Genomic DNA, 42,679 nt, shown 5'->3' with positions numbered 1-42,679 from the left:
TTCTGCAGCAATTTGAGCCTTAATCTCCCAGTTGGTCTGCACTTGATGGGTGGCTAAATCCACCGCAATCATATGGCCCGGTCCTAAGCGTCCTTTGGTCACAATCTCGGCTTCGGGAATGGGAATGGCTCCCGCTTCTGAAGAGACGTACACGGTGCCGTCCTGGGTGGTGCAATAGCGGGCGGGCCGCAATCCATTCCGATCTAAGGCGGCTCCGACAACCTTGCCATCGCTAAAAGCCAACAAAGCAGGACCATCCCAGGCTTCCTGGAGGCCGCTGTAGTACTCATAGAAATCGACAATTTCCGGGTGATCTGCCAGGGCAGGCTGATTGCGATAGGCTTCCGGCACCAGCATCATCAGTGCTTCTTGCGGGCTGCGCCCAGACTGTACCAGTAGCTCTAGAGTTTTATCCAAATTAGCTGAATCGCTCGCATTCGGATTGACCAGGGGACGCAACTCCTCAAAACGGTCTTGCCAATGGGGGTGACTCAGGACCGATTGCCGCGCCGTCATCCATTTGATATTGCCAAGCAACGTATTAATTTCGCCGTTATGGCCCAAGAAGCGCATGGGTTGGGCCAGGGGCCACTTGGGTAAGGTGTTAGTACTAAAGCGGCGATGGTAAATGGCGAAGGAACTCAGATAGTCGGGATTTTGCAAATCCTCATAGAAGGCTCCTAAGATTTCTGAACGCACCATGCCTTTATAAACAATGGTGCGATGGGACAGAGAACAGAAGTAAAACTCTGGTGCCCAGTCGGCCCCTGTCTCCGACACGGCTTTTTCGATCTGCTTACGGACTAAATAAAGCTGACGTTCGAGCTCATCGTCTCTTCGGTTAAGCGAGACTAGAAAGACTTGCTCAATATCGGGTTGATTGGCGCGGGCTTGTTCTCCCAACAGGTCAGGCTTGATGGGGACAGGTCGCCACCCTAAGACTTGGAATTGGGCTGCGATCGCAACTTCTTCCACAATTTGCTTAAAGTGGGCCAATGCCCCTGCATCGGTGGGCAAGAACACCATTCCCACCCCCACTTGTTCTACATCCGGTAGGGGTTGGCCTTGGGTAGACCACCATTGTTGAAAGAGCTGCCAGGGAATGGCCGTTAGAATTCCGGCCCCATCCCCCGAATCTCGGTCGGCACTACATCCACCCCGATGCTCCAGGCAGGTCAACCCGGTTAAGGCTTGCTGAATCAGATCATGATTGGCTTGGGGACTGGCAATAAATCCCACCCCACAGGCATCCCGCTCCTCTACGAGCCAAGGCTGCCCAGGGAAGATGAAATCTGAAGAGGAATTAAGCGCATTCATGGTGTGAGTCATGATCGGATTCAGAATATAGGAGTGACAAAATAGCTGCGCTATCTCAAGATGCAGCCCAAAAAGTTCAGCGGATCGCCTTTAATCCCAGTAGTGCACAAAGCAATCGGGAGAAAATGTAGCTTATGTAACCAAAGGGTAATCCGCCTGATGCAGATGTATCGGATAATGCCGGAATCCTTGGAGTACTTAAGGCTCCCTCACTACAGTCAATAAAGACAGGCGTCTGTGAAGAAGAAGAGGGACGATTGGATGTTGGTGATCTGCGTATTAAATCTTAACGCAAAACATCCCTCATCTACCGTTGCCTTTGCCATCCTCATCTGAGGGGCTGTTATGCATTTCAAATACACCTGCAACGCTTTTGTATATAGCTCACTCTTAGTACAGGACAAAACTCTTGTAAGCTAGCCATAGATAAATTTTTAAGGAGAGCATGACGATCCGATGCTTTTCTCTTTAACAGTCTCAATTATGCTGCATTAGCCCCCTAAATCCCCCAAAATGGGGGACTTTGACTGTAGCTCAATACTTTGCTCACTCGCCTGTTGGATTTGCTGAAATACAGCGACAACAAACGAACCGATGGCTTGTTGACAGCGGAATATCAGGCCGTTGAGTTGACGTTTTTGCAGTGCTTTCCACAGCTTTTGTTCTGCGGTCATCAGATTTAGTCTCAGTCGTCGCGCGGCGGTAACGACTGCTGGGGTCGTGTCGCGAATACGGTGGTGTTGCGTTCTCTTCTCTCGCATCTTGCTGTCCCTACCCCTGTCTCACCGCTAGGGAAATTATAAGCCTCAAAGTCCCCCAAAATGGGGGATTTAGGGGGCTGATGCAGAGTTTACTGAGCTTTCAAAAAGCCTCTCAAACCCAGAATAACAGAAGGTGACGGCTTCAAGTTTTGTACTGTACTGAGATAACTCACTACGTACCCCCCCTAACTGTTGAGCACTTCTGCCTGGTCAAAAACTGCATCGGGCAGCAAAATTACAATTTTCATAAGAATAAGAACCTTAGCTTTACGCTCTACTCTTGTGTCCAGAGTGTTATAAATATAACTCGTTAAATTTTTCTAATGATATTGGCTTGCTATATGCGTAGCCTTGAAATTGATTACATCCCAGTTGCTCAACAGTTAATCTTTCCTGGTCTGTTTCAACCCCTTCGGCAATTGTATTCATGCCTAATAGAGTAGCCATGTTAATAATGGTTTTCACGAGCTTCTCTTTAGTTTGATTGGTATCAATATTTTTAATAAACGACCGATCAATTTTTAAAGTGTCAATTGGTAAAGATGAGAGTTTGGATAAAGACGAATAGCCAGTGCCAAAATCATCAACAACAATACTAAAGCCTTTATTTTTCAAAGCAATGATCGTATTTGTACTGGTATCAGTGTAATCAAACAGTACGCTCTCTGTGATCTCAATTGACAAGTTTTTCGAACTCAGTCCCTTCGATGAAACCTTTTGACAAATTGTCGAGGCTAAAGATTTATCATGAAATTGGATGCTACTGACATTGATTGCTAACTTAAAGTTAGGATTTTCTTTTAGGTGATGATGCCAGCGAACGAGAGTACTGAGAGCCTCATCAATCACCCAATTCCCAATAGGGCATATAAGACCTGAGTCTTCGGCAATCGGAATAAATTCTGAAGGGGAAACAGCACCCATTTCAGGACTATGCCAACGCAAAAGGGCTTCTGCACCAACAAGCTTTTCACTACTATCAAATTGTGGCTGATACACAAGCTCAAACTCATTTCTCTGAATTGCTGTATGCAGATAATTTAATAATTTATGTTTTTTTTCAGTTGCTAAGCGCAGATTCTCGTTAAAAAACTGATAATTATTTCGACCTTGAGCTTTCGCGGAGTACATGGCTATATCAGCTTCGATAAAGCCATTGCTTATATGTTTATTTTCCCCATCAATAAATGCAATTCCTATACTTGCCCCAATAGAGGAGATAATGTGATGATCAATGTTGAACGATTTTGATATTGAAGTTAACACCTCAGCAGCTATCTGTTTAAGTTGAGCCTCTTTATCCTCGGGAGACTCAAATATTTTAAATAGGCTAAATTCATCTCCTCCCAATCGAGCCAAAAGCGCATGATTTTTGTTGGCGATGCTCTGCAGCCTTTGCGCTACCTTCTGTAAGATAAGATCGCCTATCGAGTGCCCGAGTGTATCATTCACGTGTTTGAAATGATCAAGGTCAATAAAAAGCAAACCTGAATAATCAAACGAAGAAGATGTGATTTCATGTTGCAACTTTCGGCGGTTCGCAAGACCGGTGAGAGGGTCTATAAATGCTTGTTTTTCAATACGCTGACGATAGTTAACCTGATCAGTGATCACTTGATAGGTGCCCAGTACGCCAATAATCTTGCCATTGGCGTTTTTCATGGGAACTTTGTTGGTGCGCAGCCACTTAAGTTCCTTTCCATCTATGGGCAAGGATTCTTCAATATCAAGTTTGCTCTTGCCTGTCTGTATGACTTCACGATCATCATTACGCTTTGGATCGGCATCTTCCGGGTTTTCATAAATATGGTAGTCCGATTGGCCGATTAAATCGTCTATATGCTTAAATCCAATATCATCGAGTAATTTCCGATTTGCACCCAAGTAGTTTAAGTCTAGATCTTTCCAAAATACTCTTAATGGAATGGACTCTAGAACAATACGCAGAAGTTCTTCAGCGCTTATACCTTCGGGTTTATCAGACATATCTCACTTTTCTGAATGTTAAAGTGGTTTCGAATATTTTTACTTTACTCACCGAATAATATACCTCTTGCAATATTCATCTCACGATGTGCTAATGCTGGCTTCCATGCCTTAAGCTGCCACAAATAGCTCATAGTTTTAGATGGCTGTAATTAAGCTACACCGCAGAGAGTAGCGACAACGGCGGTTACGATAGCACTCAGACATCATCCTGAAAATCTTCAAACTATGACTAAGATTAATGTGCCCAATGCTCAGCTGCTTTTGACTGATACCTAGTGTTTATATCCTTAGCTGGCGAAGGTATTGTTAGTCCCTTCGTATTTTCGCCTCAATAACGACTAACTTTACACGCCCAATCATCCTGAAAAATTAGCGGCAATCCATCCTGAAAGACTAGCAGTTCACCGGGTTGAATGGTGGTCCAGGTTTCATTATCCGTTAGACAAGTGGTGGCGATAATGGCGACGCGATCGCAAGGGGTCGTTAACTCTTGAAAATCAACTGTCAGATCTTCATCAATCAGGTGCGCTGCCGCAAAAGGGGACTGGCGGACGATATAGCAAAGCTTGGTGGAACAGTGCACAAATAAATGCTTCCCATCTGAGAGCAAATAGTTGAAAATCCCATGACTGGCGATCGCCTGGGTCATCTCTTGCAACACAGGAAACAGCTCCTCCATGGGCGGCTGTTCCTGGGGGAATTTATCTCTGAGCTGATTCATAATTAAGCAGAATGCTCGCTCACTATCCGTTTGGCCTACAGAGCGATAGATGCCTAAACTCCCTGACTTGAGCGTGGGCAAGTCTCCGTTATGGGCAAACACCCAATGTCGCCCCCACAGCTCCCGCGTAAAGGGATGGCAATTTTCTAAGCCCACTGGACCAATGGTGGCCTTGCGAATATGAGCGACAACATTTGTCGATTTAATCGGGTATTCCCGAATCAGTTTGGCGATCGCAGAGGTTGCAGAAGGCTTGTCATCTAGAAAGACTCGACAAGCTGCCCCTTCAAAGAAGGCAATGCCCCACCCGTCTTTATGATCGTCCGTTTTGCCCCCTCGGGCGCAGAACCCTTCAAAGGAGAAACAAATATCCGTTGGCCCATTACAGTTCATACCTAATAACTGACACATGAGCGATCGCAAGCAGTTCTACGCCGTCGATTGTAGGTGGAAAGGGAAAGAGGCTGCAACCAAATACCATGCCAATTCCCACAATCTTGCGCGCAAGAAATTGAGCGTTTGCACCTATCTGATGGAGGCGTCCTGTACTGTGTTGAGTATTCGGCAGGTAGAGAGCATCATGCTTTACGACACAATTGGGAAAACCTACTCCCAAACCAGACAGAGTGATCCACGCATCACAGCCAAACTGTTAGAAATTTTGGAGCCGTTTCAGGCTTCCACGATTGTAGATATCGGTGCGGGTACAGGGTCTTATGCACTGTATCTGGCCGAGCATAGATATCAAGTTCTGGCCGTTGAGCCATCAACGGTAATGCGCCGTCAGGCAATCGCCCATCCGGCAGTCCGTTGGATAGATGCAAAGGCTGAACATCTATCATTGCCCTCTCATTCAGCAGATGTAGCCATCATCATCCTGGCATTGCACCATTTCCCAGATTATTCGCAAGCGCTGCAAGAGATTCACAGAGTAACTGGGGGAGGGCAGGTGGTTATCTTTACCTATGATCCAGACCTCATTTCTAGTTTTTGGCTAACCGAGTATTTCCCTTCGTTCATTGCCGATGTTCAGTCTACTTTTGTACCTATAGCAACGTTAACAGCTGAGATTGAAACCCTTATGGATACGGCTGTGAATATCGTTCCTTTCCCTTTACCTAATGATTTATCAGACTCATTCGCTGCGGTTGGATGGGGATGTCCCGAACTATATCTGGAGCACAATATTCGCAATGGAATTTCATCATTTACCAAACTCAATGAGGATAAATTAGAGCAAGGGTTATCCAGCCTATGCAACGATTTAGAAACCGGAATATGGGATCAAAAGCACGAATATCTTCGCCAAAAAACCTATTATGATGTCGGCTACCGATTCGTTTACACCTCTAAGCGAATTAGACCCAAGATTGACTGATTGCTGAAGCCTCACATTTATTTGGTACATGGTGATCAGAATGAAAAACTTTGAGTGCTACGTTTTTTATTACAGCACATAGTATAGGCCCTACACTAGCTTTATAAATCTGGTTCTACCTGTAAGTCTCGCGCAGATTAGATTGTAATACCAATAAAATTACAATCTAATCAATTCCATGAAAAATCTAGGAAAATATTATAAACTTGCTTATTAAAAAAGCAGATCCGCCAAAGGCCAGAGCCAAGAAAATTGTCTGAGTTAATTGAATTACAGTTTTAATCGGAGTATTTTTAAATTCAAGGTACTCTTTTTTGATTTCTGAAATAAATTTATTCTTCCATTTATTCAATATCCACATAAAACAAATGGTTAGAATAACAAGGTATAAAACAATCCCAAAAGGAAGAAACAAAGAAGATATGGACCGACCTTCATAAATAACTTGTTTAAAGGCAATTGGAACTAATTTCATTAGCTTAGCTATTTCATGCCAAGCCCATGGTATCAAGGGTGCAAAAAAACCAATCCAGGAAGCCAGATTTATTATCAGATTTTTTTGTGTTTTGGACTCACTAGGTGATGATGTCATTTTCAGTCAGTATTTTGTTGAATTGAAGTATATTCTAGTAACTGAAATTAATTGAAGGTGGCAAGTAGCTTAATTAAGATCTAGAAACACGCTTACATAAGAAATCCTATTATTTTCGGCTAACCAAGAAGACCTTTAAGTCTAGCTTGAGGGTTAACTTATACATCAAATCAGAGTAAAAGGATGTCATTCATTACAAATAAGAATATGATAATTAATTTTGCAACTAACGAGTCAAAAAGCCTTTACTAAATCTTCAGCCAAGCAAACAAGTTCTCAACCGATAATTGCAGACCACTTGCAAAATCAGGTCCTAGCAATACTTCACTCGCTGCATCATAAATTTCTATTTCTTGTTTAGGGCGATACACAAATACCGTTTTTTCATCAGGGTCAATTAACCAGCCCATCGAGGTTCCATGCTGAAGGCAATGCATAATATTCTTCGTTACACGAGTATGGCTTTGGTCAGGCGATAAACTTTCAATCGTCCAATCAGGCGCAAGCGGGAAAGCATTCGCCACTTCTCCACTGTCATCGCAAGGGATTCGATTCCATATAAACACCGCAATATCAGGAACCGTTGATCGATCTCCAAAAGTGCAGCGCAACTCGGGGAAAGCACAAGCAACTCGTTCTGGCTTAACCACCGCATTAATCGCAGCTAATAGCTCACCTTGAATACGGCTATGTTTTCCTTGGGGCATTGGCTTCTGGAGGATCTGCCCTTCAATATACTCACTAGCCGGTTTGGTCTCCGGTAACCTGAGGAATTCTTCCAGCGTCAGGGATTTAGAAGGAACTTGAACCATGTTGAGAGCATGTCGAACAGCGCTAGTTACAGAATAGCGTTAGGGAAAAAATTGAATCTACCCTTGATTCAAACCTCTTCTGAAAAGCCTTCAAACAGTCAAACGCTGTTGGCTCTAGATTTTAATTGCCTGGTTTCTGAAAAGCAGACGGGGTAGGATCCTAGTCATCTTATGAACAGGAATAATGATCAATGCCCCGAATTCTTCTGCTAGGTGCTCATGGCCAAGTTGGACAGGAGTTGCAAACCGCTTTAACCCCCGTCGGTGACATAACTGCTTACGGAAGAGACAAGGCCAATTTCACTGCACCTGAACAACTACATCAGATCATCGCCCCCGTGCAACCGGATATTATCGTTAATGCTGCTGCCTACACAGCGGTTGATCGAGCAGAAACAGAACCGGACTTAGCTCACCTCGTCAACGAAAAAGCACCCACCTCACTTGCTGAAAGTGCTAAACAGCTAGGGGCCATGCTGGTGCATCTGTCCACTGACTATGTATTTGATGGCACACAAAGCCATCCTTATACCGAATCAGATCCGCCGAATCCACAGGGAGTATATGGCCGTTCAAAATGGCTGGGAGAGCAAGGGATCCGGCAAACCCACGATTCGCACATTATTTTGCGAACGGCATGGGTCTACGGCCAGCAGGGCAAAGGCAACTTCGTAAAGACCATGTTGCGCTTAGGCGCAGAACGTCAGGAGGTTCGGGTCGTGGATGATCAGGTAGGGACACCGACTTGGGCCAAGGATATTGGCGATGCGATCGCATCCCTAATCCGCCATTGGTCCACCTTAGATGCCACGGCAAAAGCCAACTTTTATGGCACCTACCATTTCACCAACCGGGGGGTCGCCAGCTGGTATGACCTTGCCGTTGCCATCTTTGCCGAAGCCCAAGCCCTGGGTATTCCGCTCCAGGTTAAGCAAGTGACGCCCATTCCGACCGTTGAATATCCCTTACCTGCTCCCAGACCTGCCTATTCCGTCTTGAGCAATCACAAAATTACGCCTATTCTCGGTCAACCCGCCTCGCATTGGCGAGACGCCCTCCGTCAGATGCTGCAAACCCTATCTCCCTAGCTTCTATAGAGTGGGGCAACTTCGGAATAGCCGTTATAAAGCAGGGTAGGTTGCCGCTCCCAGACTGCCGGATGGACGCCCGTTCCCAACAGGCGTTCCTCGGCTTGAGACCAGCGGGGATGAGGGACATCGGGATTGACATTGGCCTCGAACCCATACTCGTTGGGGGCCAGTGTGTTCCAAAATGTCGGGGGTTGAAAATTCATAAATTCAATTTTGACGATGGATTTGGCTCCCTTAAACCCATATTTCCAAGGGATGACCATCCGCAACGGTGCGCCATGTTGTTTGGGCAAAAGATGCCCATAAATGCCAACCGCAAAAAAGGCCAAATCATGGGCCATTTCATCGATGCGGAGACTTTCAGTATAGGGCCAAGGGAGGCTAGCCGTATCGGTCCATCCCCCTGGACCTGGGCAAACCTGCGGATCATAGAAGGTGGTAAAGCGGACAAACTTAGCATTGGATTTGGGATCGACATCTTTAATTAGCGATCTCATCGGAAATCCTAGCCACGGCACCACCATTGCCCAAGCTTCCACACAGCGAAACCGATAAATACGTTCCTCTAAGGGAAATTTTGTCGTTAGATCGTCTAAATCGTAAGTCCGAGACCGATTCACTAAGCCCGTGACTTCCACTTTCCAGGAATCAGTGGGTAACGATTGAGCGGCCTGCCAGATATTTTTAGTCCCGCCAAATTCGTAGAAATTATTGTATCGGCTGGTCTCTGATTCTGGGGTCACCCTTAAATCGTTTCCGGTGTAAATGGCAGATCGCTTGACCCCTGGGAGGGTTCGTTGGGAGAGCGTTTTCTTTAATGCTGGATCAATGTCATCCCCCGAACGCGAGCAGCTGATACTCGGAAAAGTCGTGGCTCCTAGCCCAAACCCAATCATATTTTTGAGGAATCGACGCCGATGCCAATACGTAGTTTCTGAGGTAATGGGCTGTGACTCTACCTGCCATGGTTTGGGGAATCGAATAAGTACCATAGAGATCCGAATTGACGCTTCTCTTCAATATTCCCTGCTCCATTTATGGATACAACAGGACTGGAGCGATAGCGTTTGCTGGGACTTGGATTTCTAGTTTAGCGAATACAGGTGCTTGACGGACCATGGAGGGATGTTATCCTAACGCTCCCCTTGCCAGGGGGAATCTGTCAGCTTTTAATTGAGAAGACGCTTTGTTCAGAAGCACTAAGCTGGTCTCTTGGGCGAAGTTGCCTTTAAGACTCGAGCCTAGGCTGTGCATAACATGACTGATTCAACCCCTGAATCCCAAATTGTCAATATCCGAGATCGTCAGCAACAGTTGATTCGCCAGCGTAAACAGCGATTTCGACGGGGGGCTTGGCGGACATTATTCATCGTGGGGTTAACGGCTGGTTTGGGATGGGCCGTTTGCCAACCCGAGTGGCAAATTCGGCAATCTAGTCAGGTCACGTTGGCTGGCAATGAGCAGATCGATGGCCAAACCCTCGAACATCTGATGACCCTCCAATTTCCTACATCTCTGATTCGATTTCAGCCCCAAGTCTTAGCATCCAAGCTGAAGACGAATGCTCATATTAGTCATGTGGTGGTGACTCGTAAGCTGTTCCCTCCCAGGGTCAAGGTGGTGGTACAGGAATTGCCCCCGATCGCCATGACAGAATGTGAAGGCTGTACGCTCATCCTCAATCCTGATCAATCCAATTCCATAACGTTGGGGCCAGCAAATGTCTGGTTACTGGATGAGCGAGGGGTTGTCTTACCTGCAGATAGCTATCCTAAGTTAGAGAAAGCTCAGCAACTGCCCAAATTGACCCTTGACGCCTACTTGCAACCTGAATCTAAGCCAACTCAATCCCAGGCCTCTAGTGCCTCAACCCCCACAAAATTCGTCTCGATTGATCGCCAAAAACAAGCGCAGTGGCAACAGATGTACGCTTTGCTAGAGACCAGCCCTGTTCAGGTTAAACATCTCAACTGGCAAGATCCGAATAAGCTGATGTTGCAAACGAAGTTGGGGCAAATCCACATTGGTCCTTTTAGTGACCGGTTCAATCGGCAACTCCAAGCCTTGGATGAAATGCGGACCTTACCTAAATCTGTCGATCCCCAACAAATCGTATATATCGATGTGGAGAATCCAGAAAGTCCAGTCTTAGAATTACGCAATCAAGCTCAACCGAGTCGTTAACCTTAACAAAAACTTCTGTTTTTCAACATAACTGAGAAACCCGGTTTTCTGAGTCAGAATCAAGAGATTTACGGCTAATATCGCTCAATTGGTTTTTGGGAGAACTTGTCCTATAGTTGAGTAACGAAGATTGCCCATCCTTCCTTTGCTGTTCATAACTAGCCACAATGACGCCTGCTGATCAATCCTTTACAGACTCCCTATTCACCAATGAGAACCATGATCTGCTGAGTTCTGGTCCTGTGGATCAATTAGGAGGAACAGGAGAAAGTTCAGAACTGGGTTCTCAGGATAGTCTGGAAAATATTTTTGATTTCGAATCAGACAGTGCCCCATCCCCCGGACCTTTTAAAGACGTGAGCATGGAAGACGACAATATTGTTCGCCATGGTGCGGCCACCATTAAGGTGATTGGTGTGGGCGGTGGCGGTGGTAATGCCGTCAATCGGATGATTGCGAGCAATGTCTCTGGTGTTGAGTTTTGGTCTATCAACACAGACGCCCAGTCTTTGACACAATCCTCTGCATCGAAGCGGCTACAAGTCGGGCAAAAATTGACCCGTGGCCTTGGCGCAGGCGGAAACCCCGCCATTGGTCAAAAAGCAGCGGAAGAGTCTCGCGATGATATTGCCGCTGCTTTAGCAGGATCAGATTTGGTCTTTATTACCTGTGGAATGGGTGGAGGGACCGGTACAGGTGCGGCCCCCATCATTGCTGAAATTGCGAAGGAGATGGGCGCTTTAACGGTGGGTGTGGTGACGCGTCCGTTCACCTTCGAAGGTCGTCGACGCAGCCATCAAGCCGAGGAAGGGATTTCAGCTTTGCAAACTCGGGTCGATACCCTCATTATGATTCCCAACGATAAGATTTTGTCGGTGATTGCGGAACAAACCCCAGTACAGGAAGCCTTTCAAACAGCCGATGATGTCCTACGGCAAGGGGTTCAGGGCATTTCCGATATTATCAATGTGCCGGGTTTAGTCAACGTGGACTTTGCTGACGTTAAAGCAGTGATGGCTGATGCGGGGTCTGCCATGATGGGCATTGGGGTCGGGTCGGGTAAGTCTCGGGCGAAAGAAGCTGCGATCGCAGCCATTGATTCCCCCCTATTAGATGCCTCGATTCGGGGAGCTAAAGGCGTCGTTTTCAATATTACGGGTGGAAATGACTTGTCCTTACATGAGGTGAATACTGCCGCCGAGACCATCTATGAAGTCGTTGATGCAAGTGCCAACATCATTTTTGGCGCCGTTATTGATGACTCTCTGCAAGGCGAAATCAAAATGACGGTCATTGCCACGGGCTTCTCTTCAGAAGGAGGAGCGCCGCCTCGCAAAACTGAAGCTAAACCCAAACCCAAGGCAAAGGTTGCTGCTCCGCCCAAGCCTGGTGTTAAACCTGTTACCCCCCGCCCCCCTGCCCGCGGTGCCAACTTGGATATTCCTGATTTTTTGCAAAAGCGTCGTCCAGGTCGTTCCTAAGCTGATGTACCCAGCACTGGGGGAGCCCTTCGAGCGCCCAATAGAAATTTAATTAAAACTCACAATTCTCGATAGCACTAAGCGTAATCGGGAATGATAAGATTGCCTAGAATGTGTTTTGGGGACCCGTAGTGATCCGTCCTGCAACTCTAACTCTGCAACCACCTCTTCCCTTAGTTGCCGAGAATAACCGTCTAAAAATTTTCTCTGGTTCTGCCAATGTTTCTCTCGCTCAAGAGGTCGCTCGTTATTTAGGCGTGGATTTAGGACCGATGGTCCGCAAACGCTTTGCAGATGGAGAACTCTACGTCCAAATTCAAGAATCCATTAGGGGGTGTGATGTTTATCTGATTCAGCCCACTTGCCACCCCGTCAATGACAACTTGATGGAGCTATTGATTATTATTGATGCCTGTCGGCGAGCATCAGCCCGGCAAATCACGGCCGTGCTCCCCTATTATGGCTATGCCAGAGCAGACCGGAAGACGGCGGGGCGAGAATCAATTACGGCAAAACTAGTTGCCAACTTGATTACGCAGGCTGGGGCTAGCCGCATCTTAGCAATGGACTTACATTCCGCTCAAATCCAAGGCTATTTTGATATCCCAGTGGATCACGTGTATGGCTCTCCAGTACTCCTGGAATACCTGGCGCGTAAGCAACTTCCCGATCTGGTGGTGGTGTCCCCTGACGTGGGTGGGGTGGCCCGAGCCCGAGCCTTTGCCAAAAAGCTGGATGATGCGCCCTTAGCGATTATTGATAAACGTCGTCAGGCCCATAATGTGGCTGAAGTGATGAACGTGGTGGGTGATGTCGAAGGCAAGACGGCGGTCCTTGTGGATGACATGATCGATACTGCTGGCACAATCTCGGCTGCAGCCCGACTACTGCGAGAGGAGGGGGCTCGACAGGTCTATGCCTGTGCAACCCATGCCATTTTTTCTCCCCCTGCGGTGGAGCGTTTATCTACACCGGGGCTGTTTGAGGAAGTTTTGGTCACCAATACAACTCCCATCCCCCCCGATCGCCAGTTTCCACAGCTACGAGTGTTATCCGTTGCGAGTTTACTAGGAGAAACCATCTGGCGTGTGCATGAAGACAGCTCCGTGAGCAGTATGTTCCGCTAGTCTTTCTAAGTTTGGCTGTTATTCAATGGATGTCGTCAAGGTTCTTCGTAGAAGCGATCGCGGCGCTCTGGTAGCGGCCAGTCCTCGTTTTCGCCCCCGATCAAGCAGCTCTTGATCACAATAAATTCTTGATCGAATTGCTGGAGTGCATTTAGAAGTACATCCAGTGCGATCGCATCGCTCGTCCCGAGATCAAACCAGCAGCGGGCCCAGCAGCCCTCGTACTCAATGTCGCCCATATTATGCATCAGTGCCATTAGGCTACTATCGGTGACCCCTCCTTCATATTGGAGATAGCTCAGTTCATATCCGGCCTCTTGTACCTGTAAATTCTCAGCATTGAATCCTCCCAGTTTTCCTAAAAAGAACCAGGAATCAAAGACTTCTTCTACGTATTGCTTTTCTTGTTCCGATAGAACGGTTTCAAATTCTAACCAGATCCATAAATCAAAAGAATTAAATTCGCGAAACTGAATGTTCATAGATAACGAGCAATACTACGGGAGGAAGGGCAAGTCTGGAAACAGTGGCTAAAGCCTCTGAGTCCTAAATAGGGTTGGGGACTGTGCAGACATGGGAATGCTGGTAGAAAGAGCCAAGACCATATACCCTTGAGCCTGCTCCTGATTGTAGTGGATTGCATTACGCTAAAAGAATGCTTCGATTAAAACAACTCATCTATCATCCAGCCGCGACTGCTAGTGCCATTCTCAAACAAGTGAGTTTGGAACTCCCGCCTCAGCAACTTGGACTGATTATTGGTCCCAGCGGATCAGGGAAAAGTACGCTGCTAGAAATTGTGGCAGGTTTGGCGGCACCCACGTCAGGTGAACTCTATTGGCGTCAACAAGAACTCAAGCCCAATAATCTACAACAGCTGGCTGGCTTAGTGTTTCAGTTCCCAGAACGACACTTTTGTGGCGGCACTATTCTAGAAGAATTGCGGCTAGGGCACCCTGAATTGGGATCTGAGCAGGTTCACCAAGCCCTACAAGAAGTGGGATTAGAAGATTTATCTCTCTTTATTTCCCCCCAATCTTTGAGTGGGGGTCAGCAGCGGCGACTGGCCCTTGCGGTGCAGCTCATTCGGCAACCCCATCTCTTACTGTTAGATGAACCCACAGCGGGCCTCGATTGGTCCATGCGCAAACAGTTAGTTACTTTATTGGCAAAGCTCAAGCAGCATTGGAGTCTACTGATCGTTACCCATGATCCGGCTGAACTCGTGGGCATTGCGGATCGCTGTTGGACCTTAAATCACGGAGAATTAGCCAGTGTCGATCCTCAAGCCTTGACACTGCCAGATGCCGTTGTCCTCTGATTGAGGGCTGGGAGAGACAAGAGGGGGTGACATACCACCAGACCCCTGCCGGAGGGATAGCCCGGTTTATTTTAATAATCCGACTAAACGCAGGGGCCTGAGCAAATAGTATAAAAAAGACAAAGATTGAGGAAGCGGTATCTGATTGATGTCTTTATAGGTGGGCGTAAACAGCCGCTGAGCACACCAATTGAGATAAGCTCTTTGGTCCTGAACACGGCTTAACAGGCGTACATGCAGCAGCACTTTTTCCCAGCTCAGTTCTGAGGTGACTTGCTGATCAGGCGCAAAGCATCTCCGATAGATTTGGGTTTTGATACGGTTGAGTACCAAGGTTTGATCGGATTTCTGAGGATAGTTGGCGGGAATGGGAACTCCCAGTAACTCATTGCTGAGGGTCAGGCCGATGGATAACATGCGATCGCATCCTAAGGTTTGGGCCTTTTGATAAAGACGAGACCAGTCTAAATCCGCATGAATATGAACAAAGGTCGCAAAATCGCAGATCCAGCTCAATAATTCCCAACCATGTTTAGAGCCATGGACACAAAGAATAAGCAGGACGTCTTCTGGATGAAAACAAGGCACAGAGGCATGCAACAACGTAATGTCCTGTAGCCGCTGGGTCATTTCTTCAAATTGGAGCGGAAAAGTGAAAAAATCTTTGCCTGCAATCTGTTGGTGCAGATCGATAAAGATGTTGCCGTCTGCGCTGACTAAAGGGTATTCATGGGGGTAAAGACGATAGGTCGTGGGCAGCTTCTGATAACCGGCCTGTTCATTCAGCAGTGCTAACGCCCTATGGAAGTCTGCAGGAGCAACCAAAATATCCAGATCAGAGAACTGTCGTCGAGCCAGATGACCATAGGCTGAAACGGCCAGGATTGGCCCTTTGAAGGGAATCGCTACGATGTCATGTGCCGTGAGCAATTGCAGGAGCTTGAGCAATTCCGTCACCAACAGCAGATTGCGGGCTGTATTCGCAAAGTAGGTGACTTCAAGTTGGGACAAGAGGCTGGCGGGAATGGTGGAAGAGCACCATTGTTTGAGATGGGGGTATATCTGCATCATGACCCAATGATGCTCCACTTGTTCTAGGAAAAGGGGCCAGTTAATGCCTGCCAATAGTAGAGAATGAATCTTTTCTGCAACGGCATCTTTAATCTGAGGATGAGCTAAGCATAGGAGCAGTTGCTGTTCTCGACTCAGCGCTAGATTGGGGGATAGGTTGTGTACCTGCAAGTTAATCTCTCTGGCTACTGTCCTGCTCTGATAAGAACAACCACGCTTACGCAGACGAACATGAAGGCTTCGATTTCGTATGCGATCGCACTCCCGCCTGGCTTGATGGCATCAGATCAGCCTTCACTAAATCTACCAATTCAGGCAGTGCCTCTAAAGCAGGCCGCCACATAAATTGGCATACCGGAACTGTCTTGAACAGGCAAGTACATTGTTGAAGATGGGCAGTAATCTGCTCAGGAGCCGTCATAATATTAACGGCACGGGTATGGCGTACTAATTCCGCAAAAGCAGCTTGGTTGGATAAAGGCATCATCTCATGGTGTGGGCCTTTTGCTAAGACATCAATTTTTCGCAGATGCAATGGCGTCTCCTGAAAATCATCATGGAATACATAGGAGCGCTTGTCTGCATGGGGCGACAGGATCGGCATTTGGTTATAGTCGAGTCCTAAGGCCGTAGCCGCTGGAGCGGTCAACTTACACAGAGGGAAGCTGGGAATGGCGTAGGGATGTTCCTGATCAAAACGAATCGCCATAACATCATCTATCAAAACCTTACTCCCTTGGATATGAAAGGGTGACTCCTCCGTAAAACCTGCAAGAATAAGCAACTGCAAGCATAAAGATAAGATTTTAGTGATGATGAATCCACTTATCCAGCGTCAGATTGCCTTTAATCTCAGCAGTAGCGATGCATGGAATGTCTTTGCGAGCCATCGGAACCAAGTGACTTCGATGCTCAAACAGGGCTCAGATCTATCTCGTCTTTGCATTTTGGGGGCTGGCAATTGTAATGATCTGGATCTGCCAGCACTTGTTCAGGCACACCCAGAAGTACATCTAGTCGACATTGACGCGGATGCCCTGGTCCAAGGGACAACCAGGCAAAATCTGGCGAATCATGCCAATCTCCATTTCCATTGGGATATTGATCTAACTGGGACAATCGACCGGATGGCTCACTGGTCTCCAACATCGATTCTGTCAGAGGCTGATATTACGGCCTGTATTGATGCTCCTACTGGCTGTCTAGAAAAACTCCCAGGTCCTTTTGAGGTCGTAGCTTCAACCTGTCTGCTCAGTCAGTTGATCAAAATGATTGTGGATACGATTGGCGAACACCATCCCCAGTTTTTGGAGGTGATTCAAGCCATTCGTTTGGGACATCTGCGCTTGCTTTTGCAGCTCTTGAACTCAGGTGGTTTGGGGGTGCTGATTACAGATGTTGTCTCGTCTGATTCCTATCCACCCTTGACCTCAGTTCCTACACAAAACCTGAGCCAGGTTCTGGTGCAACTCGTTCGACAAGGAAACTTCTTTCATGGTGTGAATCCTGCTGCGATCGTCCATCTCTTTCGTCAAGATCCGGTGCTGAGTCAGCAGGTGGCCACTCTAGAACCCGTTGGTCCCTGGCGATGGAACTTTGGCCCCCGTCATTATGCCGTTATTGCTGTGAAGTTCCGAAAAAGGTGATCTATACTCCTTCTCTGAACTTGGCCGCTCGAAACATCGCCTCCAATTGTTCCGTTCAGAATTAGCGTCGCATCCAACTCCTAATCCGAGGTTACCGAGAATCTTACCTCTTCATAAACAGCTTCACCTTTGGGTCGTTTTAAAGCATTTCACAGTCAATTCGTGCGAAGAGCAAGCTTCCCAAGATAATGTTGATTAAGCATACGATGAGCTTCTACTGCTTGGTCAAGCAAGAAGGTGCGAGCGATATGCACTTCCAAGGGTCCGTCATTCATCAGCTCGTTCAGTCTTGAAATAATTTCTGCATCAGGAGCGCCATAGTAGCTACTCACTTGCATACCAGCTCTGACCTGAGGCTCGGGATGAACACCGCTCGGATAAGCAATGCGCCCGCCATTACGTACCAGAGATAACGCTTGCGCTGCAACCTCACCGCCTGCCATGAGCAGCGCGGTATCGAAACTATCGAGAGCAAACTCCTGAGCAGCAGACAACACATCGTCTGTGCGCCCGTTCACAGCAGTGTCAGCTCCTAATTCCTTTGTGAGTGCCACCCCATCGTTACCCGAAGCTACAGCGAAAACGCAAACGCCCATTCGTTTGGCCAGTTGCACCGCCATATGCCCAACCCCACCACTGGCTCCGAAGAGTATTATTGACTCACCTGACTTCAGGTGCAATGTATCGTCGAGACCGCGAAGGGCAGTGATTGCCACCCCCAATATCACGCCTGCCTGCTCGGTGGTCAATCCATTCGGGATGGGCGCAACTACATCAGCTTTTACCGCAGCATACTCTGCATAGAATCCACCTTTCGGGTTGAGGAAGCCAGCAGCATATACTCGATCACCCTTGTTGAAGCAGCTAACACTCTCACCCACAGCAACAACCACACCTGCCCCTTCAGAGCCGAGTACGTAAGGAAAGTGTGGTTCGAGCCCCAACATTTTCGCATAGCCTCCCTCGCGCTCAAAAGGATCCCACTGTCCTACTCCTGCTGACTCAATTCGGATTAAGATTTCGTCTGGCCCTATCTCAGGTATGGGGAGCATTTGGATCTTGAGAACCTCCGGCCCACCAAATTGATCGAGAACAACAGCCTGCATAGTGTTCTGAGTCATACATTTCATCGTTAAAATCTATGTTCTCGTATACGGTTGTCGCTTTGCTGCATAATGATGGCTATACAAAACGCTACTTATAACAGCATATACAGAGATATTAAGTGCTAACTAATGAAAAGAGCTATCCAATAGGATTAAAAGATATATGTAGGCTAATACACTTTTTTTGGCTAACCTAACCCAGTTCAGCCAAAACTTGCCGAACGGTTTGCAGAGCTTTATCTACCTCTCCCTCATTCACGATTAAAGGAGGAACAAAGCGGACAACCTTGGGGCCAGCTGGAACGAGGAGTAAACCTGCTTCCATTGCGGCTTTGATCACCTCGATCGACATGAGTTCAATGTCATCTTTGAGAACTAGGCCATTAATTAGCCCCCATCCTCGAACTTCAGCAATCAGATTGGGATATTGGGACTGAATCGTATGCAGTCCTGCCCGTAACTGTTCCCCTCGTTGAGCAGAATTGTCTAGTAGATTTTCAGTTTCCAGCGTATCGAGGACGGCTAAGGCGGCTGCACAGGCAAAGGGATTTCCCCCAAAGGTGCTGGCATGGTCCCCCGGTTGTAAAACACTGCAAACTTCTTTGCTGAGCATGGCCCCAATCGGGATTCCCCCTGCCAACCCTTTCGCTAAGGTAAACACATCGGGTTCAATACCTAGATTCTGATACCCCCAAAGTTTTCCGGTTCGGCCAATACCGACCTGTACCTCATCCAGGATTAGCAAGATTCCAGTCTGATCGCAGATTTGGCGTACGCCCTGGAAGTATTCCAATTGTCCAGGTCGCACACCCCCTTCCCCCTGCAAAGGTTCTAGGAGGATAGCTGCAACTCGGCGTTGGTCTTGATCGAGGGTGGCGATTTTATCCTTGAGGGCGGCTAAATCATTAAACGGCACATACTCAAACCCCGGCACCAAGGGATCAAAATTCTTTTGATATTTAGGCTGTGCGGTAGCGGTAATCGTGGCTAGAGTCCGACCATGAAAACTCGCATCCGCTGTCAAAATAACGGGCTGCTCGATATTTAGAACCGTATGGGCATACTTCCGAGCTAGCTTAATCGCCCCTTCGTTCGCTTCTGCACCCGAATTGCAGAAAAAGGCGCGATCGGCACAGGAATGCTGGGTCAGCCAATGAGCCAGATCCCCTTGCTGGGGGATGTAATACAGATTAGAGACATGATGGAGGGTTTGAATTTGGGTCGTGACTGCTGCCACTAGTGCAGGATGAGCATGGCCCAAGGTGCAGGTGGCAATCCCGGCGACAAAATCTAGATACTCGCGTCCATCCGTGTCCCAAACGCGGCAGCCTTGTCCTCGCTCCAGGGCGATTGGGAAACGGCCATAGGTGGTCATTACATCCTGATCAAAGTGGGCGGCATTAAAGGATTGAGCGGATACCGCAGACGGATCTTGAGCAAGTTCAGTAGGGCTCACAAGCACTCCTGCACGGACGAAAGGTTGACTTACATTGTAGAGGCAGATTTTTGCAAGTTGCGATCCAATCCAGCTTTAACCCAATTAATGCAGGCCAGTTCACTGGCAAAAATTTTGGGAGCGGCAATATTATCCAGCCGAGTGGGGGGATAGTGATCGTAAAAGAATTTGCCCGCAACCTCTGAAATAATGACCAGATTTTGTTTGTAGAGATAACGCTGCTTAAAGTAACCGAGGCTGGAAGTAGCGGACACCTTGGCATCCAAATGTTCTCGTGCAATATCCAAAATGCCTTCTATACGACTGGAGTGAAGTCCCGCCGGATTATTGGCTCGATGCCATTCACTGCGATGCCCCAACTCGGATAGCAGACGATAGGCATAGATCGGGGTCTGGGCAATCTCGCTAGAAAGATAGGGAATAATCAGATGTCCGCGATAGGCAACGGACTGTTCATATATGAGTCGTCGGCAGGATGTCATGGGGGAGCTATTGGGTAAGGGCTTTCCAAAATTGCTGCATATTGTCAAATAGGCCGGGCTTACGGGCATTCTCTGTTGCCATCAAAGGAGCCAGAATTTGGCCAATTCGTTCTCCCGAAGGGCGACTTGCTTCTGAGGCTAGAATCTGATGTTCGCTACCGTCGTCTTCCCCCTCGGCCCACCAAATCTGCCACTCGCTGGGGTAGGACCGAATCACGGCTCCTCGTTCTAAGGGCAGGAAAGAATAACAAGGTTCAATATTGTTGAGGAATCGCTCTCGTAGCGTCCGTCCGGCCATGCCAATCCCGACAATGGAAACATCTTCTAACTTGGGATTAAGCAAAATACAGACGCGATCGCCAGCCTGGTTACAAATTTGCTCCACCTTGCCCACTTCTACGGGGGTGGGGGCGATAAAAACAAAGGCATCATTTTCAGGCTGTACAGGGTCGATTAATTCTTCGATCCCTCGCAACTCGTAGGCAATCTCTTGCCATTGATGACGGGCTAAGGCGGCTGCCCCCGTATCAGAGAAAAAGACTTTAACGTTCTCGCCTAGATTGGGCAGTTGGCTGAGATATTGCTGGGCGACGGGCAAGGGCTTTAGTTCGGGAATGGCAATATCAACCTGTAGCAGGGTTTTGTGATCTGCGATCGCAGCCTTTGTTGCTTCAACAGCTTGCGATATTGATGTTTCCAAAGAATCGGGAAAGACCATCTGAACTTCTCAACGGGACAATATGCCTTGTTCACTTAGGAACATACGATACAAGGCCGTGATAACTATTCTGACGTACAAACCACCGCAAATCAAACCCAGCTTTCACTCATCAGAATTTGGATAAAAACGTTAAGCCGATGTTGATGGTGTACGTGAATCAGTAGACTTTTCTAGTCGGAACAGCTTTGAGCTTTAGATAAATATTTCAAGAGATGATGGGCTGAAGTAAATCATCAATTGAGAAGATTAGCAACCAGTGAGCCAGTACGTCATAAGACCTTTTCATTAGGAGATTGTCTGAACTTCAAAGTAGGTCAGAGTATTTTGACTTACATCCTTTAGTAGATGAGTTTTATATACTCGCTATATCTCCTAAGGCTAATCGCAGATGGAAATCATTTTTGATTTGGGAAACGTAGTATTAGACTGGAATATTGACAAGATTTTGATGTCGTTAGATATCAGCCAAGAAGAAAGAGATCTGCTACACACTGAGCTATTTAAGCATCAGGACTGGCTGGATATGGATCAAGGTATTCAGTCAGAGCAATTAGTCGCTTCTCGGGTCGTCGCTAGATCGAACTTAAAAAGGGACGTCATAGAGCAAGCTCTCCTGGCTGCGAAGACATCTCTAACCCCTATCCCTCAGAGCATACAGCTGATGCAGGATCTGTATAATGCAGGGATAAAAATGTACTGCTTATCGAATATGTCATCAGAGACTTATGAATATATTAAAACCCAAAAGTTCTTTGATTTATTCGATGGTATCGTCATTTCAGGCAAGGAAAAATGCATGAAACCTGATGCCAAGATTTTTAATTTAACCATCGAACGGTATGACTTATCCCCTTCAGAGACATTATTTATTGACGATAGCTTGCCCAATATTTCCACTGCTTGCGATCTTGGAATATTAGGCTTTCACTTTAAGCGACGCAATGCATGCTATTCGAAAATTAGAGGCCTACTATTTTGAACGACTCAATCGGAATTTTTATTGGTGGTTTTATTCCAGCACTCGCTTTTGGTGTTGGCGCTTTATTGCAAAAGCAAAGTAACGATATTGGTATTGGGCAAAACTATTATCTCTTGTACTTTGCTGTTGGGATTGTTTTAACCTCAGTTGCGAGCTATTTCCTTTTCCCCAGGCATCATCTGTCCCACTTAGCAGGATTATTTGCGATGGGGCATGGTGTCCTATTTGGCGCTGGATTTATCTGCCTAGCGATGGGACTGACCATTTATCAGGAACCCGTCTCCAAGCTGGTCCCTTTGGCCAATATGAGTACTTTAGTCACAGTTTTCCTCGGATTAACCATTTTTGGCGAGTATGCAAAGCTTAATGCCTTTAACCTCTTGCTGGGAGCATCCTTAGTTGTATGTGGTGGTGTATTAGTTAGCCGTGCGTAAGATACGTAAGATATGTTGATCTGAATATCTCATTACTCTCTTTGCTAACAGTTCAACTTCTGGGGAGCACTACGTATCGTTTTCACTCCAGCTACCGGGTAGCGGGGTTTGAGGCTGCACGCATTGACTTGCTGTTGAAGTTTTAAACTTTCTTTAAATGTTAATCAATGGCTTCTTGAGTTGGCTCAGAAATCTTGGGATTCATCTGTTGCTCTTCAGTGAGAATAGCCTTGCTAAGGTCAGCCTTACGGGGGACAGCACTGCTGAGACTGGCATCGAAGAGGTCGGTACCCATCAGGTCAGCACTGTAGAGATTAGCATCCAAGAGGTCAGCACCAATCAGGTTGGCATCCCTGAGGTTGACACTGCTGAGGTTGGTCCCTCTAAGATTGGCATCGCTAAGATTAGCATCGCTGAGATTGGCATCGCTAAGATTAGCATCGCTAAGATTAGCACTATGAATATTGGCTTTGCAGAGGTTAGCCCCGACGAGATCAGCGCCGATCAGATCCACGTTGCTGAGGTTGGCATTACTGAGATTGGCATTACTGAGGTTGGCATTACTGAGGTTAGCACCACAGAGGTCAGCACCTTCGAGGTTGGCCCCACGAAGGTTGGCAATAAAAAAGTCTGCACCAAAGAGATCGGCACTACGGAGATTCGCATGACTGAGGTTGGCACTACGGAGATTCGCATTACTAAGGGTAGCCCCACAGAGGTCAGCACCTTCGAGGTTAGCAAGGATGAGATTGGCATCTCTGAAAATGCCACTGCTGAGATTGGCCTTGCTGAGATTAGTCCGTCTGAGGTCAGCACTGCTGAGATCCGCCTCCCTAAGGTTGGCCCCCTTGAGGTTGGCTTCGTTAAAGTTGGATTTGCTGAGATCTTTCCCTTCTCCACCGCCAGTCACCACTTCATGAACCAGCTTCCATTTAGCGTTAATCTGTGTTTGATCAGAGATAATGGCATCCCTGAGGTTAGCGCGGGGGAAGTCTACATTGCCCAGGTCAGCACCACTGAGATCAGTCAGGGTAAGGTCAGCACCACTGAGATTAGCGCCTTTCAGATTGGTATTGCTGAGATTGGCCCCTTCTAGGTTGGTATTACTGAGGTCAGCATTCCTCAGATCCGCCTCTTTTAAGTTGGCATGGCTGAGGTTCGCATCTTTAAGGATGCCACTGCTGAGATTGGCATGACTGAGGTCAGTACTGCTGAGGTTGGCATTGCTAAGATCCACCTCCCTGATATTGGCACCCTTGAGGTCAGCACTGCTGAAGTTAGCATAGGTGAGGTCTTTCCCTTCTCCACCGCCAGTCACCACTTCATAAACAAGCTTCCATTTTGGATGAATCTGTGTTTGATCGGAGATGATGGCACTTCTAAGGTTGGCGTGGGAGAGATCGACATTGCTAAGGTCAGCATTGCTGAGATTGGCATTGCCGAGGTCAGCACCATTGAGTTTAGCCCCTACTAAGCTAGCCCTAATGAGATTGGCCCCTTCTAAGTTGGTATTGCTGAGGTCAGCATGCCTGAGGTTTACCTCTTCTAGATGGGCATTATGGAGGTTGGCATTGGTGAGGTTTGCACCACTAAGGTCTTTCCTTATTCCACCTTGCGTGACCAATTCGTGAATCAGTTTCCACTTCGGGGCAATCTGCGTTTCACCTGAAATCCAAGCGCCTCTTAGGTGGACACCGTTGAGGTTGGCATTGGTGAGGTCAGCACCACTCAGATTGGAGCGACTGAGGTCGACACCGCTAAGGTTGAGCCCGTTGAGGTTGGCATTGGTGAGGTCAGCACCACTGAGGTCAACCTCCTCGAGGATGGCACTGCTGAGGTTGGCCTCTCTAAGATTGGCCCCTCTGAGGTTAGCCCCTCTGAAGTTGGCATCGATGGGGTTGGTACCGCTGAAATTAGCTCCTCTCAGATCGGTAGAACTGAGATTGCCCCCTCTAAGGTTAGCTTCTCTGAGATCGGCTTCTCTCAAGTCTATCTGCACACCAGGATTCTGCTCACGCCATTGATTCCAACCATCAATACTACGCAGCAAAGTCTCCAATAGGTCAAAATTCTCCAACCCAACTCCAAGCACAGTACTGGCCATATCTCTGTACCCTCAGCAGTAATTTATTGGCATTTACCCTAACATCTCATATAAACTTCGTTCTCATAGATCTCTTCTATACTGATTTATCCGCAAGCCTACCAATCCCCTTCAACACAGCAATGGCAGATGTTCCAGACCTTTTCATAAGGTCACCCGTTTTCTTAACTGCTTGAAGTCGCATAGCCAAGATACAAAGGTTTTAGCAGCTGCTGACCCAAACTGTTAGATGGACAACGTTTTGATTCCAACCATTGAAACCCAACGCCTTCGTCTGCGGGCATTTCGGGATTCAGATCTCGATGGGTATGCTGAGTATTTGTCCGACCCTGGCGTCGTTTGCTACTTGGGCCACGGTCAACCGCTGTCTCGGAAAGAGACCTGGTGTCAGATGGCGATGTTTCTGGGGCATTGGTCTCTGAGGGGTTACGGTATGTGGGCCGTTGAGAACCGACAGAGCTTGGAGTTCCTGGGGAGAGTTGGATTCCATCACCCAGAGGGTTGGCCTGGTTTCGAGATAGGCTGGGTGTTGGGGAAACAGCACTGGGGCAAGGGCTTTGCGACTGAAGCCGGACGTGTTGCGTTAGCGTTTGCGTTCACAAAGCTGGGGCGCGATTCTGTAATCAGCTTGATTCACCCACAGAATGCAGCTTCAATTGCAGTCGCAAAGCGGCTTGGCCTGAGCTTTCACTCAGAAATTGAGGTCGGAGGAATTGAGGTAGTCGTCTATCGTGTCACAGAAGCTGAATTCTGCGCCATCTAACAATGACTCTGTACATAGGCAACCAAAGAACTCACTTTGTCCGCTTAGTTCTTTGGCAATGAGTGCTAGCGCTGGTATGCCATATTTGATTAGTGAAGACAACTTGAAAGAACCAGGCATTTGAACTTATTTCGCTACAGGAAACTTCTTTCTTGCTGCTTAATTACAGGTACTGGGTCTGTTGCCCAAATTTACACAGACGTTACTGCTCGAAGGCACGAGTCGATTGGGCCTACTACGCTACATGATTTTGTCGTGGCAAAAGCCTGACAACCACTAAGTTACCCCTTTCTCCGAGGATAGATGGAGAGCAGCTTAGGATTGATTTCGACATCCTGGGGCCGCTGAATATTCCAGGCCAACCCCAATATTTGTAAACTGCGAATCAACCACCAGCCTGGATCTGCTTGATGAGGATCATGCCCTAACCGAGCTGAGTTAGGAAAGGCATGGTGATTATTGTGCCAACATTCCCCCATAGTGAGCAGTCCCAAGCCTGGGACGTTATAGCCTTGCACTCCTGCGCCATCAATATGCCAATCGCGATGGCCCCACCGATGGGCAAAGTAGCCTACCAGCCAGTGCCCAGTGATACAAACACTCACGCGGACGCAGATTCCCCAGACCACCCAAGACCAACCTCCAATGATGTAGAACACCATTCCCCAGAGTGCTTGCTGTAAAAATCGAGTTTTTTCTAACCATTTGTAGAACCCGTTAGTTGCAACCCGTCTTTCATAGTGGATGGCCGGGGGATATCGAAGATACAGATCGCAATGCAACAGCCAAAACCAGTCTTTGCAGAGGTTCTGGCGGCTGGCAAAATAATCATGACAGTGAGGTTGTCGTTGCGCCCAGTCCCGGAGCTCATGCATTCGGATAATCGAAAACGGCCCCGCAAACCCCATCAAGGTGCCGCAGTAGACCATGACCTGTTCTAACCATTGGGGACAGTCAAAGCTGTTATGGATTAAGCGACGATGCATACCCACGGAATGCCCCGCACAGAGGGTGATCACGCTGGTGACGGCAAACAATAGAAATGCATCCCCTGTGAAGGTTAATGGTCCACCAAGCAGCGCTCCCAAATACATGCTGCTTATCCAAGCCGACTTCTGGGGAGACCAACGGACCTGGCCCAAGCAAGGATCAACTTTGCGATCGCAAGCTTGAATTCTGGCGATATCATGGGCAGTGTTCATCGGGCGTCACCAAATGCTGGTCCCCTTTATCTAAACCGGGCCAAGGTTGAGATTACGGTTGGGCAAGAGGGGACTTAGGGATGACTTGGGGGTGAGTTTGAGCCCATGGATGGACGATACAATTTGAGCAAAGCCTCTGCACGAAACAATGGCCCGATCCCTGCGCGTCACCATCGACAACCTGCCAAAAGTGAAACTGGCTTTGCAACGGAACGGGTACCCCAGTCAAAAGACCTTCGCTGCCGACATTGGCCCATCCCTCTCCACCGTCAAGAATTTTTTGGGCGGTAAACCCATTGACTACGAAAACTTCCGGGAAATCTGTGATCAACTGGGGTTAGATTGGCAAGCGATTGCCTACACAGAGTCCCCATCGGTATTGGATGCTCCTCCCGCTGCCCTGGAAGCATCACCATTTATCACCGGGACACCCATTCACCATCCCCGTCATTTCTTTGGTCGAGAGAGACCACTCAAACGCTGCTTTACCCTACTCAAACATCATCCATTGCAGAATATGGCAATCATGGGTCCACGACGGTCAGGGAAAACCTCGTTTCTCCGCTACCTGGCGACTATCACCACGGCTTCGCCGGATCAACTGCGCCCCCACCAAGAGCATAATTGGTTGCCGCGTCCAGATCTTTACAACTGGATTTTTGTCGATTTTCAAGATACCCGCATGTCCAGCCAGGATAAACTACTGGGCCATTTACTCTCGGCACTGAGGCTGCCAGTTCCCGATGCCCTGGATTTAGATGGCTTTATGGATCGGGTCAGTGGTGCAGTCCATCAGCCCACCGTTATCCTGCTAGACGAAATTGGAGTGGGTTTGCAGCGCTGTCCTGAGCTAGACGATGCCTTTTGGGAAAGCCTCCGGTCGTTAGCCACCAATCAAACGGCGGGCAATTTGGCCTTTGTTATCTCTGCCCCAGAAACTCCAATGGAACTGGCCCAACACAGTGGCTTCAGCTCGCCCTTTTTCAATATCTTTGGCTATTCCACGACCTTAGACCCTTGGCAGCAGCAAGATACCTTAGACCTAATGGCGAGTTCACCGATTCCCTTTACGGACGCGGATCAAGCTTGGATTTGTCAGCAGAGTGGGGGTTGGCCGTTCCTGGCTCAAATTTTATGTTCTGAACGTTTGTTTGCCTTGGACAATGATGAAACGGGGACGGCGTGGCAAACCGAAGGGTTGAAACAGATTGAGCCCTATCGCTATTTGTTGGATCAAAGATAACGGTGGCGCGCTACACCCATGCTCCACACCTGCATCCCAACTTGTTTTGGGGCAGTTTACATCTGCTCTGTTGGTTCTTTTTCCATCCTTCGGCCTGGAAACATCACCTGCGCCCCATCAATCTGCGCCCTGATTTTTGCCTAGCTGAGATCGACTGGCGACAACCCCAACCTTTAGTACTCAAACGGCTTTTGATACAAGGGTATGTGATTCTGCCCCTGCTGGTGGGGATTGTTGTTGGTGTTGGGCTATGGGGATTTGGTGTGTCTGGCACTGATATGGCTTTTGGAATAGCGGTGGGTATGGCTGCGAGTGGCGCTGGTAGCTTAGCCGGGGGGATGGTGGTGGGCGTCGCCGTTAGTTTAGCCAGCAGTTTTATCGGCGGAATGGTGGTGGGACTGCTATTTGGGGCCATGCTGGGAACGACCACCCTTGCTGATCTGGGTTGGGGCTCAGCCGCAGCCAGTGTGGGGGTGTTGCAGAGTTTTATTCACCCGGTGTCTTTAGTGGGGATTAATGCCTCAAATGTGGCGGCCAGCGTAGCCGTGAGTTTGTCACCTCGGAGAAGCGATCGCATTCCCGTATCGCAAAAAGTCGGCGGTGCAGTGTTGGGGATTGTCCTTAGCCTCAGCGGTCTATGGGCGGTGTCCCAAGCAACAACGCAGCTTCTCCGTCCGGGGGCAATTCCACTTAACGCCTTCTCTTTTACCCTCCTAGGCTTGGGAATGGGGTGCTTTTACGGTATTGCCCTGGGATGGCGAACGCAGCGATGGCGGATTGCAATCCCGATGTGCCTTGGGTTAGGAGCCTGCATTGGCACAGCAGTGGGACTGGGCTTAAACGTTGACAGTATTGTGGTTCGGGGTATGGCGATTGGCGGTGGTAATGCCCTACTTTTAACCACCTTATTTGCCCTGCCCTATGTGCTGACGGAATCCATCGCTGGTCCTTGGATTGCCGCAGTTGTGGGCACCATTGGCAGTGGCGGCGTGTATATCATTTTTGCCAGCCTGATTGGTGGGCTGTCCCTGCAGTTGACGTTACCGCTCAGTCTAGTTTGCATCGCTTTGGGATTAACGATGGCCCAGTGGCGACCTATTTTGCTGTATCCCGTACAAGTCTTGTGGAATCAGTGCCTGTATCGCCTCGATACCCAAAGAACGGAGCATCAATCTAGCTACCTCCGATGGCATACGGTGTTTTGGGATGAGTTTCAATATTTGCCGTTAGTCGGGCTAGATCAGCATTTAGTCCTGGCTCTAGAGAGTTGGTCACGAGAGGGACAAGCAGCCATCGACTTTATTGATCACACACCGCAACGATGGGCGGCTCACCAGGCTCAAGTGGAGCTGAATATTCGTAAGTTAGAGCAATGCCAAACAATCGCAGATATCTGCCAGGTTCAGAAGAAGATTCTGGGTGAAGAGACGGAGGAAAGTTATCTATTCCGCATCTGTAAGCAGATGAGTTTGGATGTGGATGCTGCCTTACAGCAAAGGAGTTCCTACAATCAGCGGTTGGCTCTGAGTGCGATCTTGGAACGATTGGATGCTCAGCGGCAGGTGATACGAGGGGATGCGGCCTATGTCCTGCGACCAGCAAACAACGGCCATCGCACTGCCAGGTTCCGCACTATTTTTCAGGCCTGGCATCAGATCATTTCCCAACAGATTGAAACCCTCCAAACCGAGACGGACCAGAACCAAGAAATTGACTCGCCCTACATTATCGGTATCCCGTTAACCGGGCAACAAGCGCTGTTTGTGGGTCGGACAGACATTAGCCAGCGGATTGAACAACTAGTGCGCGATGATCGCAGTCCGGCTTTGTTGCTGTATGGGCAGCGACGTATGGGTAAAACATCACTGCTCAATAATTTGGGGCGTTTGCTCCCCCAGACGATTATTCCCTTGTTTGTGGATCTGCAAGGGTCGGCATCGCGGGCTCAGGATCATACAGGCTTTCTATATAACCTCGCTAAAGCCATGTCAGCCGCTGCAAACCAGTATCGCGGTGTTAAATTCCCCCCTTTGGAACGAAGCGATTTGGCGGTTGATCCATTTACCCAGTTTGAAGAATGGCTGGATCAGGTAGCGGTTCTGCTGGGCAATCGGACGGCATTGCTGGCCTTAGATGAGTTTGAAGTTTTAGTGGGTGCCTTTGAGCAGGGACGGTTCGATGAAGCAGCTATTTTGGGGATGCTACGTCATCTGATGCAGCATCGCCCTCAGTTTAAGGTCTTGCTCTCGGGCACTCATACCCTGGAAGCGTTCAAAAGTTGGGCTAGCTATCTGATTAACCTGCAGGTGGTTCCGGTCAGTTATTTGACGGGACCAGAAGCGCTGCAGCTGATCACAAGTCCTATCCCTGAGTTTGAGTTGCAATATGAGTCTGATGCAGTGCAGCGGGTAATAGCGTTAACCCACTGCCATCCTTTTTTGATCCAACTTCTCTGTGCTGAAATTATTGCCCTTAAAAATGAACAAGACGTTGCTATCCGACGGCGGGCATCCCTCGCAGATGTGGAAGCAGCGGTTCCCCAGGCTTTGACCAGTGCCAGTTTCTTCTTTGCCGATATTGAGCAAAATCATGTCAGTGCAGATGGATTAGCGATTCTGCGGTATGTGGCTGCGCAGGGAGAAGGAAATGGGGTTGCTGCTAGTGAACTCTCCCAATATCTAAACAAGCCAGTAGATGGCCTAATTCATCGCCTGATACAACGAGACCTTATTCAACCTATAAATGAAGGGTATTGCTTCCAGGTGGAGTTAATTCGACGCTGGTTTATAAGGTTCCCAAAAGCATAGACAATGCAAAAAAATCAGGCAAAGCCTTTTTCAAGAGAAGGTTAATCACGTTGCTTCAGTGATATCGAATCCTGAAACTCTTATAAAGAGAAATTATGATTTTTGTCTAAAAATCACTCTTAAAGCGAACGTTGATCATTAGAATATTGGCGACGGAGAGATCGATTTGAAGAAACATGCAAGCGTTGTAAATACTTTGTAAATTTTTGTTTTAATTGACATAATTTATAGATTTTGAGTCGATAAATGTGTATAGACACAAAATTGTATTCTGCAAAAAAGTCAACCAGATACTCGTGAAAGATTTTATTTTTCGGCTTCAATATAATCAGAAAAATCTCTATTTCTCTAAGTGGATAATTAAAGTGTCTTGATATGTGGAATAGAATTTGGGTTGTTTGACTTGCAATTTATTCTATTTATTGCACTCTCATCCATTAGAACGATAGTCATTAGTATAAATATCTTAAAAGCTTAAGTTGTCTATATTCATAGAGAATAAAATTGGAGGGAACTCTGTAGATCCATTGTAGAAAGGTAAAAATAAGATTTTTTAGTTGTAATTTTTAGACTCAATAAAGGTTGTTATATTGAATTATTGGGCAGTTTGTCGCGAATTCAAAAAACGAATGACAAGAAAAATACTCAGTCAACCCTAAATGTATTTTAATAAAAAATGCATCCTGAATTCAGTTATTTAAATATAAAAAAATAAAAGTTGTCAGGAAATTTAGCCAGAATATTTTTATGCAAAACTTGTGATTGATATAGCAGATAATTGTGAATCACAGGAGCATTTTTGAATTTCATACGAATTTATTTTGGTAAATCAATAATGGAAATATTAGCTTTTTTGTAAGTCAGAAAACCTCATCGTCAAGGAGAAAATACCTATGAATATTATGTTCATGCTCTATCGCTCAGGGAAATTGATTAGAAATATCCTATTAATGGCTTTTATGGTTGTACTCTACACCAGTGAAGCCAGAGCCCAAGACTTCCACGATCCTGAATCACTCTCCTGGAAGTTTCGCTATGGTGCTTCTGATTCTGCCTTTTCTAGGGTTTGGGAAAGCTATAAAGATGATGGATTTATTCCCATCGATATTGAAATGGATAATGGTGGAGCTGATTATTCAGGGGTTTGGCAAAAGAACACTGATGGTCGCCAATGGGCAAGTTGGCGTCGACTTACGTCCGATCAATTTCATGATAGGTGGAACGAATACCGTGAAAAGGGTTTTCGTCCAATTGATCAAGATGCTGAAGTGATTGATGGTCAATTACGCTACTCATTGATCATGGTTGAGAACAAAGAAGGACTGAATTGGGTTTCTAATCGTAACTTAACCAATGAGCAATTCTCTGAAAAATTTGAAGCAAACAAAGGAAAATTTAAGCCAATTGATATCGATGCGATCGAAGTACGCGGCCGTATGCTTTATTCCATCATCTGGGTTGAAAATACCTCCAACCAAGACTGGGTCGAACTACGAGATATGACTCCAAAGAACTATGGCCAAAACTTTGAAAAATACAGTGAGCAAGGCTATCGCGTTAGTGATCTAGATTGTTATGAACGCAATGGTAATTTAGCCTATGCTGCCATTTGGGAAAAGAATCAGCCCGGACGGGGCTGGGTTGCACTACGACAGATGTCTTCACAAGACTTACGGAATAACTGGCATAAGTATTCTGACCAAGGTATGCGCATTGTTGATATAGAAAAGTGTCCTTCCATCAATGGTAGGGGTACCCAATATGCTGCTGTCTGGCGTGAGAATAATACCCGCTATGACTGGAAAGGGCGCACTGACGCTCAAAAGGCGCTATCAGATTTTGCAGGCAATGCTAATATTCCCGGCGTGGGTGCAGCAATTATCCGCAATGGTAAGGTCATTTTTCAAAGCGGAGCTGGCTTTGCTGACAAAGATAAAAATATAACGGCACACAGCGGCACAATATATCGCCTTGCATCGATAGCTAAACCAGTGACTGGTACCTTGGCATACGACATGGAAGAGGCTGGTATTATCGACTTGGATGATCGCACTGATACTATTATTTCTGACCTAGGAACACAGCATGACCACACAGTTCGTCAGTTATTACAGAATCTGAGCTGTGTGAAGCATTACTCAGACGGGGATGATAACGGTACTCAAGTACAGTACAACTCGTCTCAATCTGCGCTAAATTCACATTTGGGCGGAGTTATCAAAACCAATACCTGGATTTCTACGGATTGCTCGCCGGGAGCGTTTATTTATTCTACCCATGGATATACACTAGCGGGTGCTGCATTAGAGATTGAAGCCGATGCAACCTTCGCTGATTTGATAAAAACTCGTATTGCTGATCCGTTGGGCCTCGATACGTTACGGGTTGAAGTACGTTCCTCTCCTGATTCTTCAGGAGAAAGAGCGACAATTAATGCAGGTTCTTCTAAGGTGAGCAATACACAGTTTGAGAACGTTAGCTGGAAGGCTGGTGGTAGCGGCATGGAATCCTCTGCCCGTGACCTTGCCCTTTTTGGTGATGGTGTTCTGCGTGATCGCTATTTCCCGAGAGCTACACGCGATATCATGTGGAGCGGGGGGACTATAAACGGCCAAGCCAATGGTTGGGATTTAAATAGCGGGCCAACTCAAGCTTCCAAGACAGGAAGCAACCAGGGATCTAACTCGCACATTCGCATAGATATTGCCAATGGAATAACTGTTGTCGCATTGACCAACACTAAAAATCCTTCTGTCAATACTAAGGTTTTGACCCAACAGCTCCTGGATATAGCACGCGCTAACCCATAAGTGAGACTCAATTCATACCAATTCGGGACATTTGCCAATTGACCTGTGTTCGAGATAAGCCAAAATTCTTATTCTGACGTGGCTGAAATCTTCATGCTCCCGTAGAGAGACCTCAAAAATGGGCTTGACCTGAGTTCAGGTCAATTCTTTGGAGAGATGGGTCAAGATTGAAAATAGCCTCTGGGAGTAATCATCCAATCTTGATGAAACCGAGTGGTTGCATTACCGATGATCACCGTACTGAGCATATCTACGGGCAGAGTATCCAGCTCAGCTAGCGTTCCCAAATGAGTAGTTTGGTCAGGACGATACACCGATCGCACCACGGCTACGGGAGTTTGTGGATCTCGATGTTGCAAACAGATTTGCTGAGCTTTGAGTAGATGTTCGATTCGTTTTTGCGATCGCGGATTGTACAGTGCCATCACAAAGTCGGCAGCAGCCGCAGCCTCCAAACGCTTTTCAATTACAGGCCAGGGAGTGAGCAAATCACTGAGGCTAATGGCACAAAAGTCATGCATTAATGGCGTACCGACCTGGGATGCAGCTGCTTGCAAGGCAGAAATACCGGGAAAAATTTGGACGTTAGGAGTCTGTCCATCCCAATCATTCTGTTGCAACGCTTCCATCACCAAGCCGGCCATGCCATAGATACCGGCATCACCAGAAGAAATCACGGCAACAGTCAGGCCCCACTGAGCTAAATCGATGGCTCGTTGGGCGCGTTGGCGTTCTTGGGTAATGGGGGACTGTTCGATGATTTGACCGGGACGAAACTGCGATCGCACCAAATCCACATAGAGGGTATAACCAATCACTACATCTGCTTGAGTAATGGCAGTTTTGGCCGCAGGGGTCATTTGCTCTAGAGCACCCGGCCCCGTTCCCACTAGCAGCAGTTGTCCCGTTCGCCCAATATATTCCTGCGCAGCTTGAGCGATGGCAATGGTGACCGCTCCAGGTTGTGCCGGGTCTTTGAAGATTTGCTTGGTGACCAGTAGGGTGGTTTGCTGGGCAGCTTTAAGGACAGCGGCTTCAGCCACGCTGGATGTCCCCACTTCGGCCTTGACGACCTCGGAAGGGGTGGGGACTTCTACGGTCTTTAAGTCTTCAGGGGAATAGCATTGCAGAGGCCAGTTGGCCTGTTGGCAGAGGTCCACTAACCCGACTTCATCCGCTTTCAGGTCTAGGGTGGCAATCCCAGCAATTGCCTGCCAAGCCAGTTGATATTGTTCACAGACTTGGTGCAGGGCCTGTTCCATCAGCTGTCTGGAGGTGCCTCGCTCACAACCTATGCCTACCCAGAGAACGCGAGGATGCCATTGGACGGTGGCTTGGTCTGAGGATAGGGCTTTAGAGCTGATCCAAATTTGGGGCGATTCGGTATCGCTAACGAATTTATAGGTATGAGATGGGGGTAAATGGGACTGCCATAGTTCTGAGCCAGCGGCTTGGTGAACAGTGACGGCTTCACCTCGGGCAATGGCACCAGCGATAGCGTTCCAGTCCCCAGCCCCTCGTTGCCAACCAAAGGGGATGCCGAGGGTATCAATGCTGGGCAAGTTAGCGGCATTGCTAGCCCCAGTAAGGATGGGGATAGCTCCGATCTGTTGGGCGAGGAGCTGGGTAAGTTGGTCCGCTCTCCCCAGGTGACCACTGCAGAGGCTGAGCACGAATTGGCCGGGTTCATCAAGGACGACAACGGCAGGATCTTGGGATTTGTCGGTTAGGAGGGGGGCGATTAGGCGAACAACGGCTCCAGTGGCGAGGCAAAAAATCAGTCCCTGGTGGTCGTTCCACAGGGTTTGGAGATGGTCTTTCAGAGAGCCTGTGTAGCCTTGGGTGTGGGGGAGGTGGGCAAGGGAGGCGGGGACCCAGAGGGTGGCTCCGGTTTGTTGGCAGAGGGGATGAAGGGTATGGACGGCGTTGGGGGTGGTGGCGAAGGCAGCTAAGGGCTGGAAGGCTTGAAGCAAACGTTGACTCAAGGGAATGTTCCGGTTAGGGCTAAGGGAGAAATATTAGGATAACAACAGGACTGAACCATAAATAGCCACAAGGCTGATTTTTGCCATGACCCTATCACCTGTGACGCTGCAACTCCCCTCATCTGTTTCGATGACGGATGAGCAGTTTTTTGAGTTTTGTCAGATGAATCAGGCGCTCAGAATTGAGCGCGATCGCACTGGAGTGATTTCCATTATGTCTCCCACTGGCTCTGAAACGGGCAATCGAGAAGTCAATATTTTGGGGCAGTTGTGGAATTGGGCGGAGCGGGATGGCAGTGGGTTGGTGTTTAGTTCGAGTGCGGGGTTTAAGTTATCCAGTGGGGCAGAAAGATCGCCGGATGCGGCTTGGATTAGTCTGGAGCGGTGGCAAGGGCTAACGTTGGAACAACAGCAGCGGTTTGCGCCGATTTGTCCTGATTTTGTGGTGGAGCTGCGATCGCCTTCGGATAGTTTGCAGCCGTTGCAAGACAAGATGACGGAATATTTAGCGGAGCCGGGATGTCGATTGGGGTGGCTAATTGATCGGCATCAGCGCCGGGTATTTGTGTATCGCCCTCAGCAAGACATTGAGTGCCTGCAGAGTCCAAGTCAGATCAGTGCTGAGCCTGAATTGTCAGGGTTTGTGTTGAATTTGACGAAGGTTTGGTGAGTCTGGGCGTGGGACGACTTTTTTGAGAACCATTGATGCTGCGAACAGGTTGCTTACGCTTCCCCAACCAGCCGTTTTAGTTCAGCATGATCGTCCTGTTGCTGTACATTCCAAATATCGTAGTCAGCCTGCATCCGCATCCAGGTCAACGGCTCTAGCCCCAGGACTCTAGAGAGCCGGACGGCCATGTCCGAACTGAGGGCAATTTTGCCATTAATTAAGCGTGAGAAGTTGCTTGGGCTGACGTTTAGGGCTTTGGCAACATCCGTTAGGGTTAAGTCGTTGGGTTTGATAAATAGCCCCTGAATCACTTCGCCAGGATGGGGTGGATTGTGCATCAGCATCAGTGATAGTCCTCATAATCAAGTTTTAAAACGTCTCCATCGACAAATTCAATTGAAATTTGTGCTCGGGCCTATCGACGTTTTTGTCAGCGGTATAAACCCAAGCCCAAACCACCCCAGAGAAACCATTGGGGAACAAAGTTGTTGGTGAAACTGAAGTTGAGACGGAAACTGCGCAAACCCTCCCCTGGGCAAACTCGGTTGCCTTGGGATGATTGGGAGGGTTTAGATCCTGAGATTCAAGCGGTGGCAATGAAGTTTGTATTAGCGAATTACTGGAATCCGGAGGTGGTGAGAACTCAATTCGACTCAAATTTCATACCACCATTGATAGAAATTAGGGTTGATAAAGAATCTTTGAAAAGATCGATTTTGTGTTGATGTATGTATCAAACAATGCTTCTACAATATTCAGGGCTATTTTGTGCAAACGTCTACAAGTCTGCACGTGCGAGAAGAGAATTCGTCACCCCCAATTCACTACGCCAATACATTTCTCCCCTCCTGTGAGCTGTGGGAAGTTCTCCAGTGATTTGGTTGAGGTCAAAAGTGAGTTGGTGAATAGGTAGCCACTTGCCTTTCTTTCTCCAGCCAACACAATCACCAAACTTGTCCCAATCACTATTGAAAAATCTAGGACTACCACATTTTTCCCAAATTTGCTTTTGCACACTGAAACCCCATTTTCCCTCACTGTATTTCACCCATAGATGATCCAGAATTTGTAGATCTTCATAAGGAAAAGTCTTCAAGTCATCGGCATCAAACCATTGCCCATCTTCTTTACCCACCGTAGTAATCATCAAGCGATAGGTTTCTTGATCGGCTTCTTGCCAATGTTGTGTTTTCAGCAATTCTTCCAAGGTTTGATACTTAGAATCTTGGATAATGGCAGACAGACTGTGTATGTCTACTTTGTCTGGTTTAGGATATTCCTTCAGGCAAACTGCTGCTAACTCCGCTGCTTCACTGTCTTGCTCACAAGCTTTAGTAATTACCTCCTGAAGCCTGGTGGGGGGCAGTTGAGCTGTATAAAGCAAAACGGTCTCTCGCCATTTGGCTTCGTTCCAGTTCCCTAACACCAAATTTGTATAGGGGTGACCATCTGCAGCCCCCTGAGGAATAGCTAACTGGTTAGCAGCAAAAAATCCTTGAAAACTTAAATGTGGAAATTCGTACTCCCCTTTCTCCCGTTCCACCAACAGCTCACTCACCTCAACCACTTGCTTAACCCATTCTTCAGCACTCACCTGCTCCTGTTGCCAAACTGGGAAATGGCGTAAAAATTCTTGTAAAGATGAATGGGCAATCGTTATATGCTGTTCTTTCACCATCTTGAGAGCAATTTTTTGCAAAATCCCCATGCTTTTAGAGAAAGACAAGTGCATGGGGATAAAGCGGGCTTTGGGACGGTCATCGAGCTGTAATTTGCAAATCCCTTGGTATAGCTCAAGTCGCTGCCGAGGGAGTTGTGTGGATGGGGCCAAACGATGAAATGTCACCAGCATATTGAGCAGCAGTGGATTCTCCGCTATCTCGCCTAGCTCTTCTCGTCGCTGGCGCAATTGGCTAATCAGATCTGCTGCTCGGTTCTCAGCCACTTGATCGGCATGTTTACGCTGCTTTCGACTACGGAAACATCTTTCCTGGCAGATGTACCACCGTTTAATAAAGCTCTCTTGCTGCTGTTCTGAAAACTTATTGATAAAAATGGGCACAGCAGGCTTTTGGGCTGTGTAGTCTTTATATCCGGCTGGGCGCGAAGTCAGGATAAAGACCGCTTCCTTATAGTCCTCCATCTGCTTACTGATCCAACGACTTACCTTGCTGCGCTGATTTTCAGGAACTTCGTCAAACCCATCCAATAGCACCAATACTGAGCCACTCTCTAGCTGTTTCTGCGCCCAGGCTGGGGGGCATTTCTCAGAGACATGGTTGAAAAGCTTTGGCAGATGAATCTCTGTAATCAGTTGAGGAAGACTCGGCAAAGTTTCTAACTTCCAAGTCTGTGCAAAATTTCTCAAACGCAACAGAATAGGCGTTAGTTTTGGCGCACCCCGGCGTCGATATTTCTCTTGGGCATAAATCAAAATAATATGTCGCAGCAAGGTTGTTTTGCCCATCCCGCCCTTGGCAAGAATCACCATTCTCTTGAACTTGCGATCTTGACGAGTTCTCCCCAACAATCGCCAGATATCCAAAGAATCTGGTTTAGAAGCAGTCTCTGTTGCCAGTGGGTTCCCTTTACGATGCTCACCAAACTCCATAACTCCAGCACCACTCAGATCTAAAGGCACAAAAACCTCTTCTAAAAGTGGAATTGCAGTGTTATCTGGGTTAAAACCTTCAGTAATTGCTTCCTCGCAAAGATTAGCCTGACGTTGAAGATATACACGGGTAAAATCTGACCGAAACGCTGCCCAAGTATTGAGCAGAGATTGCTCGGCCATATTGATGCTCCAATCCAGAACCTGATCAATCTTCGGAGCTAATTTTTTCCCAATTTTGATGGCTAACCAAATACTAGCAGCGCCAATAAAACACAAACCTGCATCAGTCCATTGATTCTCTCGTGCTTTAGTAATACCGACGAAAGATAACGCTCCTGGAGCACCAAAAGTGACTAACTTATTGTCTAGTAACTCAAAAACCTTCTCGATATTGGTAGGCGTATAATTGAGCGAATCTTCAGGCATAACGACTACAAGCACAAATCTACCTATAGTTTTAAACCTGTACTGCCTGGAATAAGCCTTTTCTTAAAATAAAGTCGCTATTTTTTGGCAGCAGACCAACATGAATTAGCCATAGAACAGCACTAGGAATCGTAGAAATAGGATGCTAATTCTGAGATAGGTATGTATGGGCTTGCTTGCCGAAAAATCGCACGGCAAGTTCACGTCGAAAGTTGCTTGTGGTTAGGAATCGTCAGTGTTTGCTTGCCCATCTCTGTCAAACGTTGCAGCTTAATATGACTGCTTGGGATAGTGAAACTATTGCTAGGATGGAAATCGAATCTCATTAGGACTCTAATTTAACCGTGCCCCCCATAAAGCGAATCCAAGCTGATATCGAAGCACTTTCTCCTGAAGATTTTGTCCGATTAAGAGAGTGGTTTGCCCACAAAGATTGGCAACTGTGGGACCAACAGCTAGAAGCTGACGTTGCAGCAGGTAAACTGGATTTCTTGCTTGAAGAAGCAATGGCAGCCAAATCCCAAGGCCAACTTCAAGATCTATAAGTGCATCGAACGACACCACAGTTCTGGAAACGGTTTTCGACCCTGCCCCAAACAATCCAGAACCTAGCCCGAAAAAACTTTGACCTACTCAAAGCTGATTCATCCCATCCTTCTCTCAATTTCAAGAAAGTCGGTAAATATTGGTCAGTAAGAGTCGGCCTCAGTCATCGTGCTCTTGCTGTAGAAGACGGCCCAGACTTTATCTGGGTCTGGATTGGGGGCCATGATGAATATGACAGACTAATTCGCTAATCTAAGAAATATTCCTTATTCTCTTTGAACTATCATTTATCTGGATTTATCCCAAGACTGCTGCAAGAGCTGGCTGGGCAACCAGACCAAATTCTGCCGGGTCTTCTCCATCTAGATGTAGGCTAACCGCCTCAACCAAATTCTGTGATACTTCATCCAAGGTTTTACCCTGAGTCACCACAGCAATTTCCATACACTCAGCCACGTAACTTTCTTCTTCATCTAATCGAATGTAGGCATGTATATTTTGCTGCAAAGGGTTCACGCTAGAGTCCTTTCAGTTGAGATATTGTGATTCTAGCAGCAGCTTTGGGAGGCTATTCCTAGATGTCTCGTTCATCTCCCAATCAAGTCAACCACGATAAGGTAAATCAATAGCGTTAGCCTTATCCCATTGGCTGCAAAAGAGGTATTTTTAGTGATGCAAGAGTGATAAGGGAGAAATATTAGGATAACAACAGAACTGAACTATAAATGGCCGCAAGGCTAATTTTTGCCATGCCCCTATCACCTGTGACGCTGCAACTCCCCTCATCTGTTTCGATGACGGATGAGCAGTTTTTTGAGTTTTGTCAGCTGATCAATCCCTGAGAATTGAGCGCGATCTCACTGGAGTGATTTCCATGATGTCTCCCACTGGCTCTGAAACGGGCAATCGAGACGTCAATATTTTGGGGTAAGAACTGGGCGGTGTGGGATGGTAGGGGGATGGTGTTTAGCTCTAGTGCTCCTAGTCGACTACCCTAGAGCAACATCTAGATACATCATCATTACAAACCCCAGCATGATACCGAGGGTACCTTCCTGTTGAATGCCCTTACGGCTGGTTTCGGGGATAATTTCATCACTAATGACAAATAGCATAGCTCCTGCAGCAAAGGCCATTGCCCAGGGCAATAGGGGTTGGGCCAGGCTGATAATACTAGCCCCCACAACACCGCCGACAGGTTCTACTAAGCCCGTAAGAAAAGCTACCCCCAAGGCATAAAGTGACGAGTAGTTGAGCGATCGCAAGGCCACAGCCACAACAAGTCCTTCAGGTATATTCTGCAAGCCAATGCCAATGGCAAGCGCAATCCCACTCGACAGGGAACCTCCACTAAACCCAACGCCTACCGCCATTCCTTCTGGGAAATTGTGAAGGGTAATCGCGACCACAAATAGCCATATGCGAGCCAAATTAGAAGTGGAGGGGCCTTCCTGGCCTTTGAAAAAATGTTCATGGGGAAAGTTGTTATGGGCCAGCCACAAGAACCCACCTCCTAGCAAAATACCCAACACCATAATTAGGGCAGCCTGGGTTTCGGTATTGCCTTGGCCTATTGCTAAATCTGTTCCTGGCACAATCAGAGAAAAGGCCGTGGCTGCCAACATAACACCGCCACCAAAGCCGAGAAAAATACCTTGCAGGCGATCCGTCAGAGTTTTGATGAATAATACAGGCAATGCACCGATGCCGGTTGCCATACCAGCCCCTAAACTAGCGACTGACCCCATCACGATTAGATTCATACAGCCTGCTCCAAAGATTGTTGCATTTGGGATTAACCTGAGTACAATTCCATCACTTTAGAAATAGGCATTCGGGATAATGCGGCCAGAGTGAGGGCAGACCGATGGCCTCGATCCAAATGTTCTGCGCCTGCACAGGCGATCATCGCGGCATTATCTGTACAAAGAGATAAGGGGGGAAAGAGAACCTGAAGATTTTTTTTCTGGGCCGCTGCTGATAACTGATCCCGCAGGGCACTATTTGCAGCAACGCCACCGCCAACGGCAATGGTGAATAGACCATGGTCCACCGCACAGTTGATGGTGCGGCGAGTTAATGCTTTGGCAACAGTGTGTTGAAAGCTGGCGGCAATATCAGCAACCGGGAGGTCTTCACCTCGCTGTCGAAGGGATTCTACCAAACGGAGAACGGCTGTTTTTAGGCCACTAAAGCTAGAGTCATAAGGATGAAAGCCGCCCTCAGGTAAAGAGATTTTCCCTTCAGGTAAGTTAAACGCCTGGGAATTGCCTGATATGGCAATCCGGTCAATGGCAGGTCCACCGGGATAGCCTAAGTCCAGCAGGCGAGCAACTTTGTCAAAGGCTTCACCAGCCGCATCGTCTCGGGTTTGGCCTAGGGTATGGTATTGGCCACAGCCTTCCACCTGAATCAGGCTAGTATGGCCTCCTGACACTAATAAGCAGAGAAAAGGCGGTACTAAATCAGGATTTTGGAGGTAGGATGCGCAAATATGTCCTTCTAAATGGTGAACCCCAATCAGGGGTTTGTGGTGCAGCATCACTAAGGTCTTGGCGGCGGTTAACCCCACGAGCAATGCTCCTACCAGTCCTGGCGCACAAGTCACAGCAATGCCATCAATGTCTTGCCAGTCTGTTTTTGCTTGGGATAATGCTTCTGCAACCACATCATTGATGGATTCCACGTGGTGGCGAGAGGCAACCTCTGGTACCACACCTCCATAGGGCCGATGAATGTCGATTTGGGACGCAACAATATTACTTAAAATGTGACGTTTTTTTACAACTGCAGCGGCAGTTTCATCACAACTCGTTTCAATTGCTAAAACTGTTGCCATA

37 protein-coding genes and 1 pseudogene are annotated in these 42,679 nt (G+C 47.6%); 16 read left to right on the top strand and 22 right to left on the bottom strand.

Annotated elements, in window-relative coordinates; all coding sequences use genetic code 11:
* From Q0986_RS17880 to Q0986_RS17865, 4 genes and pseudogenes are all read right to left on the bottom strand, one after another.
* Positions 1-1,329, bottom strand: a pseudogene (locus Q0986_RS17880) (glutamate synthase subunit alpha); the annotation flags it as partial.
* A 479-nt stretch (positions 1,330-1,808) separates the two neighbouring features.
* Positions 1,809-2,078, bottom strand: a complete 270-nt coding sequence (locus Q0986_RS17875) for a DUF559 domain-containing protein (RefSeq protein WP_299413711.1) — start codon at positions 2,076-2,078, stop codon at positions 1,809-1,811.
* 294 nt (positions 2,079-2,372) lie between these two features.
* The gene (locus tag Q0986_RS17870; RefSeq protein ID WP_299413707.1) at positions 2,373-4,064 is read right to left on the bottom strand and encodes a GGDEF domain-containing phosphodiesterase; all 1,692 of its coding nucleotides are present in this window, start codon (positions 4,062-4,064) and stop codon (positions 2,373-2,375) included.
* Positions 4,065-4,395: 331 nt separating this feature from the next.
* Positions 4,396-5,199 carry a class II glutamine amidotransferase gene (locus Q0986_RS17865; RefSeq protein ID WP_299413703.1) on the bottom strand — a complete coding sequence of 268 codons (804 nt, stop codon included), beginning with the start codon at positions 5,197-5,199 and terminating at the stop codon, positions 4,396-4,398.
* Between Q0986_RS17865 and Q0986_RS17860 the strand changes: the two genes are divergently transcribed.
* Positions 5,198-6,166 carry a methyltransferase domain-containing protein gene (locus tag Q0986_RS17860; RefSeq protein ID WP_299413700.1) on the top strand — a complete coding sequence of 323 codons (969 nt, stop codon included), beginning with the start codon at positions 5,198-5,200 and terminating at the stop codon, positions 6,164-6,166. The genes Q0986_RS17865 and Q0986_RS17860 overlap by 2 nt on opposite strands.
* Positions 6,167-6,353: 187 nt before the next feature.
* Here the strand turns inward: Q0986_RS17860 and Q0986_RS17855 are convergent, their stop codons facing one another.
* The gene (locus Q0986_RS17855) at positions 6,354-6,758 is read right to left on the bottom strand and encodes a hypothetical protein (RefSeq protein ID WP_299413697.1); all 405 of its coding nucleotides are present in this window, start codon (positions 6,756-6,758) and stop codon (positions 6,354-6,356) included.
* Between the two features lie 248 nt (positions 6,759-7,006).
* Complete coding sequence (locus Q0986_RS17850; RefSeq protein ID WP_299413692.1) at positions 7,007-7,570, bottom strand: Uma2 family endonuclease; 564 nt, start codon at positions 7,568-7,570, stop codon at positions 7,007-7,009.
* A gap of 191 nt (positions 7,571-7,761) precedes the next feature.
* Here Q0986_RS17850 and rfbD point away from each other — a divergent pair, with 191 nt between their 5' ends.
* Entirely contained in the window at positions 7,762-8,658 is an 897-nt protein-coding gene (rfbD, locus tag Q0986_RS17845) for a dTDP-4-dehydrorhamnose reductase (RefSeq protein ID WP_299413688.1), read from the top strand.
* Here the strand turns inward: rfbD and msrP are convergent.
* Positions 8,655-9,653: a protein-methionine-sulfoxide reductase catalytic subunit MsrP gene (gene msrP, locus Q0986_RS17840; RefSeq protein WP_299413684.1), complete on the bottom strand. Its 999-nt coding sequence runs from the start codon at positions 9,651-9,653 to the stop codon at positions 8,655-8,657. The genes rfbD and msrP overlap by 4 nt on opposite strands.
* 265 nt (positions 9,654-9,918) lie before the next feature.
* Here msrP and Q0986_RS17835 point away from each other — a divergent pair, with 265 nt between their 5' ends.
* The 3 genes from Q0986_RS17835 to Q0986_RS17825 all read left to right on the top strand — a co-directional run bounded on the left by Q0986_RS17835 (position 9,919) and on the right by Q0986_RS17825 (position 13,453).
* Complete coding sequence (locus Q0986_RS17835) at positions 9,919-10,845, top strand: FtsQ-type POTRA domain-containing protein (RefSeq protein ID WP_299413681.1); 927 nt, start codon at positions 9,919-9,921, stop codon at positions 10,843-10,845.
* Positions 10,846-11,012: 167 nt separating this feature from the next.
* A complete protein-coding gene (gene ftsZ / locus Q0986_RS17830) occupies positions 11,013-12,326 on the top strand; it encodes a cell division protein FtsZ (protein WP_299413678.1) in 1,314 nt (437 codons plus the stop codon).
* A gap of 131 nt (positions 12,327-12,457) precedes the next feature.
* Complete coding sequence (locus Q0986_RS17825) at positions 12,458-13,453, top strand: ribose-phosphate pyrophosphokinase (RefSeq protein WP_299413675.1); 996 nt, start codon at positions 12,458-12,460, stop codon at positions 13,451-13,453.
* Between the two features lie 35 nt (positions 13,454-13,488).
* On the opposite strand, the gene Q0986_RS17820 is transcribed toward Q0986_RS17825, so the two are convergent.
* A complete protein-coding gene (locus tag Q0986_RS17820) occupies positions 13,489-13,935 on the bottom strand; it encodes a DUF3531 family protein (RefSeq protein ID WP_299413671.1) in 447 nt (148 codons plus the stop codon).
* Positions 13,936-14,108: 173 nt separating this feature from the next.
* On the opposite strand from Q0986_RS17820, the gene Q0986_RS17815 reads away from it, so the two are divergent.
* On the top strand, positions 14,109-14,774 hold the full coding sequence (locus Q0986_RS17815; RefSeq protein ID WP_299413667.1) for an ABC transporter ATP-binding protein: 666 nt from the start codon (positions 14,109-14,111) through the stop codon (positions 14,772-14,774).
* Positions 14,775-14,840: 66 nt separating this feature from the next.
* Here Q0986_RS17815 and Q0986_RS17810 read toward each other — a convergent pair whose 3' ends face one another.
* Positions 14,841-16,016, bottom strand: coding sequence for a nucleotidyltransferase family protein (locus Q0986_RS17810; RefSeq protein ID WP_299413664.1), 1,176 nt, complete (start codon positions 16,014-16,016; stop codon positions 14,841-14,843).
* 46 nt (positions 16,017-16,062) lie between these two features.
* Complete coding sequence (locus tag Q0986_RS17805) at positions 16,063-16,554, bottom strand: hypothetical protein (protein ID WP_299413660.1); 492 nt, start codon at positions 16,552-16,554, stop codon at positions 16,063-16,065.
* 103 nt (positions 16,555-16,657) lie between these two features.
* On the opposite strand from Q0986_RS17805, the gene Q0986_RS17800 reads away from it, so the two are divergent.
* Positions 16,658-17,491 carry a hypothetical protein gene (locus Q0986_RS17800; protein ID WP_299413656.1) on the top strand — a complete coding sequence of 278 codons (834 nt, stop codon included), beginning with the start codon at positions 16,658-16,660 and terminating at the stop codon, positions 17,489-17,491.
* Between the two features lie 155 nt (positions 17,492-17,646).
* Here the strand turns inward: Q0986_RS17800 and Q0986_RS17795 are convergent, their stop codons facing one another.
* From Q0986_RS17795 to Q0986_RS17780, 4 genes are all read right to left on the bottom strand, one after another.
* Entirely contained in the window at positions 17,647-18,612 is a 966-nt protein-coding gene (locus Q0986_RS17795) for an NADP-dependent oxidoreductase (protein WP_299413652.1), read from the bottom strand.
* Positions 18,613-18,790: 178 nt separating this feature from the next.
* On the bottom strand, positions 18,791-20,053 hold the full coding sequence (locus Q0986_RS17790) for an acetylornithine transaminase (protein WP_299413649.1): 1,263 nt from the start codon (positions 20,051-20,053) through the stop codon (positions 18,791-18,793).
* 29 nt (positions 20,054-20,082) lie between these two features.
* Positions 20,083-20,535 carry a hypothetical protein gene (locus Q0986_RS17785; RefSeq protein ID WP_299413646.1) on the bottom strand — a complete coding sequence of 151 codons (453 nt, stop codon included), beginning with the start codon at positions 20,533-20,535 and terminating at the stop codon, positions 20,083-20,085.
* Positions 20,536-20,542: 7 nt separating this feature from the next.
* A complete protein-coding gene (locus Q0986_RS17780; protein ID WP_299413641.1) occupies positions 20,543-21,253 on the bottom strand; it encodes a DUF1995 family protein in 711 nt (236 codons plus the stop codon).
* A 391-nt stretch (positions 21,254-21,644) separates the two neighbouring features.
* Between Q0986_RS17780 and Q0986_RS17775 the strand changes: the two genes are divergently transcribed.
* Together Q0986_RS17775 and Q0986_RS17770 are read left to right on the top strand one after the other, a co-directional pair.
* Positions 21,645-22,235, top strand: a complete 591-nt coding sequence (locus Q0986_RS17775) for an HAD family phosphatase (protein WP_299413637.1) — start codon at positions 21,645-21,647, stop codon at positions 22,233-22,235.
* The gene (locus Q0986_RS17770) at positions 22,232-22,669 is read left to right on the top strand and encodes a hypothetical protein (protein WP_299413634.1); all 438 of its coding nucleotides are present in this window, start codon (positions 22,232-22,234) and stop codon (positions 22,667-22,669) included. The genes Q0986_RS17775 and Q0986_RS17770 overlap by 4 nt, the downstream gene beginning before the upstream one ends.
* Before the next feature lie 160 nt (positions 22,670-22,829).
* Here the strand turns inward: Q0986_RS17770 and Q0986_RS17765 are convergent, their stop codons facing one another.
* Positions 22,830-24,773, bottom strand: coding sequence for a pentapeptide repeat-containing protein (locus Q0986_RS17765; protein ID WP_299413630.1), 1,944 nt, complete (start codon positions 24,771-24,773; stop codon positions 22,830-22,832).
* 241 nt (positions 24,774-25,014) lie between these two features.
* Between Q0986_RS17765 and Q0986_RS17760 the strand changes: the two genes are divergently transcribed.
* Positions 25,015-25,536, top strand: coding sequence for a GNAT family N-acetyltransferase (locus tag Q0986_RS17760; protein WP_299413626.1), 522 nt, complete (start codon positions 25,015-25,017; stop codon positions 25,534-25,536).
* A 281-nt stretch (positions 25,537-25,817) separates the two neighbouring features.
* Here the strand turns inward: Q0986_RS17760 and Q0986_RS17755 are convergent, their stop codons facing one another.
* A complete protein-coding gene (locus Q0986_RS17755; RefSeq protein WP_299413622.1) occupies positions 25,818-26,738 on the bottom strand; it encodes an acyl-CoA desaturase in 921 nt (306 codons plus the stop codon).
* Between the two features lie 148 nt (positions 26,739-26,886).
* Between Q0986_RS17755 and Q0986_RS17750 the strand changes: the two genes are divergently transcribed.
* The 3 genes from Q0986_RS17750 (at position 26,887) to Q0986_RS17740 (ending at position 33,598) form a co-directional block, all read left to right on the top strand.
* Positions 26,887-27,981: an ATP-binding protein gene (locus Q0986_RS17750; RefSeq protein WP_299413618.1), complete on the top strand. Its 1,095-nt coding sequence runs from the start codon at positions 26,887-26,889 to the stop codon at positions 27,979-27,981.
* 2 nt (positions 27,982-27,983) lie between these two features.
* Positions 27,984-30,788, top strand: a complete 2,805-nt coding sequence (locus tag Q0986_RS17745) for an ATP-binding protein (protein WP_299413615.1) — start codon at positions 27,984-27,986, stop codon at positions 30,786-30,788.
* Between the two features lie 893 nt (positions 30,789-31,681).
* Complete coding sequence (locus Q0986_RS17740; protein WP_299413612.1) at positions 31,682-33,598, top strand: serine hydrolase; 1,917 nt, start codon at positions 31,682-31,684, stop codon at positions 33,596-33,598.
* A gap of 161 nt (positions 33,599-33,759) precedes the next feature.
* Here Q0986_RS17740 and cobJ read toward each other — a convergent pair whose 3' ends face one another.
* Positions 33,760-35,583, bottom strand: coding sequence for a precorrin-3B C(17)-methyltransferase (gene cobJ, locus Q0986_RS17735; protein WP_299413609.1), 1,824 nt, complete (start codon positions 35,581-35,583; stop codon positions 33,760-33,762).
* An 85-nt stretch (positions 35,584-35,668) separates the two neighbouring features.
* Here cobJ and Q0986_RS17730 point away from each other — a divergent pair, with 85 nt between their 5' ends.
* A complete protein-coding gene (locus Q0986_RS17730) occupies positions 35,669-36,253 on the top strand; it encodes a Uma2 family endonuclease (RefSeq protein ID WP_299413606.1) in 585 nt (194 codons plus the stop codon).
* A 53-nt stretch (positions 36,254-36,306) separates the two neighbouring features.
* On the opposite strand, the gene Q0986_RS17725 is transcribed toward Q0986_RS17730, so the two are convergent.
* The gene (locus Q0986_RS17725) at positions 36,307-36,597 is read right to left on the bottom strand and encodes a HigA family addiction module antitoxin (RefSeq protein WP_299413602.1); all 291 of its coding nucleotides are present in this window, start codon (positions 36,595-36,597) and stop codon (positions 36,307-36,309) included.
* A gap of 434 nt (positions 36,598-37,031) precedes the next feature.
* Complete coding sequence (locus Q0986_RS17720; protein WP_299413599.1) at positions 37,032-39,293, bottom strand: GUN4 domain-containing protein; 2,262 nt, start codon at positions 39,291-39,293, stop codon at positions 37,032-37,034.
* Positions 39,294-39,637: 344 nt separating this feature from the next.
* Between Q0986_RS17720 and Q0986_RS17715 the strand changes: the two genes are divergently transcribed.
* A complete protein-coding gene (locus Q0986_RS17715) occupies positions 39,638-39,838 on the top strand; it encodes a hypothetical protein (protein ID WP_299413596.1) in 201 nt (66 codons plus the stop codon).
* Positions 39,839-40,090, top strand: a complete 252-nt coding sequence (locus Q0986_RS23035) for a hypothetical protein (protein WP_366918619.1) — start codon at positions 39,839-39,841, stop codon at positions 40,088-40,090.
* Between the two features lie 46 nt (positions 40,091-40,136).
* Here Q0986_RS23035 and Q0986_RS17710 read toward each other — a convergent pair whose 3' ends face one another.
* From Q0986_RS17710 to tsaD, 3 genes are all read right to left on the bottom strand, one after another.
* The gene (locus Q0986_RS17710) at positions 40,137-40,355 is read right to left on the bottom strand and encodes a type II toxin-antitoxin system HicB family antitoxin (protein ID WP_299413592.1); all 219 of its coding nucleotides are present in this window, start codon (positions 40,353-40,355) and stop codon (positions 40,137-40,139) included.
* Between the two features lie 473 nt (positions 40,356-40,828).
* The gene (locus Q0986_RS17705; protein ID WP_299413588.1) at positions 40,829-41,602 is read right to left on the bottom strand and encodes a ZIP family metal transporter; all 774 of its coding nucleotides are present in this window, start codon (positions 41,600-41,602) and stop codon (positions 40,829-40,831) included.
* Between the two features lie 32 nt (positions 41,603-41,634).
* Complete coding sequence (tsaD, locus tag Q0986_RS17700; RefSeq protein WP_299413584.1) at positions 41,635-42,678, bottom strand: tRNA (adenosine(37)-N6)-threonylcarbamoyltransferase complex transferase subunit TsaD; 1,044 nt, start codon at positions 42,676-42,678, stop codon at positions 41,635-41,637.
* Position 42,679 lies beyond the last annotated feature (1 nt).

Origin of the sequence: Acaryochloris sp. IP29b_bin.148 (assembly GCF_028285565.1) — a bacterium.
Classification (GTDB): Bacteria; Cyanobacteriota; Cyanobacteriia; order Thermosynechococcales; family Thermosynechococcaceae; genus Acaryochloris.
This window is presented reverse-complemented; position numbering and strand designations above follow the sequence as displayed.

Excerpts from the sequence above, each read along its gene's own strand:
- Q0986_RS17875 (WP_299413711.1), bottom strand. The coding sequence starts at position 2,078 with ATGCGAGAGAAGAGAACGCAACACCACCGTATTCGCGACACGACCCCA.
- Q0986_RS17870 (WP_299413707.1), bottom strand. The coding sequence starts at position 4,064 with ATGTCTGATAAACCCGAAGGTATAAGCGCTGAAGAACTTCTGCGTATT.
- Q0986_RS17860 (WP_299413700.1), top strand. The coding sequence starts at position 5,198 with ATGAGCGATCGCAAGCAGTTCTACGCCGTCGATTGTAGGTGGAAAGGG.
- Q0986_RS17865 (WP_299413703.1), bottom strand. The coding sequence starts at position 5,199 with ATGTGTCAGTTATTAGGTATGAACTGTAATGGGCCAACGGATATTTGT.
- Q0986_RS17855 (WP_299413697.1), bottom strand. The coding sequence starts at position 6,758 with ATGACATCATCACCTAGTGAGTCCAAAACACAAAAAAATCTGATAATA.
- Q0986_RS17850 (WP_299413692.1), bottom strand. The coding sequence starts at position 7,570 with ATGGTTCAAGTTCCTTCTAAATCCCTGACGCTGGAAGAATTCCTCAGG.
- rfbD (WP_299413688.1), top strand. The coding sequence starts at position 7,762 with ATGCCCCGAATTCTTCTGCTAGGTGCTCATGGCCAAGTTGGACAGGAG.
- msrP (WP_299413684.1), bottom strand. The coding sequence starts at position 9,653 with ATGGTACTTATTCGATTCCCCAAACCATGGCAGGTAGAGTCACAGCCC.
- Q0986_RS17835 (WP_299413681.1), top strand. The coding sequence starts at position 9,919 with ATGACTGATTCAACCCCTGAATCCCAAATTGTCAATATCCGAGATCGT.
- ftsZ (WP_299413678.1), top strand. The coding sequence starts at position 11,013 with ATGACGCCTGCTGATCAATCCTTTACAGACTCCCTATTCACCAATGAG.
- Q0986_RS17820 (WP_299413671.1), bottom strand. The coding sequence starts at position 13,935 with ATGAACATTCAGTTTCGCGAATTTAATTCTTTTGATTTATGGATCTGG.
- Q0986_RS17815 (WP_299413667.1), top strand. The coding sequence starts at position 14,109 with ATGCTTCGATTAAAACAACTCATCTATCATCCAGCCGCGACTGCTAGT.
- Q0986_RS17805 (WP_299413660.1), bottom strand. The coding sequence starts at position 16,554 with ATGGCGATTCGTTTTGATCAGGAACATCCCTACGCCATTCCCAGCTTC.
- Q0986_RS17800 (WP_299413656.1), top strand. The coding sequence starts at position 16,658 with ATGATGAATCCACTTATCCAGCGTCAGATTGCCTTTAATCTCAGCAGT.
- Q0986_RS17795 (WP_299413652.1), bottom strand. The coding sequence starts at position 18,612 with ATGACTCAGAACACTATGCAGGCTGTTGTTCTCGATCAATTTGGTGGG.
- Q0986_RS17785 (WP_299413646.1), bottom strand. The coding sequence starts at position 20,535 with ATGACATCCTGCCGACGACTCATATATGAACAGTCCGTTGCCTATCGC.
- Q0986_RS17780 (WP_299413641.1), bottom strand. The coding sequence starts at position 21,253 with ATGGTCTTTCCCGATTCTTTGGAAACATCAATATCGCAAGCTGTTGAA.
- Q0986_RS17775 (WP_299413637.1), top strand. The coding sequence starts at position 21,645 with ATGGAAATCATTTTTGATTTGGGAAACGTAGTATTAGACTGGAATATT.
- Q0986_RS17765 (WP_299413630.1), bottom strand. The coding sequence starts at position 24,773 with ATGGCCAGTACTGTGCTTGGAGTTGGGTTGGAGAATTTTGACCTATTG.
- Q0986_RS17755 (WP_299413622.1), bottom strand. The coding sequence starts at position 26,738 with ATGAACACTGCCCATGATATCGCCAGAATTCAAGCTTGCGATCGCAAA.
- Q0986_RS17750 (WP_299413618.1), top strand. The coding sequence starts at position 26,887 with ATGGCCCGATCCCTGCGCGTCACCATCGACAACCTGCCAAAAGTGAAA.
- Q0986_RS17740 (WP_299413612.1), top strand. The coding sequence starts at position 31,682 with ATGAATATTATGTTCATGCTCTATCGCTCAGGGAAATTGATTAGAAAT.
- Q0986_RS17730 (WP_299413606.1), top strand. The coding sequence starts at position 35,669 with ATGACCCTATCACCTGTGACGCTGCAACTCCCCTCATCTGTTTCGATG.
- Q0986_RS17725 (WP_299413602.1), bottom strand. The coding sequence starts at position 36,597 with ATGCTGATGCACAATCCACCCCATCCTGGCGAAGTGATTCAGGGGCTA.
- Q0986_RS17720 (WP_299413599.1), bottom strand. The coding sequence starts at position 39,293 with ATGCCTGAAGATTCGCTCAATTATACGCCTACCAATATCGAGAAGGTT.
- Q0986_RS17705 (WP_299413588.1), bottom strand. The coding sequence starts at position 41,602 with ATGAATCTAATCGTGATGGGGTCAGTCGCTAGTTTAGGGGCTGGTATG.
- tsaD (WP_299413584.1), bottom strand. The coding sequence starts at position 42,678 with ATGGCAACAGTTTTAGCAATTGAAACGAGTTGTGATGAAACTGCCGCT.